Origin of the sequence: Sporosarcina sp. USHLN248, from assembly GCF_037144575.1 — a bacterium.
GTDB lineage: Bacteria > Bacillota > Bacilli > Bacillales_A > Planococcaceae > Sporosarcina > Sporosarcina contaminans.
The window spans coordinates 1-57,671 of the sequence record NZ_JBBCZC010000022.1; the positions used below are offsets into that span (position 1 = coordinate 1).

The window sequence follows — 57,671 nt, forward strand, 5'->3', positions numbered from 1 at the left end:
AAGCTGGCGTCCTGGCTCGGAAGTCATGCCCGTAGAGGCTCGCTGTCAAGTCGCAACTGCAAACGCAGGCAGACCTTAAAACTTTTGTGCAGTTTAGTGTTGACAATCCAACCTGACCTGTTGTCTTGAAATGTTCCAAGCCGCTTTCCGTTAAATAGGTTCCATATGTTTCTTTTAAGAACGATTCATATTCCTCACTTGGCGTCCCATCATCATTTTTCTCCAACCATTTCCAAAGCTCATCGTTCGCTTGTATCGCCTCTTCATTCGGTGCAATCAAGTCATACTCTAAAAACGATTCGATCAGCTCGATGTTTTGATCTTTCTGTTCCTCTTGAGAACACCCCACTATTAACATACTTAAAACAATTAATGATAGAGCAATACTTTTCTTTCCATAAAAAACTTTTTTGATAAAAATTGCTATCCCCCATTGATAATCATTTTCTTTTTACCAATAGCCTCCCTTTCTTCTCCTTCTTATCTTATAGAGGGAAGACAAATATTGAGTTTCAATATTCAAACAGCCTAAATACCCCTTCAATCCTTCATTCACTTTTTATAAAGCTTTGAAAATATGCATCTTGATAGGAGTTATTGTAAATAAGGGGGACCATCTCCCATGAGATTGCAACATTGTTTTTCATCCATATTCAGCGTTTCATTATTGGATTCGGACCACGATTCACAAAGGATCATTTTGTCCCTTTCTAACATTGACACACCATAATTTCATTGCCATCTGGGTCTTTGAAATTAAACCAATGGCCGTGTTGGATAGTTGTCGTTACTTCTACATTGCTCTCTCTCAATTCATTGTATGCTTTTTCAATGTCTACAGCATTCAAATGAAACATGGGCGCTTGCAACGGTCCGGTTTTTTGAAATATTTTTTGGTCTAAGACGAGATTAACTCCTTCCAACTCAATAACATACAAATGCCCAAATTGAATATCACCTTTTCGTTGAATCCCCAAAAGACGACAATACCAGTCTCTTGACTCTTCAATATTGCTTACCGGCAAAAAGACAGTGCCAATTTTATTTTCAATAGTGCTCATATTTCATCTCCTATAGAATCGCATAGTGCGGTTAAACGATTTCCATCCGGATCATAAAAATGCAAAAAACGATATCCTTCTGGATCGATTACCAATGGTTCTACTGTTGCACCGCTTTTTTTTAGAGTATTGTACAGCTCATTTATATCTTTCGTTTGAAAACCGATGACACTATGCTCCTCTCCGTTTTTACTAAAATTTGCGTTAGTGTTATCTGACGTTTCCGATAGAAACAGCATTTGTCCAGAAGGTAGGTTTAATTGCGCAAGCTTTTCTTCCATGCTGTGCCAAACTTTTTGGAACTGTAATACTTCGGAATACCAATTCAAAGAAAACGGGATATTTTTCACTGGAATTTCAACATAAAGTATTCGGTCAATCACCCTCATCCCCTCCTGCTTATAGTATGAAAATCAAATTTTTAAGTCTTAACTGAATGGCTATAATGCTTCAAATAACTCTCCACAAATAGGCATTTAAATGTCGTAAAGACCTCCTCTCTTATATCTATACAAAATATAAAAGCCGATGACCTAATAATTAGTCTATAGTTTCGAATCTATGGTGATTGCTCGTGTAAATACTGAGGGATATTGCGATGTTGTTGGTAACGTTAGTAGGTTGTATGAAGATTACCTCTCACGACAGCTATTTGGACAATACTTTTTTCATTATACCTTCACTAATAATTATGGCACAATACTGACTATTTCACAATTTGATTTTATACTCATGAAACTTCGTTAGAAAAACCACAAAAAATGCAAAATGCAATTTACAGTCATATTTTGCAAATCGAAAAGCAGCTTCCCTATACAAAAGAGAGCTGCTTTTCATTCACACATTTACCATTTCCAAAAACTGTTGTGTCCTTTCGTTTGTGGAATGGTTAAAAAAAGTTTCGGGGTCGGCATCTTCAATTATGCGCCCTTCGTCTAACATAATGATACGGCTGGCGACCTCTTTGGCGAATTTCATTTCGTGGGTGACGACAATCATTGTCATCCCGTCGTCGGCAAGGTCTTGCATAACTTGCAGCACTTCTCCTACAAGTTCAGGGTCCAATGCGGATGTCGGTTCGTCAAACAAAAGCACTTTGGGTTCCATAGCTAACGCCCGTGCGATGGCAACCCGCTGCTTTTGCCCACCTGACAGTTTGTTTGGATACACTTCCGCTTTGTCGGACAAACCGACTTTCTCTAATAGAGTGAGAGCGTTCTTTTTTGCTTCCGTTTTATCGATCTTTTTAACAATGACAGGCGCTTCAATAATATTTTCGAGCACTGTCTTATGCGGAAATAGATTAAAATGCTGGAATACCATTCCGACTTCTGCGCGTACTTTCGACAAATCGTCTTTCTTCCGGTCGATTTTGCGCCCATCAACAAGAATATCTCCTTCCTGTGCCACTTCAAGGAAATTCAAGCAGCGCAGAAAAGTACTTTTTCCCGAACCACTGACACCAACTAAGACTACGACTTCACCAGGTTTAACTTGGACATCAATCCCTTTTAGTACTTCAAGGTCTCCAAATGATTTGTGTAAGTTTTTTGTAGTAATCATACGTTCCCTCCTATGAACCATCCACATTTAGTCTGTTTTCATACCATTTCAGCAAAGCCGTGAAAATGAGGACGAGGACGAGATAGTAAAGCCCAACAACTAAGAATGTTTCAAACGGCTGGAAGGAAGATGCCGCTTCACGGTTCGCAAGACCAAACAGTTCTGTCACCCCAATGACGTAAACTAAGGACGAATCTTTTAATGTAATAATGAATTGGTTACCTAAAGGAGGAATGGCGCGTCGCAAAGCTTGCGGGAATATAATACGCCTCATCGTTTCGGTACGATTCATGCCCAACGCTAAGCTTGCTTCCCGTTGTCCTTTGTCCACCCCTTGTATCGCTCCTCTAAAAATTTCCGCAATATAGGCACCATTATGAACACCTAACGCAATCGCACCAGCCCAAAAGTTGGACAGCACGATGATCGATGTAATTCCATAGTACAAAAACATAATTTGTACGATGAGCGGTGTCCCGCGAATAAGTGTTATATAAAGATTTGCGATCGTTTGTAAAATTTTTGATCTTGATATTTTCATTAACGCGAAGATGATGCCAAAAACTGTCCCTAATACTATAGCAATTGCCGTTATCTTTAATGTGACAAGCGCCGCTTTCAGGAATCCTTCATACGTTCGCATGAAAACATCGGATAATGTAATCAATATTTCCGGCACGAGTCACACCCTCTTTTCGTCTTAAAATGTAGGTTACTCAAGAAGTTCCGCATCCTCTAAATCCATTTCCAATAAATTACGGCCGAACCATTTTTGTGAGATTTCGTCGTATGTTCCCTCGTCAATTAACTCCTGCAATGCTTCGTCAATAGCGTCGCGAAGCGCTTCGTTATCTTTCCGCACGGCAATAGAAGGCTGTTCAACCCAAAGCGGGCTGCCAACTTCCTTTATATCAAAACCGTTGTCAACTGCTTCAAAGCCGACGATGTCGGACGTTACAACTGCATCCAATCTGCCTTCTACCGTTAAGTCCTTCAGCGCCACTACATCACTACTGTAATATTGCAAGTCATCAGAAAGGGTTTTGGCAGGCTCTTCATACGTCGATTGAGCGACAACACCAATTTTCTTTCCTTTCAGATCGTCAGGAGATGTAATGTCGTTATTGTCTTTCGCGATCCAAATCATCCCACCGGAGTAATAGTAGGGCTGTGTAAAAGCCGCTTGCTCGGCTCGTTTTTTTGTATAAGCCATTGAGCCAATGATCGCATCGTATTTATTGGCCACCAAACCTTGAAGAATCGTCTCAAAAGGATTCGTAACCGGATTCGGCTCCAACCCCATCTTTTCTGCAATCGCTGCACCAATTTCAAAATCAAAACCCGTCAACTCACCGTTTTCCTCAAAATTGAAAGGTTTGTATAAGCCACTCGCCGCATACGTCAATTTCCCTTTATTGACAAGTTCATATCTGTCTTCGCCTTTTGCATTCGAATCGCTTTTTGCATTTCCGCAAGCTGCCAATATAACCATTGCAGCTACTGCTAAAAATAAAAGCGTCTTCATTTTTCCCATAAAATAAAACTCCCTTTTTTTACGAACCAGCAATTTGATTCTTAATTTCCGCTTACTAACTCCGTTCCCTACCCTATGAAGCTATAAACATCGTTTCTTGGAAATAAGAGTGCGGTTTGCATACTTGATTCGAGGGAATAAGGAAAAAGCAAAACAATAATTACAGAAGTGAGGTGGATTCATATGGCGTTAAATGGCGATCGGGAAAATATATCAAGGGCGATGGTCCATGTCATGAAGGAAGGACAGAAAGATACTTTTGAAAAAATCATTGCAGAACTAACTCCTTATGAGGTTTCTGTCCAATACAGGGGTTTGCCTAAAAAAAGAAGAATCTTATTTTTAGAATGGCTTTCCATAGATCAATTGGTGTCCCTTCTTAGATACGTCACGCGGGAGGAACAGGTCCGTATTCTTAAAAAGATTGGGCCTGTCCGATCAATTGAATTATTGGAAGCTTTGAAGAGTGATGAATTAGCGTATTTATTAACAGATCTGCCTGACAAAGAGGTTGAAAAACTCATCGGTGAAATGCGGGAGGAAGAAAAGAAAGCAATTCGCAAGAAAATGAAGTATCCGAAAAAAACAGCAGGTCGATTAATGATTAGCCAATACGTATGGGTTCACAAATCGTATACAGTGAAAAAGTCCGTTGAAAAGCTGAAGCATTTCATTGATTTCGCTGATTACTTGAACTATGTATACGTTATTGATGATGAAAAAGAGTTGATTGGCGTCGCTTCATATCGTGACTTGCTTTTATCGGACCCGGACGACAGGATCACAGATGTGATGACGAGTGATATTGTAAAGGTGCATGAACTGACAAAACAGAACGAGGTTGCGAAAATGATCGGACGCCATGACTTCTTTTCCATGCCTGTCGTCAATGATGATAATGTGTTAGTCGGCATTATTACGGCAGATGATATGTTAGACATCGTCGTGCAAGAAGCAAACGAAGATATTGAAATGCTGTTTGCTTCAGGAAAGTCGATTGATTTCCACACAAAACCGCTCGTCGCTGCTTATAGGAGACTGCCGTGGCTTATTATACTGCTGTTCATCGGACTCGTTTCAGGCAGCATTATTTCTCGCTTCGAGGCAACACTTGAAGCAGTCGTTGCATTGGCATTTTTCATGCCGCTAATCGCCGGCATGACCGGAAACACAGGCACACAATCATTGGCGGTTGTCGTCAGAGGACTTGTAACGGAGGAAATAAATTTTAAGAGTGCACTAAAATTGATTTTCCGCGAACTTTTAGTAGGAATTACATTAGGTATCATTTGCGGACTTATCATCTCGATTATTGCGTATGTCTGGCAAGGCAACTTTATTTTAGGTCTTGTCGTAGGCTCCTCTTTAGTGGCAACACTCATTATTGGGACATTGGCGGGGACAATCATTCCACTGATTTTGAATAAATTCAAAGTCGATCCTGCTGTTGCATCTGGTCCGCTCATTACGACGGTCAACGACATCTTATCGTTGCTCATCTACTTTGGGATTGCGACAGCGTTCATTGATAAATTGATGTAGCCCAAGCTGGGGTATTGAGGTCCTTGCATTAAATTTTTAAAGAGGACACAGTGTTGATAGACGTGAAACTCGATCGTTTAAGAGCACTCCATCGGTTTTTGACGTTGGAACACCGGCAAATGCGTACGGCTTCGAATTTTAGACAGAGGTATGCCAGTTATAGGCGCGCTGCATTGAATTTTAGGCGCTGGAACCACTGCTATAGGCCGCACAGCATCAATTTTTAATCGCTGAGACTTCATTTTTAGGAGTACTCCATCGATTATTAAGCGCCAATTAATCGAAAGGGGCTTCCGGCGATTGCTGGAGGCCCTTTCTTTGGCAGTTTGATTGGATGAGCTATCTATGTCAACAAGGGGTTCCTTGCTACATATATAGTTATGCTTTTACTAGTCGCTCTTTATGCATCGTTCCATGCTGCATTAAGTTAAGATGCCAAGAGAATGCCTTTTCTAATACATGCGGTGTTTGTCCGCCGCGCTGTACTGCTTCATGATAATATTCCCATAGTTGCTCACGGTACATCGGATGCGCACAGTTTCCAATAATGAGTCCGACACGCTCTCTTGGCGCCAAGCCGCGCAAGTCCGCATAGCCGTGCTCAGTCACGATAACGTCTACGTCATGCTCGGTATGATCAACGTGGGAGACGAACGGAACAATGCTGGAAATATCGCCATCTTTAGCGATCGATTTGGTCACAAATATAGCAAGTCGTGCATTTCTCGCAAAGTCTCCTGAGCCGCCAATGCCATTCATCATTTTCGTCCCCGTCACATGAGTAGAATTAACATTTCCATAAATATCAAGCTCCAATGCTGTATTAATGGAGATCAAGCCTAATCGGCGAATCATTTCCGGATGGTTGGATATCTCCTGAGGACGCATAACCAACTTATCCCGATACTTATCTAAATTATTAAATACTTGATCCATTTTTTCTTGTGACAAAGTAATCGATGCACACGAAGCGAAACGGACTTTGCCCGCGTCAATCAAATCAAAAACAGCATCTTGCAGCACTTCTGAGTACACTTCAAGATCTTCAAATTCCGAATTCAGCATGCCATGCAATACCGCATTCGCCTGAGAACCAATGCCCGATTGAAGAGGCGCAAGTTTATTCGTCAATCTACCTGCTTTCACTTCAGAACGTAAAAATGTCAATAAATGCTCCGCCATCACTTCCGTATCACTGTCAGGCTTCGTAATCGTCGATGCTGAATCTTGCTGATTTGTGAAAACAATCCCTCTTATTTTATTCACATCCACCTCGATACCTATCTTGCCAATCCGATCATCTGCTTTCGTTAGGTGAATCGGACTGCGTTCGCCCTGTTTCTCAGGCTCGTATAAATCATGAATGCCCTCCCAGTTAGTAGAATGCGCTATGTTGATCTCGACAATGATTGATTTGGCATGCTTCGCAAATGTCAATGAATTTCCGACAGAAGTGGATGGAATTATCATGCCATCCTCCGTAATTGTAACCGCTTCCAAAATTGCAAAATCAATAGGCTCTATGACACCAGCGCGAATCCACTCCGCCGTGTGAGATAAATGATGGTCAACGAACAATAGCTCACCGTTATTAATGCCATTGCGCATCGTGCGTTCAGCTTGAAATGGCAAACGCTTATGAATAATGCCCGCTTCTGTAAATAATTTATCAATATCAGAACCTAAGGAGGCTCCTGTAAATACGTTCACTTTGAATTTTTCAGTTTCTGCACGCTTTACTAAAGCCATTGGAACCGCTTTCGCGTCACCCGCACGTGTGAAACCGCTTAACCCCAATGTCATGCCGTCTTGAATATAGGACGCTGCCTCTTCAGGTGAAATGACCACGTCTTTTAATTTTTCCATTCTGATGCGATCCATATGGTGTACCATTCAACACCCGCCCCTTTTCTTAACTTTTAGATAATCGTAAACGATTCGTAACAAATTAAGGGGAATACGGGTTAAAATACGAAAATTCAAGACGAAGACGATATAGAGACGTCCATTCCAGCAAATTTCTGCATGAATTTACACTCAGTTAAAATCCTAATAATTTCCTAAAATAGCTCGAATACGATTGACTGACTGGAATGTTAGCTCCATTATCCATCGATAGTAAAAACGTCGAATGCGTATCAGGATAAATTGCTGTGATATGATTAACATTGACGATGAACGATCTATGACAACGGACAAATAAATCATGCGGCAACACATACTCCAAATGCTGTAATGAGTTTCTATGCGTTCCGCTTACACGATCTGCCACGACGATTGTTTTGCGATCCTTTACTTCAATATATTTTACTTCTGAAAACGGGACAGGCACCCAACCATCCTGCGTTTTCAACGTTACGACGGATTTTCCTTCCGTATAGGCAGGATAAATCGCCATGACGCAGCCTTGCAGTACACCGTCTTGATGGAAGGGCACTGCCATTCCATGATAAGGCACGCCAAAAACATCTCGATTTATAAATTCCGAGACTTTCTGCTCTTCTTTCAATGCTTTATAAGCAATCGTTCCTTCACGGACAGAATCGCCTTTCCTTATTTTCAAATCGATCCGTTTGCTTGGGCGATAATAAATATATTCCTTTGTATTAGTCACGGCTATGGATATTTCATCCGCAAACAATTCTCCTACAACGTCCAATAAAGAATGTAAATTTAAAGCTTCCATAACAGACTCCTTTGTCTCATATGAATTTTATTGTACATTACCTATTTTTCTATTATAATAGACTGATAAGTAAACGAAAAATTATGTAAAAATAAAAAACTCTTAATAACAGGGGGCCATTATATGCATATTAGAGACTTGACGATAGAACGCTTGGCAGTTGCTACTGTCAATGCAAACCAAACTGTAGCTGAAACATTATCGAAAATTAATGAAACTGGCTACCGCTGCATTCCGGTTGTGGATGAAGAAGACAATTATGTCGGGATGATTTATAAAGTCGATCTACTATCTTATTTGTACGAAGAAAAGGGCGATCCGAATAACTCAATTGATCCATTGATCGAACATAGTGATGTCTATATCGGAGAAGATGAGTCCTTTTTAAAAGCACTCCTGCATATTAAAGCATTGCCATTCATTAGTGTTGTTAAAAACGGCAAACTGCTTGGCATTTTGACCCATAACCAGGTCGAAAGTGTATTGGAAGATGCATTCGGACTGAAAACAGGCGGCATTAACATTACCTTAGCTTCAACGGAGGCAAGAGGGATGATCCGGAAGTTAACTACAACTTTAAAAGATGAAAATATCGAAGGCATGCTGACATTGGACAATGGATCCGCTCTTGCACGCAGAGTTGTCCTTACTCTTGAAAAAGATAGAAGTGACGAGGATATGGTTAAATTACGTGAGAAATTAGAGAAAAACGGTTTCCGTATTTTACAAATGAAACGCATCGAACCAAAATAACATGCTAAAAGACTACCGGAAAGGCTTTTCCGATAGTCTTTTTCATTCGTCAAACTACATTTTCGCTCACAGGCTTTGGCACCATCTTCAGTAAAATACCGCCTATTATAAACAGAATGACTAAGCTGAACACCCCATATGCGGAATTTCCTGTAAGCTGTGTAGTCAATGCTAATAGTAATGGCCCCATGACAGCTGCAAACTTACCAAAAATATTATAGAAACCGAAAAACTCATTCGATTTCTCCTTCGGCACTAACTGCGCAAAGTAAGAACGGCTCAGCGCCTGAATACCTCCTTGCGAAGTAGCAACAAGCATTGCTAAGATCCAAAAATCAAGCGTAGTAGATAAAAAGAATGCATAAATACAAACGATGATATAAACGAAAATACCAGCATACAACATGATCTTAATCGAAAACTTTTGTGCCAATTTACCATAAAGTATAGCAAATGGCGCCGCAACTACTTGTGTGACGAACAAAACGATGAGAAGACTTACATCATTAATACCTAAATCTTTTCCATAAGAGGTTGACATTGAGATAATCGTGCCAACGCCATCGATATAAAAGAAATACGCCAAAAGAAAAATGAAAACATGCCGATACTTACGAATTTCTTTAAAAGTGCCGCCTAGACGCCTAAAACTTCCTGCTATTAAATTAGGTTCTCTTTCAATCGAGTGAATTTGAACAACATTTTTCAGCATCGGAATGGTGAACGTAAACCACCAAATCCCCGTGATGATGAAAGCCATCTTGCTTGCCATCGATGCACCGATCGGAATGAGTTCCTTTTGTGCCAACAAAATAATGGCAATACTTAAAATAAAAGGAATCGTGCTGCCGATATACCCTAAGCCAAAACCTCTGGCAGATACCTCATCCATCCGTTCCTCTTTCGCAACATCAACAAGAAAAGCGTCGTAAAAAATATTTGCCCCATGAAAACCCACAGCAGTAATTGTATAGATGATTAATAGCGGCAACCATGTATCACCCGGAACAAATGCCAAAGAAATCGTAGCCAAAGAACCCATTAAGAAAAACGCTATAAAAAATTTCTTTTTTAGTCCTTTATAATCCGCAATCGTCCCTAAAATTGGGCCGATCATCGCCAATATAAATGTTGCAATTGCAACCGTGTATCCTAAATAAGCAGTCGAATTTGTTGCACTAACACCTGCTTCTGAAGCTACAGATTTGTAGTAAAGCGGAAATACGGCCGTCGTAATAATAATCGAGTACGCCGAATTTGCCCAATCATAAAACATCCAGCTATTTTCAGCTTTGCTATACTTCCTTCCCATCCGTTCTCCCCCCTTTTCATTAATTGTACAGTCTAAACTCTTCGAACAGTAGTAAAATATGAAAAATAGATAGAAGTATCTTTCATCCGCATCATAGTTATGGTATAGTTGTCCGCAAATTACATTTTTTCAGACGGGAGGGAAAGCAATTGGAAACAAATCAATTACGCCTTTCGGTGACATTACTGGCGGGCTTCCAATGGCTGTTCTTCATGTTTGCCAATACAGTCGTTATCCCGATTTCTGTCGGAGGTGCACTGAATTTAGAGCAAGTGGAAATCGTCTCCGCCATACAGCGTTCGTTCATATTGACTGGGATCGCTTGTATTCTACAAGGTTTTATCGGACACCGCCTAGCGTTGATGGAAGGCCAATCTGGATTATGGTGGGGAGTCATTTTAAGCTTGGCTGGTACAGCAAGCGCAATGAACCTCAATTTTGCAACTGTCGGTGGGAGCATCGCTGTCGGTGCGATGATCGCAGGCGCACTCGTCGCCCTGTTCGGCATTATGGGCATCGGGGAAATTTTGAAGCGCTGGTTTACTCCTGCCGTCATGTTCGTCTTTTTATTGCTTCTTGCCAATCAATTAATCTCTATTTTTCTAAAAGGGATGATCGGATTAAACACAGGAGAGACTATTGATGTGCACATGGCTATCTTCTCCTTTTGCCTTGCTGCATTTACCATATTGGTTCACGTGAAAGGGAAAGGGATTTTAAGCAGCTTGAATTTATTAGTTGGCATGGTCGTTGGCTGGATTGTCGCTGTTCTCATCTTCCCTAACGAGGCACAGGAAACGATACATACAACACCGTTTTTGAAGTGGTTTCCGTGGGGAGAACCTGCGCTTGAATGGGGAATCGTACTGACAGTCGTCGTCACTGGACTATTGAATACAACGAACACTGTCGCTACGTTGAAAGGCGCTGAAGATATTTATGAAAAGGAAACGACCCGTTTCCAATATCGTTCGTCTTTTTTTCTGACAGGCATACTGACGACGATATCCGGTATGTTGGGGTTAGTGCCGTATGCTCCCTATGCTTCCTCTTTAGGCTTTTTGCAATCAACCGGCATTAAAGAACGTGCACCTTTCTTTTTAGGAGCAGCACTGTTCATTTTTCTTGGTATGATCCCGCCATTGACCGCCTTTTTCTCAACAATTCCGCAAAGCGTTGGCAACACCGTTCTTTTTGTCGCCTATTTACAATTGTTTCGATCCTCATTGCGTTCAGTGGAAGGTCTTTCATTTGAGCCGAAAACGATTTACCGCGTTGCATTGCCTGCATTGTTGGGACTAAGCATTATGACACTTCCATCATCAGTTTTTTCAACATTGCCGGAACTCGTCCAGCCGCTTCTATCTAATGGATTGCTCATGGGCATCATTGCAGCGCTCGTCATGGAACTATTGTATTGGTTCGGACCAAGGATCCGTAGACTGCCATTGCGAAAATAAGATACAATTATTCCGGGGTGATTTACGTGCAAAAAACAATCGGGATATTGGCACATGTCGATGCGGGCAAGACGACATTGTCTGAACAATTATTGTTTCATATGAAAAGCATTCGTCAAAGAGGCCGCGTCGACCATCAAGACACTTTCCTCGACCATCATACAATCGAGCGCAACCGGGGCATTACCGTTTTTGCTGAACAAGGGATGTTTACTTATGGCGATGCTTCCTATACACTCATCGACACACCCGGGCATATCGATTTCTCGCCTGAAATGGAAAGATCGATTCAAGTGTTGGATTATGCGATCATCCTCATTAGTGCAGCGGACGGCATCGAGGGCCATACAGAAACGGTTTGGCAACTTTTGCGAAAACATCAAGTGCCGACCTTTTTCTTTATAAATAAAACCGACAGGGATGGCATCGATTTAGATGCCGTCATTGAAAATATTAAAATCGATTTAACGGCAAATGTATGCAGCTTAGCGGATTTCCATGAAGGAATTATGGACAATCCACTTGTGGAAGACATAGCCGAGCTGGATGAAACCCTTTTCGAACATTATATGGAAAGCGGCTATGACAAAGAGCTATGGCTGGACAGCATGAAACGGCTTATCCAAGACAGTGAGCTTTTTCCGATTGCTCACGGATCAGCGTTAAAAGATATTGGCGTACTTGAATTTTTTGAGAAATTCCATATGCTGACCGAAACGATGTATGATGAAACCGGGAAATTCGGGGGCCGCATTTATAAAATCCGACACGACGAGAATGGAAACCGAATTACATTCATGAAAATACTGCAAGGTACTCTGCACGTCAGGGATGAAGTTTCCTACGGAGAACGAACAGAGAAAATTACGCAAATACGTATGTATAACGGCAATAAGTTCACGACAGCAGAGAAGGCAGTAGCCGGAGAAATCGTTGCTGTCACAGGCTTATCAGAGGCGGCAGCCGGAGATGGATTAGGAACATGCGAAGACAAGGCGGTTTTTGGTTTGATTCCGACATTAACGTCAACCGTCATTTTCGATCCTTCCATCCACGTAAAAGAAATGCTGACATGCTTCAAGTTATTGGATGCCGAGGATCCTTCATTGCATGTGACATGGGAAAAACAAACAGAAGAAATTCAAGTACACGTCATGGGATTGATGCAGCTTGAGGTATTGCAGCAAATTGTTCTCGATCGATTCGGCTATCATATTACTTTTGGCGATCCTAAAATTATTTATAAAGAGACTATCCGATCTTCCGTCAATGGATACGGCCATTTCGAACCGCTTCGGCATTATGCGGAAGTCCATTTGAAATTGGAGCCTGCCGACAGGGGCAGCGGCATTTCATTTACAACGATTTGCCATCCAAACGACCTATCGATTGGACATCAAAACCTTATACGCCATCACCTGTTTGAGCGCGATCATCATGGTTTATTAACCGGCTCTGCCCTTACTGATGTGAAAGTGACATTGTTGAACGGCAGAGGGCATAATGAGCATACAGCTGGAGGAGACTTCCGTGAAGCGACATATCGTGCGTTGCGGCAAGGGTTAGAACAAGCCGACAATGTTCTGTTAGAACCTTATTACGATTTTACAATTAAAGTCAGCATAGACCATATCGGAAGAGTGCTTTCCGACATTCAGCAAGCATCTGGCAGCTTTGATGCACCAGTTACAGTCGGTGAAAAAATGATTGTCAAAGGGCGAGTGCCCGTAGCAACTTTTATGCACTATAGCACTGCATTCACTTCCTATACAAATGGAAGAGGTGCACTCTCCTTGCAATTCGGCGGCTATGACGAATGCCACAACACCTATGAGATCATCGAGCAAATTGGCTATAACAAAGATGCTGATCCCGAATATACATCCGCCTCCATCTTTTGCGCCAAAGGCAAAGGCTACACAGTCCCTTGGCAAGAAGCGGAAGCAGCGATGCATTTATTGAAATAAAACAAATGAGCTTCCACTCCAAATCTATGTATGAAAATTTACTTTCAACACGCATAAAATCAAAGAATAACGCATAAACCTATTAATACTGTGCAAAACGACCCTCAACGACGCATAATCACATTCAAAAAATGCATAACTTGCCCACAAAACGCATAATCACTTTAGAATGGCGCATATACAATCCTTATTTTCACGGAAAATAAAAACTCCGCAGATTTGCGGAGTTCCAGACTGTAGACAAAGTATCTTTTTATTTTGTCTACAGTCATTTGAAGGTTTGCATGGGATAAAATTTTACCTTTCTTGGCTTGAAAACGCTTGCCACGTGGAAGGCAGTCTAAGTCACTTGCCTATCAACCGGTAGATTAAAAACCGCTCATTGTCATTTTTTTCATACAAGCGATCCACTTTAATTTCTTTATAGAGCGTAAACACCGTCTGCCGTTCCAAATACTCTACATAATCGATCGTAGGAAAGTAGAGAATAAGATCGGCATCACGCGGATGTTGTTCCACCGAGCTTACAATCTTACGAACGACATTCATAAAAATTTCAACTGAAAACGGGTTGAAGAAATAAAATAGATTGTCTTCGGAAGAAATTTCGTAATTTTCAGCAAAACAATGCTCAAACGCAATGAAACCGCCTTTCTCCCGCTTCTTTTTTCGGTAGTGAAGATAGTTATCGATTGCACTGCGATAAAGTTGCCTGTTCATCTCAATGCCTGTCACCGAGCAATGGAAACGGTTATGCAAATAGAAGGAGACCCTACCCTTCCCACAGCCGTAGTCGACTACACTGTCAATCTGCTTCAATGCATATTTATCGCCTAACATGGTTAATGCTTCATACGGTGTCGCTTCATAGCGGTTGTAGTGCACAGATTGGCCTGAAATCTCCAACATTCCTGCAGTCTTAATGCCGAGCTGTTTGTCATATTGTTGTTCATTCATGTACATCTCTCGTTTCAGCAATTGATTTACAAAAAGTGTAGAACAGCGCTTACACGAATGCAATTGCGAAGCAACGATTTGCTTTACTGATCTGAACGTGAATATCGACTAGCTACGGGCTGTCTTTTCACTCCTATTGCAAAGCTTTCCTTCTGTTTCACCTTCTCTTTAAATGTAAATACTCGATAGATAGAAGGAATTAGCAATAACGTAATGAAAGTCGCAAATAATAAACCGGAAATTAACACAACAGCTAACGGTCCTTGGTAGTTGCCTGATATGCCGGTTGATAAAGCAAGCGGTAGCATCCCGCCTACCGTTGTCAATGTTGTCATGAAAATTGGCCTAATCCGGTTTTTTCCTGCTTCTATTAGGGCTTCTTCTACGGATAACCCCTCGTCACGCAATTGCTTTGTTCGATCGATGAGTAAAATGGCATTGTTCAAGACGATGCCGATCAGCATAACTATCCCCATCGCAGACAATAGATTTAGTTCCATTTGTGTAATGAACAAGCCGACAATAACTCCTATTATTGCCATCGGAATGATGGACATGACAATAATCGGATGTCCTAAATGATTGAATTGGACTGCCATTACTAGGTAAACAAGGAAAAGTGCAACACCTATCACCATCAACATTTCGATCACTAATTGCTGTTGCTGCTCAAGGTCCCCCCCAGTCATTAACGTATAGCCAGCAGGAATCTCGAACTCATTAATCACTTTTTGAACATCTCGGTTAATTGCTCCTAAGTCTCTTCCTTCAATCTCTCCGGAAATGGCTATGAAGCGCTCCCCATCCAAGTGGGCGATTTCATTTGGCGTTTGTACGGTCTTCAACTCAATAAGCGAAGAAAGCTTTTGACTACCACTTTCTGTTGGAATTTCCAAGTTGAGCAACTCCTGCGCCGTCGCTGTTTGGTTTGCCCAACCGATGATGATCGGCACGGACTCTTTGTCGATTCGGACTTCACCGATAGGCATACGTATGAACGCTTGCTCAATAAATTGTCTAACTTCATCGCTCATAAGCCCCGCTTCTCGTATCGCTTTGTTTTTTAGAACGATCCTCTCTTCTGCCGAAGTATAATCTGCTGTACTGCGAATGCCGACAATGCCTTCAATCTCTTTGATTTTTTCCATAAACGCACCGGCTGATTGCTGTAATTGTTCGAAGTCATCCCCTTTTACAAGCACTTGGACAGGAGCTTCCGAAAATCCTTCCAACGAACTCTGCACACTTTTAATTGGTGTAGAATCAACTAACAAACGTAAAGATGAAGTAATTTCTTCATTCACTTCTTTTTGCCCTTTTTGAATCTCCTCTCCTTTCGTCATATTGATAATGGCAGCGATCATATCCCCATTATCAAGCAAGTACACGGTCTCCACATCGTCAATCTTCTCTAATTCTGCATTCACTTTACGGATAGCCTGCTGCTTTTCATCCAAAGTAACACCTTCCTCTAATTCAATAAGCAACTCCGTATACCTATTGAAAATATCGGGCATTACCGTCATCGGAACGCGGTTCACTAACAGGAGCGAACCAACGAACAATGCAAAGAAAGACACGATGATGAAAACGCTCCTTCTTTTCTTCCTTACAATCCATGAAATAACTTTTTCATAATTTTTTAAGAAACGGTTCTCACGATAGTTGCGCTTTTTAAATCGAAGGAACTGATCGGACAATATCGGAATAAGCGTAAATGCCACAACGACAGAACTAATGAGGGTAACCGCGACTACGATTGACAATATAACCATAAACAAACCCATCTCTCCGCCAATAAAACCGATTGGCAAAAATACGACGATTGTTGTCAACATCGAGGATAGAACAGCCCCAGCAACTTCCTTCGTACCTACAAGAACAGACTCCCGATTGCTGAGGCCCAACTCTCGCTGACGATATATTGATTCTAATATGACAATTGAAGAGTCTACCATCATACCTACTCCGAGGCCGAGACCGATTAACGTCAGCATATTTAGGCTATAACCTAAAACGAACATCGCCAAAAATGTCAGTAGCACGGAAGTTGGTATCGAAATGCCGATAATAATCGTCGCCCGGATGTTCCGTAAAAATAATAGGAGAATGCAAATTGCGACGATGCTACCGATAAGGATATTGCCTGTAACATCATCGATCGAGTCTTGCACAAAATCAGATTGGGCAAGCATTTCATTCAACGTAAATCCTTCTACAAGACCCTCTTCCCGAATTTTTTCTACTTCTGCACGAACTGCTTTCGCCAAGTCGATTTGATTCGTATTTGACGTGCTTCCTACTTGCACGAATAAAAGATTGTTAGAGCCGTTTTTCCATACAAAGGAAGATGTCTCAACCGGATCAAACGAAATTTCGGACAGCTCTTTCAAAAGAACGGATCCATCGGCGTTTGGTATTTCGATTTGCTCGATATCCTCTTTGCTTTTAAATTTTGTATCCCATATAAGCCATGATGTCTCTTGCCCATCTTGTAACTCGCCAAGTGTCGCCTCTCTGTCAGACTGTGCAATGATCGGAATGATTTGTTGAAGCGACAAGCCATACTTCGTCAGTTTATCTTGATCGAAACGTATGGATATTTCATGTTCCAATAGCCCCGTTAGATGGACATCCTTCACTTCTTGCAAGCTCTCAAGTCTCGGTTTCAGAATATCAGTCGCAAAAGCTGTCATTGCTTTCCGATCAGATCCTGTAATATCCATGAAATAACCATAATCTTGATTTGTACTGAACAACCCGACCGCCATTTCCCTAATTTCCGGCTGTTCAGCCTTTATGCTATTGGCTGCCAGTTCCACATCTTTGACAAGTTCATCGCCACGGCCCCGCTCCAATGTTATTTGTAATTCACTTCTGCCTAAACTGACACGAGATACAATTTCTTCCACACCTTCAATTGCATTGAGCCGTTGCTCTAACGGGTTAATAATTTTCTGCTCAACATCGATAGCTGCAGTATCCCCTGTATCCATCTGAACGTAAGCTACATCTACGGCGACATAAGGCAAAATTTCCTTATCTAACTTTACAATTGCGTAACACCCCAACGTTACGACTAAAAAGGCCAATAATCCGACCAATACCTTCTTCCGCAAAATAGTTTTCAAGATATACACTTGAAGCCCCTTCCTTCCCTTTTCATTGATTGCTATCGTATCAATCATTCGAAATTTTCATAACAATCTTCAGTCGGAATTTCATTAAGTCTTCCGATGTAGAAAGGCGTTATGCTATACTTTGATTATTCTAATTATTTTTATTCGAATAAAATGAATGGGGGAAAAATTTTGGGGAAAATGAATCGAATCGGACAAATTGCAGTTCCGGCAAAGGACATTGAACGGGCAACTGAATTTTATAAGGACAAGCTGCAGCTTCCTTTGTACTTCAATACAGAAACAATGGCTTTCTTTGAATGTGATGGCGTCCGACTTTTAGTAAGCTTACCGGAAAAAGAAGAATTTGCACATCACAGCTCTGTCATTTATTTTCATGTAGAACACATTCAGCAGTCTTACGATGAATTAACGAGTAAAGGCGTTTCATTTATCGATAAGCCACATATCGTAGCTAAAATGGGAGATACGGAAACATGGATGGCATTCTTCAAAGATAGCGAGGACAATACACATGCTTTAATGAGTGAAGTTAAAGTGGGGTAAATTGTAAGTATGTAAAAAGAGCGAAGGAAACCTATCTTCCTTCGCTTTTTTTATATTGCTTTTTCTACTGACTTGTCCTTGCGCCGTGACATGAAAATGAAGCTGACTAGCGAAAGCAAGATGACAATCGCCAATAGTTCATACATTCCGTGATAGCCGATACTCGGTATTAAAAAACCTAAAAAATATGGTCCGAATCCTAAGCCAAAGTCTAAAAAGATATAAAAAGTGGATGTGGCTATGCCAATCCGCTCGACTTCTATCCCTTTCAGCGCAACCGCTTGGGCGATCGATTGGAAGTTGCCATAACCGAGCCCAATCACTGCTCCCGATAGCAGCAACATCAATCCGCCATGGACTTGGCTTAATAGAACCATGCCGATCGTAAAAAATGCGAGCGATGGAATGACAACGAATCTTGCCCCTTTCTCATCCAATAAACGACCGGAAAACGGTCTGGATAACAGGACGACAATTGCATAGACAAGAAAGAAGAAACTTGCGGCTTGAACAACGCCTAACTCATTTGCATAAAAGGACATGAACGATAAGACCCCAGAATAGGATAGGGCAACAAATAACGTAATGATTGAAATTGGAATTGCTCTTTTTTCAAAGAAATCCGATAGGCCCATCCGTTTTTTTGCAACTTCAGCTTTCTGTTCTACTGTTTTGCGCTCTATTTCTTTTACAAAGAAAAACATTGCGATCGTTGCTATGCTCAAAACAAGACAAAGAATGAATAATCTATTGAACGGGTAATGCTGACTTATGAAAATGCCTAAAAAAGGTCCAATTGCAGTCGCCAACACTGTACTCATACTAAAATACCCGATTCCCTCACCTCTTCTTGATGGCGGAATAATCTGAGCGATCATCGTTCCCGTCGCCGTTGAAGCAATCCCTAAACCAATACCATGGATGAGACGGTTTGCAAGCAGCAACGGCATGTTCACTGCACCAAAATATAATGCTGTCGAAAGCGTAGAAACAATTAGTCCAATAAACAATATTTTTTTGCTGCCAATTTTGTTGATTAACCCGCCAGTAACAATCCGTGCAATTAATGTTCCGATGATGAATATGCCGGAAACAAGTCCAGCCATACTCGTTGATGCTCCGAATTCGTCAACAGCAAAAGGCGCCATTGTCACTAATAGTAAATACATTGCCAACATCAGTATAAAATTGATAATTGATATATTAATAAAATCCTTCGTCCATAATTTCGTTCTTTCCATACTTTCACCCTTTTATCTCATCAGATTTTGGTGTACACGCGCCAATACGTCAATTGCTGCTTCAATTTCATTTTCCGCAACACCTTCTAATAACTGCTCATATAATGGCTTCAATTGAACGGTAATTTCTTCTACAACCGTTCTGCCATGATCGGTCAAGCTGATTAGCTTCTCTCTCCTATCTTTGCCTGGCATCGCATCCACATACTTCATTTCCGCCAAACGCTGTAAAATTTTCGTTACGCTCGGCTTTTCCACTTGCTGTCTGTTGGCAATTTCTGCTGGTGTCATTTGCCCCTCCTGAGACAGCAGCCTTAGAATCGCCCATTGAGAATTAAATAAGCCATAGCTATGTAGCTTTTCATTTAATTGATGAATAAACGGTCGATAAACTTTTCCGTACTGACTGAAAAAGTTTTGTTGTAATGAATTGATATGCCTCACCTCTAATAGTTAGTTAGGTTAATTAACTATAATAGTTAATCATAATGAAAAGATTTTGTCCAACACTTCGGCTTACGAAAAAACCAGGTGCCTGTATCATGGCCCTGGTCTTTTCCTACACTATTTTTTATTCGTACAATTCCTTGTACGCCAATAATTTCAGAGCGGTCATCTCATCTTCTGTCAGCCTGCTTTGCAAATCAGCAAATAGCTGTTGCTGTTCTTCTGTAGTCATGCCGCTTCTTACTTTTATTTGTATATCATTCAACTCACTTAAACTGAATTTTTTAAGTAGCACTCGCATAGCTTCATCTTTTGTTTTAAAAGGAAGCTTCGCCTCATCTACACTTTTTCCTTCCTCAAGGAATTTCTTAACTTCAGGATTGTTTTGCACTTCCTGCTTTATCGCTTCCATTTGTCCACTGGCTTCTAATTCAACTTCCACTTTATCCATAACTTGATCTGCAAGTATTTTTGTACCGAAATAATATACACCAAACCCAATCAGCCCTATAAAAATGACGACGCCAATTAAGAATTTAATAAATCTCATTCGATTGCTCCCTTCTATTGCACTACATCCTATTTTACAATACTGACGTCTTTCAGGCAGAGAAGTTTGCATAATAAGTAAAAGCGTTTGAGTTTAATGAAAAAGGGAAGGAAAACTACAACTTAATAGAAAGAGGGTAGATGAATTTGACGAAAGAAAATCGACGAGAACAAGATGAATATTTTGAAGATCGAGCAGGAACAGAAGATGCAAGATACCATGTCGTACCTCATGACGAAGAAGGCTGGGCTGTCAGACGAGAAGGCGATGATCAACTATCTTGTACAGCTAAATCACAGGAAGAGGCAATTGACGAAGCAAAGAAATTGGCCGAACAGTCTGGAACGATGGTCTATATTCACGGAAAGGACGGCAAAATTGAAAAGCAGTTGGAATACGGAAACGAGTGACGAGACTCTATCTATTGGAATATTTGCTGGACTCAAAGCAACGATGGCTTTTTGTGCCGTCGGTCCCGAGTCCAGCATTTTTATTGCCAGTTTTTTGTAAGAATTTCTTTCACTTCATCGACAGTCAATCGTGTACATAATGCAATCGTTTCTATAGATATCGAAAGCCCGTGCATCGTCATTACTGTCAACATCTTTTCTTGCCGAGCACCTGAAACTATACCTTCCTTGAAGGCAGCCTCAATAGCATCTTTGTGCATCTCGTACCCTTCTCTCTCTTCCTTAAGCAGAGCGACCATCTTCCCACCTCCATATCTCAATAATAAAACATATGTTCCCTTTAATCAATAAAAAACTATAAATCATCAGGATGTCTCACGACCACATGCCAAATCTCAATCTTCTTACGTTAGCTTCCCTTATTACCGTATTTATCCCCCTTGTCCAATTACTGCTATGTGTGAATGCTTCCCTACAAAAGCCGAACAATATTGGTTAATTTTATATCAATGTATGTTTTTCACCTGAATGATGCTTGACGTACTTCTAAAAATAGAGTACATTACATAAGTACGAACAATCATGATACTTAACTTAAAAACATTCGTATTTAGGAGTGACTTTCATGGATACAGTTTTTGACTATGAAGATATTCAATTGATTCCCGCAAAATGTATTGTTAATAGCCGTTCTGAGTGTGATACTTCTGTCACTTTAGGTAAGCATACGTTCGTCTTGCCTGTCGTGCCTGCAAATATGCAAACAATTATAGACGAAACGATTTCAGTCCAATTGGCTGAAAAAGGATATTTTTATGTAATGCACCGTTTTAATCCTGAAACAAGAGTACAATTCATTAAAGATATGCACGCACGTGGGTTGATCGCTTCGATTAGCGTAGGTGTTAAAGAGGAAGAATACGATTTCGTTGAGAAGTTGGCAGCAGATCGGTTAGTTCCAGACTATATTACGATCGACATTGCCCATGGGCATTCCAACGCAGTCATTCGTATGATTCAGCATATTAAACAGCATTTGCCTGAAACATTCGTTATCGCAGGTAATGTAGGGACTCCAGAAGCAGTGCGCGAGCTTGAAAATGCAGGTGCGGACGCTACAAAAGTCGGTATCGGACCAGGCAAAGTTTGCATTACAAAAATTAAAACAGGCTTTGGTACAGGCGGATGGCAATTAGCCGCATTACGCTGGTGTGCAAAGGCCGCCACTAAACCGATTATCGCGGATGGCGGCATCCGTACACATGGCGATATTGCTAAATCAGTACGCTTTGGCGCGACCATGGTAATGATTGGCTCCCTCTTCGCAGGACACGAAGAATCACCTGGCAAAACAGTTGAGAAGGATGGCAAATTATATAAAGAATACTTCGGCTCAGCTTCTGAATTTCAAAAGGGCGAAAAGAAAAACGTCGAAGGCAAAAAAATGTATGTTGAATACAAAGGCAAGCTCCAAGACACATTAACTGAAATGCAACAAGACTTGCAATCGTCCATCTCTTATGCGGGCGGCACAAAATTGGACGCTATTCGTACAGTCGATTACGTTATCGTGAAAAACTCTATCTTTAATGGCGATAAAGTTTATTAATTATGAAGATCGGTTCCGATAAGGAACCGGTTCAGCTTGTTGACAAACGCTCGCATACTGCGTTGCTCGTCTCGCTCGTCCCCTCATGAACCTAAGTTCTATTCGGGTCTTCGCTCGACTTCGCGCCTTGTCTGACAAGCGTTTTCAAGTCAAGCTGGGCAAACACCTATCTCATGACTACAAACCTTAAAAGGACTGTAGACAAAGTAAAAAGATACTTTGTCTACAGTCTGGATCGGTTCCGATAAGGGACCGGTTTTTACGTTGATAGCTGAGACAATTTATATGGAGAATGCATGATTAAACGATTGAGCAATGATTTCACGTCCATTGCTCGTCCAATAGTTCTTTTAAAACGATAGCTTGGTTGTATTTTTCATCTTTCGCTCCGTATACGAGCGTTACACAGCGGTTCTCCTCTACAATGCCCTGTAGTTTTTTCAATTGCTCCTGCTGCTTGCCTGCAGACAACTCTTTTTTATAGTTATGCACAAATTCATCAAACTTGCCGGGATCATGGCTAAACCATTTTCTCAACTCGATTGATGGAGCAATTTCCTTCATCCAGTGATCGATCCTTATCTCCTCTTTTGAAACTCCACGCGGCCATACACGATCGACGAGCACACGTACACCATCTTCCTCGGATGCTCTTTCATAAGCACGTTTTAATTTTACTATCATTCATGCACACTCCTTTATATAACTCATGATAAACTGATATTACCTGCACCATTTCAATGTATCGTTGCATACTTAATCAAATATAGCATCTAAAATACTGCAAAACGGGTAAAGAAAGATGAATGATTGGGGGGATCGGATTGCTGCAGAACAGATTTAGACATACGAAACGTTATCGGGAAATTATGAATGCTTTTCTGAAAAATGGTTTTAGCCATATTCTTTTTCGTTTAGGCATTACGGATCGTACTTCTTCTAAGAAGGACGGAGCAGTAATGAATATGCAAGATATCGGTGTGAAACTGCGCCTTACCTTACAGGAGTTAGGTCCGACATTCATTAAATTAGGACAGATCGCCAGCTCTAGGCGTGATTTAGTTCCTTTTGAAATTGCGGACGAACTCGAGAAATTACAAGACCACGTTGCCCCTTTTCCTTTTGAACAAGTGAAAGAAATTATAGAAACTGAATTGGAAATGCCAATCGACTCACTTTTTACTGAATTTGAGAAGGAACCGATTGCTACGGCGTCAATCGGCCAAGTCCATGCTGCTCGCCTTTCTTCAGGTGAGAAAGTAGCTGTGAAAGTGCAGCGGCCGAACATTTATCACGTAGTCAATAAAGATTTAACGATCCTGTCCGATTTAGCCCGCTTTTTAGAGGACAATATGGATTGGGCAGAGGCATACCGTCTGCAAGATATGGTTGATGAGTTTGCAAGATCATTGCGGGATGAGTTGGATTATCGAGTGGAAGCGCGCAGTGGAGAGCGGATTGCCAAACAATTCGAGGGCGTGCCGACAGTCCATATCCCAAGTATCTTTTGGGATTTGTCGACTTCTAAAGTGTTGACTACTGAATTGATTCACGGAGTGAAAGTGAATGATTTAGAGAGGCTGGATGCAGAAGGTTATGATCGTGAACGGATTGCGGAGCGAATCGTCCACTCCATGTTAGATCAAATATTGATGGCCGGCTTCTTCCATGGAGATCCGCATCCAGGCAATATTTTTGTATTGCCAAACAACGTCATCTCTTATCTCGATTTTGGCATGGTCGGCCGGCTTGATGATGATATGAAATATCATTTCGCTACGCTCATCATCCAATTGAGGAAAGGCAACACTGAAAATATGATCAAAACATTGGACGCTATGGGCATTCTATCAGACGACACAGATATGATGACATTCAAAAAAGATGTCGACCATCTGCAATCGAAATATTATAATGTTCCATTTGAAGAAATCAAACCGGGGGCGTTTTTCCTTGATTTGTTTCGGATAGCTTATAGACATCGCATTCAAATTCCTACGGAAATTACGATTTTAGGGAAATCGATCCTGACGCTCGAAGGGTTCATTACAAAATTGGCACCCGGATTCAGCATTATGAGTGCTGTTGAACCTTTTGGCAAAAAATTAATAATGGAGCGATATAGCCCGAAAAATGTTTTGCGCAAATCACTTTTGCATTGGAAAGAAAATATTGAAATTCTTACAGATTTCCCAAAGGATTTGAAAGAACTATCAACGTTGATCCGAAAAGGGAATTTGCAAATGAACATTCATATTCCACAAGTGCAAATGATTTTGCGAAGGCTCGATCAAGTAAGTAACCGACTATCATTCAGCATCATTTTACTATCATTCAGCATTCTCATGGTTGGCTTGATCGTAGGTGCTTCCATTTCAGGCGAAACGAATATGCTTTGGCGATTGCCTATCATCGAAGCTGGATCTATCATTGCCAGTTTACTATTTTTATATCTCATTTACTCAATTTTCAAATCCGGCCGGATGTAAATCGACTTTGTCGCTATAAGAACGGACTCATATGCGACATATCGTGAATGAAAAGGAAAGTCCTAAAGTACACAGATCGCAACCATTTTAATTCCCACGAGAGATAAGCAGTCCTACTAATCCTCGATTGTTTAGGACTGCTTCTATCCTTTACATTTCTTTCTTCCAGTCTTCTTTCACAAGCCCAAAAACATAGTGGTCAACAAACTTGTCATGGAGCCACTCAGCTTGCTTTAAGCAGCCTTCTAATGTGAAGCCTAACCTTTTTGGTATTGCCATACTTCTATTATTTTCAGTCGCCGCCCGGATTTCTATACGATTGAGTTGAAGCTCCTCAAAACAGTGGGTGATGACAGCTTCGCAAGCTTTTGTCATTAATCCTTTTCCTTCAAACTCCTTGCCTAACCAATAACCGATTGATGTTGATCGATTTGCCCAATTAATCCCGTGCAACCCAACAACACCCGCCAATTTTCCTTCAAGCCAAATGCCTGCCTGAAAGCCGTTATGATTGGAAAACTGCTTTAACGTACTGTCAATAAAGCCTTTCGAGTCTTCAACTGTCCGAGTGAAGTCTACCCATGGCAACCATTCCCGTAAACTATCCCGTGAGCCGTCAGTCAGCTCAAACAATTCCTGCGCATGCCGAGGCTCTAGTAATCGTAGTTCAGATGTACTGCTCATTTTGAATGAAAACATAATGATCCCCCTTATTTGTCTTCTATTATTTCTACAAATTTCGTTGTAGCTGGCGATAGTGGCACGCTTTTCAATACGCAGATGCCAATGCTTCTTGCCGGAATATCTTCCGTCAATTGAACTTCCCGCAAAATTCCTTTATTCATGTAGTCTTGTGAAAATTCACGTGTGACGCATGCAATGCCCATGTTGATCCTTGCAAATTCAATGCATAAATCATGAGATCCCAATTCAAATTCAGGAGAGATTTGAATGCCTTTCGATAAAAAATAATCTTCTACATACTTGCGTGAATTGGATTTCGGCTCTAAGAAAATGAGCGGTAGTTTCGACAGCTCATTGAAACCAATCGGCTTCGACAATAATTTGTTATATTTTTCACCATAAACAAATATATCATGAACCGTTAAACATGGCCTTGCCACGATTGTCGTATCTTGAATTGGCAAATTGCAAATCGCAATATCCGCATGGCCAGATTTTAGAGCCGTTATTATTTCATCGGTCGTTCCATTGATAATCTTTAGTTTAATATTCGGATATTTATTTCGGAAAGTTTCCAAATTAGGGAGTAGAAAATACTTCGAAATGGTATCTCCTACCCCAATTCTAAGTTCGCCTGTCGTCAAATTTTTAAATTCGGCAATCTTTTCTTCACCGATGCCGATTAAATTAATGGCCGAATTAACATACTCCAACAGAAGGCTTCCTTCCATCGTCAACGTAACTCCTTTTGGTGTTCGGTTAAAGAGGCGCGTATCCAATTCAGCCTCCAATTGCATAATCGATTGGCTGACTGCCGGTTGCGTCATATAAAGCTCTCTAGCAGCGCCAGAGAAGCTCTCATTTTTACCGACAATACTAAAAACACGGTACAGATCTAATTTACTAACCATATAAACACCCCTTATGCCCATTATTAGAAGTATTAATTTTACTTATATCACTCACCGTTGTATAGTACAAGTAGATTGACGATAAAATTTTTTGAAACGCGATAAGGAGCGATCACATTGGAAAGAGTAGTGGGAACTGTTGTCAGAGGACTTCGCTGCCCCATCATTAATAAAGGGGACAACATCGAAGAGATTGTTGTAGATAGTGTGCTAAAAGCGTCGGAAGTTGAAGGGATCAACATTCAGGACAGAGATATTGTCACCATTACTGAATCCATCGTCGCCCGTGCGCAAGGAAATTACGCGACGATCGATCATATTGCAAAAGATGTAGCAACAAAGTATGGCGAAGAAACAATCGGTGTCATATTCCCGATTTTGAGCCGAAACCGTTTTGCAATTTGTTTGCGAGGCATTGCAAAGGGTGCAGCAAAGAAAATTGTATTGATGCTAAGTTACCCCTCCGATGAAGTCGGCAATCATTTAGTCGACATCGATACGCTTGACGAAAAAGGCGTAAACCCATGGACAGACGTATTGACAGAACAACAATTCCGTGACCTTTTCGGTTACAATAAACATACATTTACTGGTGTAGACTACATCGACTACTATAAATCAATTGTGGAAGAATACGGCGTAGAGTGTGAAGTAATCTTCTCAAATAACGCAAAAACGATTCTTGATTATACAAAAAACGTACTTACATGCGACATTCATTCTCGCTTCAGAACGAAGCGTATTTTGAAAGCGAATGGCGGCGAAAAAATTTACAGCTTGGATAACATCCTTTCTGAATCAATTGAAGGCAGCGGTTATAACGAAGCTTATGGTCTATTAGGCTCCAACAAAGCGACGGAAGATAGCGTAAAATTATTCCCTCGCGACTGCCAACCTGTCGTAGACGCAATTCAAGCAATGCTAAAAGAGAAAACAGGCAAAACTGTCGAAGTGATGATATACGGCGACGGTGCCTTCAAAGACCCTGTCGGAAAGATTTGGGAGTTGGCAGACCCTGTCGTCTCTCCAGCTTATACAGCAGGCCTAAATGGTACGCCAAACGAAATCAAATTGAAATATCTCGCGGACAACAACTTTGCCGACTTGCGCGGTGATGATTTGAAAAAAGCGATTAATGAGTTCATCGAAAACAAAGAAGAAGATCTGGTTGGTTCTATGGAAGCACAAGGCACAACGCCTCGGAAACTGACTGACCTAATCGGTTCTTTATCCGATCTAACTTCCGGCAGCGGAGATAAAGGAACACCTATCGTGTTCATTCAAGGATATTTTGATAACTATACAAAATAATTGTAAAAGACGACTCCGGCCCATGCCTGAGTCGTTTTTTTACTTCACTTTTCATTCTTATTTGGGTATCCGTTTGGACTGCCTAATTTTATGCGAACCTTCCCATACTATTTTTCATAGTTTCATTATCTCAAAATAGGGAATGGAAACCCATCAGCAATTTAGGGGGCAAAGTTTTATGGATCGTACTGATGTAGTTCGAAGGAGAAAGTTACAAAAGACGTTAAAACCATCTTGGGTGTTTGCAATTGCGTTAGGTTCGTCCGTTGGCTGGGGCGCTTTCATTTTACCCGGTGACTGGATTAAAGATTCTGGTCCTTTAGGCGCGATAATCGGGCTTTTAATCGGTGCACTCCTCATGATGGTTATTGCTTCAAGCTATGGTGTTATGATTAAAAAATTCCCGGTATCAGGGGGCGGTTTTACATATGCTTTTATTGCAGCGGGAAAGGTGTGGGCTTTTATTTGTGGATGGTTTCTATCTTTAGGATATATTTCAATCGTTGCACTAAATGCCTCGGCTTTTACATTGCTTTTAAAGTTTTTAATGCCAGGGTTAATGAAAACGCATTATTTATATACGATCGCTGGTTGGGACGTTTATATGCCAGAAGTGCTTATCGCGTCATTTCTCATTTTGCTTTTTGCGTTCATTAACACGACAGGAGCAAACATATCCGGAAGAATCCAGTTTTATTTCAGTGTGCTATTAGTCGGCGGAGTCGTCCTATTAGGATTATTTACATTTGGATTTGCTGAGCAGCCATTGGAGAACATCAAGCCTTACTTTAGTGGAAAGCAATCTATTCTCACTTCCATTCTTGTTATTGTGGCAATCGCGCCATGGGCTTATGTCGGATTTGACAATGTTCCCCAAGCTGCTGAGGAATTCAGATTTTCGCCAAGAAAAGCGACAATGCTTATTGTTGCTTCATTGTTCACTTCGTTTCTTATTTATGCAATTATGATTGGCCTTACTTCATGGACATTCCCTGAAATGGCAGGGAACAGCAATCTTTGGCCGACAGGCGATATTGTATTCTTATCGTTGGGACGAGTTGGTCTTGTAATTATGTCAATTGCCATTATTATGGGGATCTTTACCGGGTTAAATGGGTTTTATATGTCATCGAGCCGTCTGTTGTTTTCAATGGCTCGTGCCCGTGCTTTGCCAAATCTGTTCCGTAAAATCGAAAAAAAGAAGAAAACTCCGATTTGGGGCATTTGGTTCGTTGCACTCATTACATTACCGATGCCTTGGTTTGGTCGCCAAGCACTCACTTGGATAGTCGACATGTCGTCAACTGGCGTATCTGTCGCTTATTTATTCACCTGTCTCGCAGCCTTTAAAGTTTTGGCGTGGAAAGCAGAGCCTGCGGGAAGAGAAGTTGCGCCGGTGAAAAAAGCTTTATCATTGATTGGCATTATTGCAAGCATTGCTTTCTTATTGCTTCTACTCATCCCTGTTTCACCAGCTGCCCTTTCAGCACCATCTTATATTTTACTGCTATGCTGGGGAATCGGTGGAGGAATCTTCTATATGGCAATGAAAAAACGATATAACAGCTTGACGCAAGAAGAGACGGAATACTATATGTTAGGGAAAACAATTGAATCTGAAGTGATGGAAACTAAAAAAGACGTTCATGAGTCCCCACTCATTATAAATGGAGCATCGATGACAAAAGGATAGTCAATTAAACGATTGGATGAAGGAACGTACTTTGTTTCTTCATCCGTTTTTGAATTGAAAATAGATCGAACCTTTTGGATAGAACTATGCGCCATTTATGACCTAATGCCAAACCTACGAAACTTTACGCCTTATCATTCGTACAAGAATGTGTACCTTAGGAGTGATATGAAATGAACAATCGACCTATGATGACTATCAAGCGTAGCCGGTTTGCAAAAGGGTTTGACACCGTCACCTTACTTGCCTACCTTGCGGGGATCATTTACTTAATTTTCATGTGGGGACAATTGCCTGACGAAGTGCCAGGGCACTATAATGGCGCAGGTGAGGTGGATCGTTGGGGATCCAAATGGGAACTCATCCTTTTGCCAGTCATTGCATTGTTTCTATTTGCTTTCATGGCTTTCATGGAACGGCATCCTGAGTGGCATAACTATATGAATTTAAATGAAAACAACATCGAATTCCAATATAAAAATTCGATGCTGTTGCTCAATGTGTTGAAAAATGAATGCGTACTCTTTTTCACATATTTACATTTTAAAACCGTTCAAGTAGCCTTAGGAAAAGCAGCATCTTTAGGGATTGGTTTCTTGCCGATATTCATCGGAATCACTATAGGATCACTTATTTATTTCGCTATCCGTTCTTTCAAAAATAAATAATGGGTTTAGATAGGTAGGGGCAATATGCTTGATTGCTGATTAAGGTCCCCCTGCCTTTACTCTTTCCCTCTTGTTTCCGTAGCGTAAAATAAGTTAAGCCTAATTGTCGATTCGATAAATTCCCTTCCGATCCCTTAATGTACAGCCATTACGTTCAAAAATCCGTATCATATGCACATTATTAACATCTGTGCTGCCTACATACGTCTTTGCACGAAATTCCTTTAACCGCTCAAGTGATAGTCGATGGCAAATTGCACCGTACCCTTTTCCGCGCCATTGCGGAACAACGCCAAAATAAAATAAACGCCCTTCATCGTCAGTACCCGCTTCGATATGGGGGATACCCAAGCCTATGACATCATTTTCTTTATAGAATATGAAACAATGATTGCGCCACTGTTTCCCTAACTCCAATTCAAAAGAAGCCATCGTCTGTTCAATCGTGAACAATTGATTTTTATTCGCAGTTCCACTTCTGCATTGCTCATATAGCTCCGCAAAAGCTGTATCGTCCATGTCACTAGCCGACAGTGCCACAGATGTTATGCCTAAAGCTTTTTCGGGAAGCTCATTTAATTTTCGTGTATATTCAACGATTGAAGATATTTTTCGGAACCCTTTGTCCATCAAATAAGCATCATGCGCTTCATCCATAAGCAAAGACAAATAGCCCACTTTCCGCTCACGCCATTCCTCTAACAGCTGGTCAAACGCTCTCTCGTAGTCAGCCTCAGTTGCATCTTCCTTCTTTACTTGATCGACAAGCCAGTATTCCTGGGCATTCTTTATCGTTTGAAACATGCAGCATCACCTCAGATATGTTATATTTTGTGAAAAACCTCTATTTTTATCATAATCGAAATATAGAAACGGGGATACTATGAAAACGAAAATCTTCTTACAAAATGACAATTACATAGCGGGTATGTCGATGAAAGATATAAAAGAGCCTGAGTTCAACAATATGGCACTTCACGTATGTAAAAATCCTGAGGCTGTCCTCCAAAATAGACAGAAGCTTTCTGCTCTTGTCGGCTGCAGTTTGCAAGATTTTGTCTGTGCCAATCAAACCCATAGCGCCAACTTTCACCGGGTGGTTGCAAATGACAAGGGGCGAGGATCTAAACAGCAAAATACAGCCATTGCAAATACAGATGCACTTTACACTTTTGAACCCGGTATTATGCTTGTAGGCTTTACTGCGGACTGCGTGCCTGTCATTTTTCATGATGAAACAAATGGCTTGATCGGCGTTATCCATTCCGGATGGCAAGGCACTGTAAAAGAAATTACGATAAAGTTATTTGCACACTTACACCAAAACGAAGGATGCAACATGACGAACATCAAAGTGCAAATTGGTGCTGCATTAAGCCAAGAAAAATTTGAGGTCGATGAAGATGTGTTTTTGCGATTCAAAAGCTTGGGCTATGCAGAGGAATTTATGTACTACAATGAACAAACCGGCAAATATCATATCGATAATCAGCTCGTCGTGAAGAGACAATGCGAATTGTCGGGTATTCCATCAGAACAGATCGTACTGGATCGAACTTGCACATTTAAAAGCCCTGACGGTTTTTCTTATCGGGAAGATAAACAATGCGGTCGTCATGCGGCTTTTATTATTCGAAAAAAATGAAAATCGTTCTTATAAACGAAAAAGAACCTTCAATCCAAAGATTGAAGGTTCCAGCTTGTTGACAAACGCTCGCATACTGCGTTGCTCGTCTCGCTCGTCCCCTCATGAACTTAAGTTCTATTCGGGTCTTCGCTCGACTTCGCGCCTTGTCTGACAAGCGTTTTCAAGCCAAGCTGGGCAAACACCTATCTCATGACTACAAACCTTAAAAGGACTGTAGACAAAGTAAAAAGATACTTTGTCTACAGTCTGAAACCTTCAATCCAAAGATTGAAGGTTCTATAATTCATTCAGTAGGTTATACGTTTTCTACTACTTCCTCATTCATAGATGAAGATTCTGTGTTGGTAGTCTCTACATTTGAGGACTCTTCTTCGGCTTGTGACTTTTCACTTAAGCCAAGTGTTTGTGCAGTAGACTCGAAAAGGTCATGGAACAACGCCTCGTTTTCTACTAAAGAAATGCCGTATGATGGAATCATTTCTTTAATTTTCGGCTCCCAATCTTTTAGCTGTTGCGGGAAGCATTTTTTTATAACTTCCAACATGACATGCACTGCAGTAGATGCTCCTGGAGATGCACCTAATAATGCAGCAATTGAACCGTCCGCCGCGCTGACGACTTCAGTTCCGAATTGCAACGTTCCTTTACCGCCCGCTTCCGTATCTTTTATAACTTGTACACGTTGGCCGGCTACAACGATATCCCAGTCTTCAAGTTTTGCTTCTGGAATAAATTCGCGTAGTTCCTCTACACGCTTCTCATTCGATAACATAACTTGCTGGATCAGATATTTCGTCAATGACATTTCCTTCGCGCCAGCTGCTAACATCGTGAAGACATTGTTCGGTTTTACAGAACCGATCAAATCAAAATTAGAGCCTGTTTTTAGGAATTTAGGTGAGAATCCGGCAAATGGTCCAAACAGCAACGCCTTTTTATTGTCAATATATCTTGTATCAAGATGCGGAACCGACATTGGCGGAGCACCGACCTTCGCTTTACCGTATACTTTTGCATGGTGCTTCTCAACGATTTCCTGGTTTTTACACACAAGGAATAGACCGCTTACAGGGAAGCCGCCAATATGCTTCGACTCAGGAATACCTGTCTTTTGCAATAAAGGCAAGCTGCCGCCACCTGCGCCGATAAACACAAATTTTGCAGTATGACGATCCGTTTCACCGCTATTTTCATTGCGAACCTTCAATTCCCAAGTGCCGTCTCCAGCACGCTTAATATCTTTTACACGATGACCGTAATGGATTTCTACGCCTTGGCTCTTTAAATGCTCGAACAACATGCGAGTCAATGCACCGAAGTTAACGTCTGTGCCCGAATCAATTTTCGTTGCAGCCAATGGTGCAGTGGACGTACGGCCTTCCATAATCAATGGAATCCATTCTTTCAGTTTTTCAGGATCAGAAGAAAATTCCATCCCTTTAAACAGTGGGTTATCTTTCAGCGCTTCAAAACGCTTTTTCAAATATGTGACGTTTTCTTCCCCTTCAACTAAACTCATATGAGGAATCGGCATAATAAAATCTTGTGGATTTTGAATCAAGTTACTGTTTACAAGATAGGACCAAAACTGTCTGGAAAGCTGAAACTGTTCGTTAATATTAATCGCTTTCTTAATATCAATCGAACCGTCAGGCTTTTCAGGTGTGTAGTTTAATTCACATAATGCAGAGTGCCCTGTACCGGCATTATTCCATTCATTGGAACTTTCTTCACCAGCTTCTGCGAGCGTCTCGAATACCGTAATCTTCCAATCGGGCGCTAATTCCTTTAGAATTGTACCTAATGTAGCGCTCATAATTCCTGCACCAATTAAGATGACTTCTGTTTTCGTATCTCTGTTGCTCATTTTTACCATCCTTATATATGAAATTGCAGAAAGGATGTGAACGAACCTGCGTCACTACAGCCAAGACATGACCTTATGAACACACCTTTTCTGTATCAATGATTGCCTTATTACAGTGTATCATAATAATTTATAGATTAAAATATCTACTACCTATCAGACAGATAGAAGACGATGAGCAAACTATTGAATTTCATGAGACATTTTGAATACAATCCAACTTCTATCGTTAGACATCCCGCCTATAATAAAACTGTAAATGTATATCAAAAGATCTACGTAAGCATGATCTATTGCAATTAACCTTATTATTCCATACTAAAACCGTGACGTGATTACTGAACCATCTGCTTCACTATTTCCTTATTACGGTCCTTAAACAGCTCGTTATGCGAAGAGACCATCCCAAAGCCATTTGCTTCCGGTTCGATAAACAGTTTTGCTCGGTTCACAGCGTTTGCGGCATCTTGAAATGCGCCCGCAATTAATTGGACTTTTCCTTCATAGCGAATAATGTCTCCTGCAGCGTATAAGCCCTCGATGGAAGATTCACTTAGAGCGTTTCCCGCGATGTAATAATCATCCTTCAATTCAACGGGTAACTGGCTGTTTTGGAACAACGAAGCATCTTGCTCGAATCCATGATTGATTATGACCTCATCAATCGGCAATTGAACAATCTCTCCAGTTTCGTGATTTGTCAGTTCCACTTTTTCAATCACTTCATGATCATCGCTAGCAATCAACTTTGTAATGGACGTATTCGAAAGACAAATAGCAGAGCTATCCATTAGTTGAGTCGCATTGGCTTCATGTCCCTTCATTTTATCTTTTCGATACGTTACATACACTTTTTCCGCAATTGGTTCTAATTCATTCGCCCAATCAATAGCGGTATTGCCCCCTCCTGAAATAATTACAGTCTTCCCTTTGAAATAGAGTAACGACTTAATCGTATAGTGAAGATTGGAGAGCTCATATCGTTCTGCACCTTCGATATTTAATTTTTGAGGTTTCAATATGCCCCCGCCAATTGCAACAATGACCGTTTTTGAATAATGCTTTTCTCCCGACCCGCCCTGCAAAACAAATAAGCCGTCCCCGTCCTTACTGATCGACTCCACTTTTTCGTTTAACACAACTGTCGGATCGAACGTCAACCCTTGTGCAACAAGCTGTTTAACGATCTGTTCTCCTGAAATGGGGGTCTGCCCGCCAATATCCCAAATAATTTTCTCGGGATATATGTGAACTTTACCGCCTAATTGCGGTTGATATTCGATAATTTTCGTTTTCATTTCTCGTAGCCCGCTGTAAAACGCAGAATAAAGTCCCGCCGGTCCGCCGCCAATGATCGTCACATCAAAAACTTCCCGCATATGCACACTCTCCAGGTTCATCTATTTTCAATGCCATCATAACTACATAACAATTTAAAGTTCGATTCGTCTTAAAACTTCCCATATGAACTTATTCTAATTGATAACGATTATCAATTTCAACTATTTTTGATTTTCACTGATTCATTTATATCAGGCTTTCCATTGAAATAGATGCTTCATCCGTGTATAAAGGATCCACCGAGAATGCCATGAGGATTGAAAACTTGAGTCGGAGATTGTTCAAAAGGCTGCTGATGTATGGCGAAAGTAAATAGGCGCACAGCAAACTGTCGGGAGGTCATAAACGTTTTCAATAAACATTCTGCTGTAAAACCATGTTTCCTTTGATGGTCATTCAACAATGAATAAACAACCATCTATTTGCAAAATTCTTCGTCTATTCAACGACAATCCTATTATAGAAATCCTAAAGTTAGTGAAGGACTGAACGAGCCAAGCTACCAGAAGCCGTTCAGTCCTCTGATAGCTTCCCACTATATTTTCTTAACGAAACCTGTACTCTTTCCTACAAACCCATTAGCTATATAAAATGCATGCGCAGCTTGCCTTTCTTCCCGGTTTCCGCTGTTTAAAACAATAGTATCAGCCCCTTGCTGAATCGCCCATTGCTCACATTCTTTCAACAGTTCCATGCCAATCCCTTGTTTTCGATTGTTTGAATTCACAACAAAAGCTATGATCCGGACATAAACTCCTGTGAATTCAAAAGCCAATGCTTTACAAAGACCTGCAAACCCCACGACTCTTCCATCTTTAACTGCTACCAATGCTTCATAATCAGCATGCTCTTGAAGCACATCAAATCGTTTGGATAGATCTTCAATCGTTGTAGGATACCCCAAATCTTCCATCAAACCTACCAAGTCTTCATAATCCCTTTGTTGAATCATTCTAATCTCCATCGTCATACCCCCTCCCCCTTTACTAGAAAGAAACATAGAATAATGATTGAATCAATGATCCATACATCGCTAATTTAAACAGACAAATATTCCTTTACTATAATGCATAGAGTAAAGAGATAAAGATCGAGGAAAGGATTGAGAGCCATTTATTATTCTTCTAACGTATCCCCTTACTACTTCCCTATGCCAATGAACTATTCCCAGCTGCATCCGGTTTATTGGGGGCAACCGTGGCAAGATGCTGGATTTGCTTCCATCCCTCTACATGACTATGGGGCAAAGCCTTTTGTTGTAAACATGATGGCGGCTGCAAGGCAAAACGACACCTATCGGACGGCGCTATGGACAGGAAAACATTTGCAGGTAACTTTAATGAGCATCAATGTCGGGGATGATATCGGATTAGAAATCCATCCAGACACCGATCAATTTCTATATATTGAGCAAGGCCAAGGACTTGTGCAAATGGGAGAAAGGAAAGATTTTTTAAACTTCGTACGAAACGTCTCTGTTAATTCAGCTATCGTTGTGCCTGCAGGAACCTGGCATAATGTTACGAATACAGGTCCCGTACCATTAAAGCTTTACACAATTTATGCCCCTCCTCATCATGCTTTCGGCACTGTGCATGCAACCAAAGCGGATGCGATGGCAGAAGAGAAGAATTACGGCCAATAATGAATGGCCGGTAAAATACTCTTTATAAGCATTTACTTTGTAATCATTTATTCACAAGGCAGTCCTGAAGCAGGCAGCTTTTTTAAAATCGAATGATCCAACCAAAAGCCTCCAAAAATCTTAACATTCTTCTAAAAGATACCATTGGACTGCGTTCATACAATTGACAAGGAAGAATATGAAGAGCTTTTATATAGCAAAAACAGGATCGTTCGTAGGAGACGGTCCTGTTTTAATTAATTCGCTTTAAATGTTCAATTACTTTTGATAATTACTTAGATGATAACCCCTGTAATCACTGCAACAACTGTCATGACGATTGTCGTGCCAAATGCCCATTTAAAAACAAATTTCTGATGATCCGCCAATTCGACTCCTGCTAATCCGATTAATAGGAATGTTGAAGCGGTTAAAGGGCTTAAAGGGAAACCTGTCGTCATCTGGCCTAAAATAGCAGCACTCCCTATATGAGCCGGTAATACTCCATAGGCAGAGGCCGTTTCACTAATGATTGGCAGCACCCCAAAATAATAAGCATCTGGAGTGAACAACAAACTTAAAGGCATACCAGTTATTGCTACAATGATCCCCATAAAGCCACCGGACTCACTTGGGATAATAGATACCAAGGCGTTTGCCATTTCAGTAATCATACCCGTGCCTGTTAAAATACCCGTAAAAATTCCCGCAGCAAAAATAATAGAAACTACTGTTATCATTCCAACCGCCTGACTTTTCACTTGTTCCATTTGGTCTTCGGGTTTTGGATAATTGATCAAAACTGCTATGGCAAATGAAACCATGAAGATGATAGGCAAAGGAAGCCACACTTTGACAAGAGCTACTATTGTTAAAATCGTTAGCAATAGATTGAACCAAAATAATTTGGGGCGTCTCATTGCTCTTTCTTCTGGCGTCAGCTCCTCATGAAAATTATACTCAATATCTACTACACCGATTCGCTTTCTCTCTTTCCGCCCAATCCAGACTGCAACAAATAATACCCAGACAATTCCTGCAACCATAGCCGGGATAATCGGATTGAATATATCGCTTGTATCGAGACCAAGGGCGGTTGCAGCGCGAGCAGTAGGTCCACCCCAAGGCAGCAAGTTCATAACTCCTGCTCCCAAAGCAACCATTCCAGCAAGTACTATCCTACTCATACCTAACCTATCATATAGAGGAAGCAAAGCAGGTATTGAAATCAAAAACGTAGAAGCACCTGACCCGTCTAAGTGCGCCAACATAGCAATGATAACAGTGCCTATTATGACTTTAAGAGGATCCCCTTTCACTGCTCGTAATACACGAGAAATAAGTGGATCGAACAGTCCTGCATTATTCATAATACCGAAGTAAAGAATCGCAAAACCTAACATAATTCCTGTAGGTGCCACACTCTTAATTCCTTCAAGCATGAAATCTCCCATATCCGCTCCAAAACCGCCTATCAATGCAAAAATGATAGGAACAACAATTAATGACACGATTACAGAAACTCTTTTTGTTAAAATCAATGCCAAAAATACGAGTATCGTTAAGAATCCCAATAAAGCTACCATACATATCCCCCCTTTATTAAACGACCCTTACTTATCTAAATCTACTTCCATTTCCAATAAAGCATAACTCAAGGATTTACCATGAGTATCCATCCCAAGTGACGTTGTCACTCCCCCAAGCAATGCTCCGTGGCATACGAATTGCAGTGCCGAAATGTTTGGCAATTCATATCGAGTTACTTCACCTGAAACGATGTGTTTTAAATGTTTTTTCACCCGCTCTGCAGATACTTGCTCACGCAATATTGGATATAGCGCTTCATCATATGGAATCAAAGACAGCATTAGTACATCCCCCTTATCCCCTGCACGGCTATGGGCTATCTCATATAGTTTAGTTTTCATCATTCGCCATCTCCTTTATTACGACATTCACATCGACACTGTCACGAGGGACCATCGTAGACACAATTCCAATTACTTCTTGAACATATTTACGTGCTCCACCCCCTCCTGCGGGACCGTTTGTATAAAGTGCCTCAACCTCTTCACCAACGATCATTGCATCCGCCATACTATTCGCTTTAGCAGCAACACGCAGCCTTACTTCGTAAGGTTGACCAAGATGTCCAAAAGAGCCGCGATGCGCAGATGTAACTCCTATTAAATCTACTTTTATTTCGTTAAATCGCCCTTTTAGCCGCTCTTCAATAATTTCCCCTGCAAGTTCAGCACGTCCTAATGCATTTTCTCCTGCATATGTAATTTCTCCTTCACCAAGGAAACCAGCTTCATATCCAACACTGACCTTTAATAAATTAGGTTTAATCCTTCCAGCACCCCCTGTCACCTTTATTCGATCGATTCCAGCCTCACAGATGGAAACAGTAGTAAAATCTGCGGTGACATCTGGAGTTACATATTGGCTTGGATCCATTACTTCATATAACAATTGTTCTTTTACTGTCCGTAAATTCAACGCACCACCTGTATTCGGCAATTTCTTAAGTATCGCTGATCCGTTTGACTGAATTTCTGCAAATGGAAATCCTATGTTAGCCATGTTTGGTACGTCTTTCTTCCCTGGGTCCGCAAAATATCCTCCGGTCAATTGCCCACCACATTCAAGCAAATGGCCAATTACAGTCCCTCTCCCTAACAACTTCATATCATCGAATGACCATCCGAAATGGTATATCATTGGAGCCAAAAATAACGATGGGTCTGCTATCCTGCCAGTAATAATAATATCGGCATCTGTTTGCAAAGCTGGCACAATTGAGTCAGCTCCCATATAAGCATTTGCCGAAATAACGGAAGCGTTTTCATTTAGTTGTGGAGTAAAGTCTAAATTTTTCCTATTCGCGTAAATATAAGGCAGTACATTATCACCTGTCACTGCAGCTACTTTTACAGAGAGTCCCATTTCTTCAGCAATATCAATTATTTTTTGTGCTCCACTTATAGGGTTTGCGGCACCCATGTTCGTCACAATTCTTACACCTTTTCTTTTAATAATCGGCAATAGGGAACGCATACGTTTCTCAAGCAGCGGGTCATACCCTAACAATTCATTTGTTTTTTTTCTCTTTTGAGCCAATGCGATTGTCCGTTCAGCCAAACATTCTAATATTAGATAATGTAAATCTCCCTTTTCAGCAAGTTCGATTGCTGGATCCAAACGATCACCGGAAAATCCTGCACCTGAACCAATACGTAGCATACTCCGTCACCTCTTTTTACAAACTTTTCATACAATCCAATATAAATAATAGCAAAATTAAAAGGAGAAAATGCTGTCATATAGGCATTTCCCCCTTCTAATTTAGTAGAATTGACAATCTATCATCTTTCCTTTTAACTTCCTTTAAAGCCATCCATAACGACCATTCCAACTTTTTAGAACTAAATTGAGCATCATTATAAACAACTATAATGTTTAATTTAATTGGTATTTCTTCATTTTATTGTATAAAGTCGCCAGAGAAATCCCTAACTCATTCGCTAATTTTAACCGCTCTTGAACCGTTGCACCAACGTATTGAAGTGCATGCTGAAGAATCTTCTTTTCCGCCTCGTCCACTGCTTCGTGTAATGGAATGATTCTTGTTTCATCTGTATACAACGTATGATGTTTACGCATGAAGTCAGGCAAATGTTGAATGGAAATTCTCCTCTCCTCCGTCATACATACAGCAAAGTCAATAACATTTCGTAATTCGCGAACATTTCCTGGCCAGTCATAGGAAATAAGAAAACTCATTACTTCTTCGTCAACTGTATAAGACGGTGGAGTGATAGAATCAATAATTAAAGGGATATCCAATTTGCGCTCGCGTAATGAAGGGATTTGAATACTGACGACGTTCAGGCGATAAAATAACTCACTCCGAAATAAGTCTTTTGCTATCAGCTGTCGTAAATCTCGGTGGGTAGCCGCAACGATTCGTACATTTATTTTCCGTTCTACCGCTTCTCCAATCCGACGAATGCTTCCCTCCTGTAACACTCTCAATATTTTCGCCTGTACTTCCATTGACAAGTCACCAATCTCATCCAAAAATAATGTTCCGCCATCTGCCATTTCAAACAAACCTGATTTTCCACCTTGTAATGCCCCTACAAAAGCACCTTCTGCATAACCAAATAAATCGTTTTCAATTGATGCCACTGGAATAGCGGAGCAATTGACTGCTATGAATGGCTCATTCGCCCGTAAACTCGTATGATGAATGGATTGTGCAAATAATTCCTTTCCCGTCCCACTCTCTCCAGTGATTAAAATTGGTAGATCGGTCAAAGCTGTTTTCTTGGCAATAGAGATTAGATCCCTCATCTTGGAATCCTGGCTAATAATATCTTCGAATGTATACTTTACTTTGTAAATCGAACGCATTTGTTTTTTTAATTCAGCCACTGTCTCTTGCTGCTTAGCAAGTTCCTGGGTAAGTGTGTGCACCTCATTCAGACTTTTACAGACCGAAACAGCTCCAATAATTTCTCCATCTACAATAATAGGGGCCATATCAACAACATATTCCCTGCCACGTGCCTTTCGATATACACCAACCCGACTTTCTCCATCTATTAATGTTTTCGGTAATTGCGCACCCGGCCGGTATGCTACTAACGGCTTCCCAATAATATCAGGAGTGACTCCAGTAATGTTGGTATACTCCGGATTGATTGTCCTCACAATTCCGGCACGATCGATTACAAGTACTCCATCATTCATCGATTCTACAATCGCTTTCCACCATGCGACCGTCTGGATATCCATTTTCGTCATCCCCTTCCATACAATAATGCAGTATCAATTTAACTACTATCTTACACTACCAATTTCTATTTTTATAATTTTGTCTCCATTCAAAAATAAAAGTGTATTAACTAAAACAATAACCATCTGAAGGAGTAATGTCAGTTTGAAATCATGATGATTTTCTTTAAAAACCTTTAATTAGTACTTAAAAGACCATTATCTATGAAATAAAATATCCAATATTGAATAGTGTTATTTGAAAGCCTCTATTAGTCGCTTTACGATTCACCACATTGTTGCAATGGCAAACTTACATTTTCGTCATCACAGTTTTTCCTTCTATTTCCTATGATACAATCGGGATAATGGAGGTTTTTCTGTTCGGGTAGTTTCTTCGCCTTCATTTCAAATATAGGGGGATCTGATATGTTTACCATTCTGATTGTAGAAGATGAAATAAAAATCAGTTCGATTATCGCCACTGAATTGCGAAACTGGGGGTATGGTGTTCACGTTGCAGAGGATTTCAGTAATGTGGAGGAACTGTACTTGATGGTGCAACCGCATCTTATCCTTCTCGACATTAATCTGCCTTATATGAATGGATTTTACTGGTGCGAAAGGATTCGTCGGCATTCGAACATTCCGATTGTATTTCTTTCGTCGCGCACAGAAACGATGGACATGATGATGGCGCTGAATATGGGTGGGGATGACTTTATCCAGAAGCCTTTCTCCATGGAAATGCTGTTAACGAAAATCCATGCTCTCTTAAGGCGTTCGTATACATATCAACAAATAGACATGGATATACTTTCACACCGCGATTTGACATTACATGTGAAAAGGGCCGTCCTTTCCAGTCCAGATGGGGAAATTGAACTGACGAAAAATGAGTTTCGGATTCTATGCATCCTTCTTGAACGTAAAAATGAAATCGTCCAGCGAGATGAGCTAATGGCAGCCTTATGGGAGGATGAAAATTTCATCGATGACAACACATTAACTGTTAATATTAATAGGCTTCGTCGAAAGCTGAGTGAGCATAGATTGGATGGCTATATCCAAACTAAAAAAGGCCAAGGATACATACTCTCATGAGCGTATCATTTCGTCAGTATATCCGCTTCCAAAAGCGGTTATTTGTGTTGTATATAGCAATTATGTCATTCATTACGATTATGCTTTATGTCGAGCCGACGATGTCTGTCCATTTTTCTAACCTTGTTTACATCCATACGATCGCGCTTTTTTTCTTCATTTCATTTTTAACAATTGATTTTTACCTCGTTTCAAAGCAATATAAAGCCTTTTCTTCTCGTTGGAGCAAAGGAACATTCATACGGGATGGCATTGACGATCCAAAAACATACGAGCAGCACTTGTATTGGGAACTCTTCCAATCTGTAAATGATGCACATCAGCAACAATTGACCTCTATCCTTCACGATAAAAAGGAATCAATGGAATTCATGACAACTTGGTTTCATGACATTAAAACACCAATTGCGATCAGTAAGTTGATTTTAGAGCAAGCAAAGGAAAATCCGGATAGTGAAAGCATTTCGGAGGAAATCTCGCGCATTGAGCGAAGTGTTGACCAAGCACTTTATTTTACAAGGACTGATCATTTCGCCAGAGATTATATCATTCGCAAAACAGGGCTCGATGCTGTCATCCGTTCTGTCGTAAAACAATTCGCAAAGGAATTTATCCGAAGAAGGATAAAAATTGTCATTCAAATGGAGCCTCTATGCGTGGAAACAGACTCCAAATGGCTTGCATACAGTCTTTCGGAGTTCCTTTCAAACGCATTAAAATACTCAAATGACGGTGGCACGATCACGATCTATTCAGAGGAAGACTTGGAAGAAAGTAGAGTGGTAATCCTTGATGAGGGCGTTGGTATTCCACAGCATGATATTAGCAGAGTCTTTCAATTAGGATTTACCGGAGCAAACGGGCGAATCAATCGGAAATCGACTGGAATTGGCTTGTATATCGCCAAAAAAATTATGGACAAAATAGGTCATAACGTAACAATATCTTCTACAGAAGGCGTAAGTACAGCCGTAACAATTCATTTTCGTAAAAACGATTACTATTCCACTATTATGTAATACGGGGCTGTCCAGAAAGTCTGTGAAAACTGACTTTCTATGACGCCCCTTTTTCTGTTGATGAAAAGAGGTGCATCCTTGAAACGTTGCTTTCCGTTCCAGGCGCACGCTTTCCGGGGGGGGAGGGCATCCAGTTCTTGGTGCTCTCAACGCTTTGCTTTTGTTCGCAAAGCCCGTTCGATGTTACGTCGGCGCGTTTCACTCCAAGCAACGACTAGTCACATCAAACTATAAATATACAAAAAAATTGTCCAATCTCGTAAAATGGAAGTGACGAAACTCCGTTTACGGATTCACAAGTTTATTTGCCGTCTCGACTGTCAACTTATAATAAAGACCGTACAAACATGTATAGATAGCGATACTAGTTGAAACAGGATATAAGAAATTGATATCCATTACATTTGATAGCGCAGTCAGTATCATACTGCTATGCGCGATACCGACAACGAGAGGCAAAAGAAATAAAAGAAACGTCTGTCTCACAATTAACTTCTTCACTTTCCTCCGGCTCAACCCTATCTTACGTAACATCTCATATCGTCTTCGATCCTCTGCCGCTTCCGTCAATGTTTTAAAATAGATGACACTGCCCGTTGCTACCAAAAAGACGAGCCCCATAAACCCGAACACAAAAATAAGCAAGCCATATATGGATTGTGCGGTTTCAAAGCTTTCTGAGAAGCTATAAAAACCTTTATTTGGTTCAAATTCTGTTGTTTGTTCCTCGTCCCATTCATAAACGGCTTTCAAATCCTTAGTCAATCGAGCAGATTCCTTCTGATCATCAATTTTGATAACCCGTGTTCCATGTATTGTCGCCCCTCTAGATAACTGCTCATACAACCTATCGCTTACGATTAGTACGGAAGGCTGTACTTCATACGAAAATAGCGACTCAACCTTATTGTGAATTATACGAATCGGCAATTCACCTTCTAAGCTCATAAGTGTTAACGTACTGCCGACATTTTCATCTTCTTTTTGCGAACCAATGAAATTCCGGCCTACCATCACTGCCTCGCCATCCCCGATCGAATCAATCGGAAGGCGACTAAGCTTTCCAGCAAGCGAATTATACGTTGATACTGGTAACACCGCGAAAGAGTCCTCGTAATACAAATAGCCGCCTGGCACTAATTCCAGTTCGCTTGCCGATCCCGGAACCATTGCATATTCAAATGTCTCATCAAAAATAACCGGATGCTCCTCATTGTTGGATAAAATCTTGGTCATTTCATCATCAATAGAACTTGACTGCACATCAAACTGATAACTGTATGGCACATGATCTTCCAATGTTTGCAACGTATTAAAGTAAATCGTATAAGCGAATCCAAACGCAACGAGCGTCATGCCATTCAAAACTGAAATAACTGTCAACAGCAGCCCATTGCTACGAAGACGGCTTTTCAATTGGGTCAAAGTTAATAAGTTCTTCCAACGGTAGTAAGCTTTTTTCCTCTTTTGCCAAAGGTGGATCAAGAAGCTAGTGCCTGAATGGAATAATAAAAAGGACCCTATTACTAAAACGATGAGGATTATAGTAAAGTTTCTACCAAAATGTTTTGACCAGCTTGTTGATTCGTATGCATGTAAAAGACTCCAATAACCAAACCCGATAAGGACGATTGCAAGCAACGCAAGCAAATAAGACGGTTTCCACTGTTTTTGAATCTTATGTTTTGCTTGAAAAAGTTCAATTAATTCAAATCGATATGCAAGAAAATACCCTTGCAGCGAAGCAATCGTCATTATGAATAAAAAAACGATTACCGTTTGAAGAATGGCTACCGGGTTCATTGAAAATTGGACAATTATGGAAATGCCCATTACTTTCAGCAAAATCATACTGAATAATGTCGAGAACAACTGCCCAAGCCCGATGCCTATCCCTAACGCCAAAAGGCTTAAGGACATATTCTCATAGAACAGCATCCGCCCGATTTCCTTTTTTGTACCACCAACTAATGAATAAAGCCCAATTTCTTGCTTCCGGTTCGTTATGAAGAACGTATTGGAATACCATACAAAAATCATGATGAACAAAGACAGTATAACGGAAACCCCTGTCAATAAAGGGCCCATCTTATCTTCCCGTCCAAATGCTTCGCCAATTTGCTCATTGTATTGCAAAGAAACGAAAGTGAAATAAATGAGGACACTAAATAGTAACGACGCGATATAAAGAAAATACTTGCGAATATTGTATTTTAAATTTTTCAGGACGACATCATATAATGTCATAACGACCGCCCCCTAAAGATGACAACGTTGTGACCAGTTGATCAAAAAACCATTTTCGGTCCTTATCTCCCTTAACGATCTCGGTAAACAACCTTCCGTCTTTCATGAAGAGGACACGATCGCAATAACTTGCCGCAAAAGCATCATGCGTCACCAATAAAATAGTCGTCGCATATTCTTGATTCATCAATTGAAATGCTGACAACAAATCCATCGAAGACTTCGAATCCAATGCCCCAGTCGGTTCATCCGCCAATACAAGTTTTGGGTTATGAATAATCGCCCGTGCGGCAGCAGTCCGCTGCTTTTGTCCGCCGGACGTTTCATATGGATACCGATCTAAAATTGATTGGATACCTAATTTCCCTGCTATTTCTTCTACTTTTAAATCTGTCGTGAAATCCACTTTGTTGGAAAATGTTAACGGCAGCAGTATATTTTCCTGAATCGTCAATGAATCAAGCAAATTGTAATCTTGGAAAACAAAACCTAAATTCGTACGCCTAAACTCAGACAATGGTTCATCACGCAATGTAGTGATTTCTGTACCGCTAATGCGTACACTTCCCAAAGTAGGCTTATCGATTGTAGCCAAAATATTGAGCAACGTCGTTTTACCCGCTCCTGAAGGACCCATAATGCCAACAAACTCCCCTTCATGGATGCTTATATCAATCCCTTCAAGCACAGAAACTAAGTTTTTCTTTGTCCCATATACTTTTTGAATACCTGTTGCCTGCACTACGATATCCATCATACAAATCCCCCATAGCTGTTTTCATTTGTTTCCATCATACCGTGCAATGAGGTAGCCCTCCATCGATGTAACGAACAAAAACAACAACGAATCTTACAATTTTGTTCGGATTAAGAAAATTTATCAATCTCTACAATGCAATTTATATAACAGGGCGTTTATCTATTAAAACTGTACAAAACTGACCACATTATATTGCATAAAATTGATACTTTTAAATGGGCCACTTGCCTGTTAATGTAAGCAATGCAAGCAAAATTTAAAATTAAAAGAGGTTTGGAACGATGAACTTAATGAAAAGAGAAAGCAATGTAAAAGCTACTCCATCGAAAATAACCATTTTACAAAGTAAATCGCGCACGACAAATCCAACTTTGGACATGATTATTTCGGCAATGCTAATCGCTTTAGTATTCGTCGCTACGCTTCTTTTGAATATTAAACTTCCGATTACGGCAAATGGCGGTTTGGTCCACCTTGGAACAGCAATGCTCTTTACGGTCGCGATGTTGTTCGGCCCCCAAAAAGGGGCAATTGCCGGTTCTGTCGGAATGGGATTGTTTGATTTAATTTCGGGATGGACATTATGGGCACCTTTCACGTTTTTGACACGGGGCCTGCAGGGATATATCGTTGGGAAGATTGCTTGGTCAGGCGGCCGCAATGGAGGCAGTTTTACGTTCAATCTGTTGGCGACTATCACTTCGGTTCCATTCATGTTAGCTGGTTACTATATTTGTGAAAGGATTCTGTTCGGAAATTGGGCTGTACCTGCTGCATCCATTCCGGGAAATTTAGTGCAAAATATCGTTGGAATTTTAGTGGCCATTCCTGTTTGCGCTGCGCTTAAAAGGATTCCTCTTTTTAGAAGATAATGGATTGAGTGTTTGTGTATAACGCATTTATGACGACTACCCATTAATAATAAATGTATCTAATTATAGAAAACCCATTATAGAGGTTTTCTTTTTTTATATCCAATTGTAGCGCAAAACTTGATTTGTTTACTGACAGGCACCAAATTATAATTAGGACTTCACAAACTGGACAGATTGCAAAAGCAATTTCCAACACTTGACCGCGATAAACAATAGGAGAATGCTGAACAATATGGAAACCGGGATGCTTAAAATGGTTGGCACTGAACCATAATCCCAAATATCCATCCGGAAACCGGCACCAAATGTTCTTGCAACCCCGCCTATGAACGAAATGACTGCACATAAGGTCAGTCCAACCGATAGGGATTTCATATCGGGATGGAAGTATACAACTGATCAATATCTTTATCATTTAAATAACGGCTTGAAAGTTGCAAGAGAATAAACAAGAAAGGGTGTGTTTACATGGGAGCAAAAATATCTTTAGGTTGGGTAAGTACTACTAATGATTTAAACAATGAATATACTATTTTAATGAATAATTTAAAACATCTTGGGGTTAATATTGATTATGTGAAGTTTTCAAGTGATAATTCTGGATTTCATTGGAATGTAGTGGATGATTATAGAACATATTCCAATAAAGATTTTCTATCAACCTTGAAGGAATTTCACTTTTTAGAAATTCCGATTTCTAATTTTCCTTTTGGGAAACTAACTATTGAAGCTGTAATTACATTAAAAGTAACAAATAAGTATTTTGGATACTTATTAGAAATGGAAGAAGACTCGATTATCAGTAGTTATAACATTAAGGAATTAGAGACTGCCGAAAATATCATAATTCAATATTTGAAATTTATTTTCAAGAATTTTAATGTAGATTATGCTTTTTCTGATCAAGAAGCCGAAATAGAATTTTCACCCGAGGAATTTAAACACTTACAGAGACCCTATTATGCAATAGAAGCGAAACATGACCATGATGGAAAAGTAAAGATTACAAAAGCCAATTGGTATATTAATGGGTTAACTGAACGCTTATATTAACGATATAATTTTTTGAAGGTTCAAGAAACGTGATTTGTAAAGCAAATGAAATTTATAAGAAATAGCATTATTAGAGTGGTTGCAGCTGCTCTTTTTATTTTGTCTTTTCCCTTTGTTTTACGGGATAATACAAGCCTGTTATAAATGTTTTATACAATTGTAAAGTTGACAATTCCATTCTTTTTCATGATGTTGAAGAATCGATATGGAAGTATTGTCAATATGAGTTGTAGGAAACTTTTCTGGCAGCAAATGCTGCAAAGTAAGTCCTATTAGAGCACCGTGGCTTACAACAAGGATGCTCTTCCCTTCGTATCGAATCGCAACGTCTTCTAAAAACCCAATCCCTCTTTGGGCTACCGTTTCAAATTTTTCCATGCCAAGATCTGCTTCACGCCAGGCTTTTCCCCACCGAATCACTCTTTCGTCTTCAGTCGTCCCTTCAATTTCACCGCAATCTATTTCTCTTATTCTTTGATCAACAGTGATGGGCAACCCCATCCTACTTCCAATAATCTTTGCCGTTTCTTTTGCCCTTAATAGATCACTCGAAATGATGATGTCCCATTCTTCATTTGCAAGTCGTTCTCCGATTTTAACTGCTTGTTGTATGCCCTGTTCATTTAAAGGAATGTCAGATATCCCTTGTGCTCTTCCAAGATAGTTCCATTCAGTTAGACCGTGTCTAATGAGCCCTATTTTTGTCATGATACTTCCTCCACTCGTATTCCAAAATGCTATACAACAATGAATCCCGCCAACCGTCTTTTACGAGTAAGTTCTCGCGAATTTTTCCTTCTAACGTCATCCCGACTTTCTCCAATACTTTAGATGAACCGATATTTCTCGGATCACAAGTCGCATATATCCGATGAAGCGATAGTGCGCTAAAACCATAATCAAGCAATCGGTTCGCTACATCTGTCGCGATGCCTTTTCCCCAATAATCAGGATGGATTATATAGCCTATTTCACCGCTTCTATTCGTAGCATCTCTTATATTAATCTCCCCGGCTCCAATCATCTGTCCATCCTCTTTAGTGATCACAGCAAAGACAAATCTTATTCTTGGCTCTTTAGAGGCATCTTTCATAACCTGTTCCACAAAACCTTTAGACTCTTCCTCCGAATTCGGTCCCCAAGGCTGGTATCGGCAAACGATCTCTTGTGACGCATATCTATGAACACCCAACCAGTCTTCTTTTGTAAATTCTCTTAGGATTACTCTTTCATTTTCAAATGAAAAGTTTGTGTGCAACATTATCAGTCCTATCTTTCTAACTTCACTTTATTTTCTGATCCAATTGTATCAAAAACGCTTGCACCTTGTGGAAGACCTTCAAAATATAACAAAATGTTAGGTCTTCAATGTTGCTTCAAAGGTGAAGCAGTACGTGAAACAACACTCCAGAGAAAAAGAGGATTCTACAATGAAAAAAGCAGACAGTACGCCATAATGCACTGTCTGCTTTCATTTGACTCATTAAAGCATTGCCCCCGAATAAAACGAGCTTGGCAGCTGATCAAAGTCATAGTCTTTCAATCCTTTTAATGTAATATTTGCATGGGCACCTTCATGCACCATTAGATTGCTGTTTTCTCCTACATGGATTAAGATGACGGGCTTGTCTGTCGCATAGGCGTAACCAAGCTCCCACGCCGTTCCGCTGTCTGAATAGTTTCCATGATAAATTCCTACGACAACCTCTGCCCATTTAATATGTTTGATATCGTCCATGAATGTCTCAATCGACCATTGACGGGAACCCATCTCTGCATCTGCTGAATGTCTGAACGGTGAAAATACTTTCAATCCTTTTTCGTCTAACATCATCTCAACCTGTTCCAAATAGCCGATCTCTTTGTCATTAAAAAACGGGCTTGCCAAATATACTCGTTTCATTCCTATTGCCTCCTTATTGCCTTCCACCTTATTATTTCCAAAGCTGTTTTTCTTAACAGTACCTACAGCAACTCTTCCGAAAGCAAAGTAAATCCTTCAATGACCGTGTCTTCTTCTACTTCAATCAATAGACAGCGCTTGCCGTTAACTGTGACTTGCCTCACATATCGTAAGTCTTGTGGGCTAATGGCGATGTTCGCAACTTTCGTTTCGATTTTAATCGATTTCGACGCATAGCTTGGTACAATATGGGCTGCTTTCATTTCATACGTCTCATCCTCGACAACTTTTTGGAATGCTCTTTCCACCTTTGCTGAATCTACGTCCTCTATGCCGCTCGCCTTTAGTACACGAGTTACTTCTTTCGTGTCCAAAGTCGGCACAGTTTCCTCTGCCTCTTCCTCATCGTCCAATTCCATCATACGTTGAATTTCATCATAAACGCTTGCAAGAGTTTTCGTATTCATTTCTTCACCGACGACTGATTTTACAATCTCTTCAAAGACAACCTTATCTTCCTCAGCAGTCATAATTTCCTCTCCGTCCAATACATTCTCGATGAAATGGAAATCTGGCTTATTCGCTTTGCCAGCAGCATACAAAACGTGATTCACGTCTGCTGCATTATCCGTAAAGCAGGGGAATAAAAACCCGCCAATCGGCGATGTAAGGTTAATGATTGGATCACCGATAAATCTCGATTTAAATTCCTTTTCAACGAAGTCAAAGACGAGCGAACGCTTCGGCTGTTCCGTCTGGTTCAAGCTGCAAAGAATAAAAGGCGTCGTAAACACTTCATCCCGTTCAGCCACCTCCGACTCTTCGCTATGCCGTTTCGTCGGCTTATAATAATTTCCTCGAATGAACGTCACGACAATATCCTTTTCATATTGAACGTCTTGCACCATCTTTTGGGCGATGCGCTGCATATCTGCCTTCCATTCCTCTACATTTTCTGTATGCAGCCCTTCATAAAGGATCGTTTGCGTCGTTTCCGTTCGCTCATCTGCTTCAGACCGGAATCTCACTTCAAACAGCTTTACATCTAATTTTCCGCCCAACACTTTTTTGAAATTGGCAAGAAACAGCTCTTGCTGCTCGCGGTCCAACATAGCAAATGGCTGGCTAACTTCATGGTAGATCTCATTGCTTTCCTGCCGTATATAAACGTTATAAATGTTTTTAACCGTCAATAAATCTGTATCTAATTTGAAATGCTTACGTATGTCCGCAATTGCTTTTTTATTCATCTATTATCCCCACTCCTTGGCTACTATGATCTGTCATATTAAAAAAGAGCGTCAAATTCATTGATCTTGAGACACTCCTTTATTATAACAATGATTAAGCTCAGAGCAGGAACACTATTAATTTTGAAAAGTAATGATCATCTTTGGATTACTCTATCTCATATGATGAAGCACCGCAGAGATCACCTTCCTTTTCGTTACAGCAGTACATTTCCAATCTATGCATCGCTATTCTACAATACAAGATAGTACCATAACATTTTTCCGAAATGAGGGATTTATAAATGATGTGCGGTTCTAAATGCTTTCTTGTTGAAATGAAACTGAAAGGTTCGATACAGATTATGCAAGTTACAGCAAGAAACGCCATTGGGGCAAGAAAAGTCATCAGGGGAGAGTATGGCACTGAGGCACACATTCTTTCAGTAAAAGAGGAGAAGCGAAACTACTAATTGTATTGCCTACATACACAGCTGTAAGATATATGCAAATACTTATGCATAATTGAATATTTTTTGTATAGCTATTCACTTATAGGTGCAAAATGAAGTACGATAGATAAGGAATTCAAGTTTGTAATCTTCGTTTGATAAGAAGAATGGAAACGTAAAAGGGTTAAACGTTTGTGTTCTTAGCCTCCCCTGCGGAAGCATCCACCGGAATGGCAATCAACAGATAGAAAGAATGCTTGATTTCAACCAATACATACAAAAATTTGGATATGAGGAGTATTTGTTTACATGGATGTGATCATAGAGCTACTTCGGAGGAAAGCAGTAAAACGCGTTATCATTTTTGCGTTAATCATTATATTGCTATTTAGTGTAAGAAGCATGATGAATTTAATCTTGCTTACTTTTATTTTTTCATTTTTATTAAATCGACTTGTCGAGTTTACAGCTAAGGGCATTCGATTGAATCGTAAATTGATTGTTATGATGATTTATACATTCATAGTAGGTGTCTTGGCAATCGTAGTTGTAAAATATTTACCCCTTATCTCCTTTGAAATTAGCCAGTTAGTTAAGCAAATAAAGAATTTCTTTACTCACCCACAAGAAAATCCGTTGCTTGGCGTTATTGACTCTTTCATATCTGGCGATCAAATTAAAGCTTATGTCGATAACGGTGTTTCATTTTTATTAAAGTCATTTTCAGATATTAGCAAAATTAGTATACAAGTATTCATCGCGTTAATCTTAAGCTTGTTTTTCCTTTTAGAGAAACCGCGACTCATTGAATTTACAAGTAAATTTAAAAACAGTAAGATTGCTCCGTTCTATTATGAAATTGAGTTTTTTGGAAAAAAGTTTTCCCGTACGTTTGGTAAAGTAATCGAGGCACAGTTCATCATTGCCTTAGTAAATACATTTTTGTCGGTCATTGTGTTAATGATTCTCGGCTACCCGCAAATTATCGGATTGAGCATTATGATTTTCTTCTGTGGACTGATCCCTGTCGCAGGAGTGATCATTTCACTGATTCCTCTTTCGATTATCGGTTTTACAATTGGAGGCTATTTGACGGTCGTCTATTTGCTCATCGCAATTACGGTCATCCATGCGATTGAAGCGTACATATTAAATCCTAAGCTAATGTCATCTAAAACGGATCTCCCCGTCTTTTACACATTTGTCGTACTCATCTTTTCGCAAAACTTCTTTGGTGTCTGGGGACTGATCATCGGAATTCCTGTCTTCGTGTTCTTGCTCGACATATTAGACGTGACCGATAAAGAACCTCAACAAACAATAGCAACTTCAAAAGACAAGTTGGACGGATAACATCCAACTTGTCTTTTTTATTGAAAGCTATAAGTGTATACAAATTACTCTTCAACTTTCTCCTGAACGGCCTTCAACTGCTGCTTCATTCTGTTTAACTGCTCCTTATTTTGCTCTATGGTATCCATATGCTCATTGTGCTGTTCGGCATTTGAAAGAGCATTTTCTGCACGTGATATTGAATTGAATGCATGCTCTACTGCCATCTCTTCAGGATGTGACATCGCTTGTTTCACGGAACGATTTGCCTTTTGGACCGAGTTGCCCAAAAAAGTATTAGGATGCTCTTTCTTCCAGCTTGGTTTTGAATCCTTTGCCATGTTTTTCCCTCCAGCCAATCATTTTTAAAGCAATTCTAGTATCGTAAAAAGTCCTGTAAATATGCATGATTGGTTAGGAATGTTTATAAACAGTTCATAAGTGGTATGCAAAAAGGGAGGTGAAGGAAGGTGAACAACATGACAAAACAATGGAACTTCATTATCGGAAATAAATTGATTACGATTTTTGATAAAGATAAAAAAAGCGCTGAAAAAAAAGCCTATGCGGTATACAAAGAACTTAAAAATGAAGTGAGCTAAAAACACCAGCCATGTGAAGGGGCTGGTGTTTTATATTTTTAAAAGTGAAGTAGTAGTAATTTTGTTTAGAAGACTATGCTCCGGGTATTTATACAAAGATATAAAGTACCTCTCAATGGGTTGTGTCGCCATGTTTGGAGTAGCTGACCTTATATCTCTCATAATATCTGCATTCATCATTTTGCCTGTCGTCGTATTCTTGCGGGAGATGGGTTATTTGATCGTAAGCTATCTTTTCGGTGTTGTAAAACCAAGAATCACAATTGGTTCTGGACCGCGGATCATTAAATTTGGCATGATAGATATTCGAAAATATTATCATATGTATAGTTGGTTTTCGTATGATGCGATCAAGCGGAAAAGCAATTTCGCTTATATATGCATTTATGCTGGACCTATTTTAATGAATCTTTCCATTGCTCTATTGATCAATTTCTTGCTTGCGAATGGCTGGATGGAGGAGTATAAGACATTTTGGGATCGTTTTATTTTCTATGCCTTTTATTATGTTTTATTTGACATCGTGCCGATGATGACCATTAACGGTAAACCGAATAACGGAATGATCATCTATGAGATGATCCGATATGGCAAACGCATTGATTACAATACCGAGCCATTCATCCCTTCCACTTCTGAAGTCGAGGAAGAATATCGGGAACATATGATGGAAATAAAGAAAATCGAAGAAGAACGCGAAGAAGAAAAATAGTAACTCATATTCAAAAAAAGCCGTGCGCAGATGAGCACGGCTTTAAATCATATGTACGATCACTCAATCATCTATCTCTATTTCTTCACCCGATAGTTCCATTAATTGCTCGATGGCAATTTTTATCGCATTTCCTTCCGGATCAATTAATGACAAGCCTTGTTTCATGAGGCTCCAATACTTATAAGAGTAGTCATCCTCCCACTCAATCCATCTAAAAACCATTACCGTAAAAAGCTGATCCGGTCTTTTAATAATTTCTACTTTAAACTTTCGGTTTGGTGACATAATCACTTTTATTACATCTGCCATCTTTACACTACCTTGTCTCTTAATCATGATCAACCCGTATATTGACAAATTGCACAAGCTGGCGATTTAAATAGTCTGCACTGTAAGAAAAATCTTTTTGATACCATCCTATAATAATTCCAATAATGGCATTGGCTTGATAATCACAAAAAAGCTCAGGATCGATTCCTTCCTTGACAAAAGCTTCCTCATCTTGAAACAATAGACGTTTAATTTCCTCAAATAATAAATAATAGTACATTAACGGCACTTTCTTTGAAAAAACAATCCGATAAAAATGTTTATACTTTTCAATGTGATGGAAAATACGAATTGTATCCGGATTTAACTCACTCGTTTTCAAAACTGATACATGGCGGTAAGGTTCTTGATAAGAACGTGCTAAATCTGCAGTAATTTCCTTAAAATACTCTTCAAATAGATCTTCCACCTTCGTATAGTGCAAATAAAAAGTGCCTCTATTCACTTTTGCCCGCCTACATATTTCCGTTATAGAAATTGCATCTAAGCTCTTTTCATCCAATATGTCTAATAACGCATTATGCAATGCCTCTTTCGTTTTCACTATGCGCAAATCCGTACGCATCATTTATCACCTCTTACTGAACAGTATTTTTGTTTTTGTCTATTAATGAACAAATACCGTGTTTTTGATTATTGCAACAACTCTATACTACTACTACTATAATTTTTATTGAACAACTGTTTATTATAATTAAGGAGGCTGATTGGAAATGAGACTTGAAGTAAAAGTTGCAATCGTTACTGGCGCGGCATCTGGCATGGGGAAAGCAATTGCAGAAGGTTATGCGAAGGAAGGCGCAAAAGTCGTTGTTTCAGACATTAACTTGGACGGTGCACAAGCAGTAGCAGATACATTAAAAGCTGCTGGTGCTGAAGCGATTGCGCTTCAAACAAATGTTGCTTCTGAAGAGGATGTACAGCGTTTATTTGACGAAACAAAAGGGGCTTTTGGAAAATTGGACATCCTTGTGAATAATGCTGGCATTATGGACGGCATGGAGCCTGTCGGTGAAGTTTCAGATGAACGTTGGGAAAAAGTATTCGCTGTCAACACAACTGCCGTCATGAAATCAATGCGCATCGCAGTGAACCTTTTCCTCCAACAAGGACATGGCACAATCGTCAACAACATCTCTGCAGGTGGATTCTACGGTGCACGCGCTGGAGCTGCTTACACAGCATCTAAGCATGCAGTCGTCGGATTAACGAAAAACACGGCATTCATGTATGCTGACAAAAACATCCGTTGCAACGGTATCGCACCAGGAGCGGTCATCACGAACATCAGCTCTTCCATGACGAATATAAGCGAAATGGGCGCAAGCCGCCAAGCATTAGGTATGGCCATTAACCCTCGCGCTGGACAACCTGAGGAAATTGCACAATTAGCGATCTTCTTAGGCTCTGATGAATCAAGCTTCGTAAATGGACAAGTAATTGCAATTGATGGAGGCTGGACAGCTTATTAACATTTATAGTTGAAGCATATTGTCTCCTATAACTGACAGGAATGAGTTGTAAAGACAAGGCACAACTTCGGTATTTACTAAACGAAATTGCGCCTTGCTTTAGATTTCTGTAGCCTCAAGTATATTGCATGATTTTCCTTGCACCGATAAAAATTGATGTGCTTAAAGCAAACGGCATCGTCAATGCTGGCAATCCATACGGCAATAGAATTGTATCAACGCTTGCGATTAGCAACACCGTTAAAATTGAGCCGATCGTTGCAGTGAGAGGCGCCATCCAGCTCTCTCCTCCCCGAAATACGACCCCAACTGCTAACGCTGTTAAAATGGCATTATAACCGTAAAGCCCTGCGTCTATTAGAGAATGTTCTGCACCGAGGATATAGGCGGTAACCATAGCTACAAAGTTTCCGACAAGTGCGTACATCCCAAATTTTAACCCCGCAAAGAATATTCCTATAAAAATTAACAATCCAGCGATAATACCTTGTAGAAAAAATATTTGACCAGCTCCGTCAATGAAAGCGCTCAGCCAATCAATATTCCCTTCGATTTTCAACTTCCAATGCGATAAATCTTGTGGTACTAAACCATCGGTCAGTTTAAGTGATTCGAGACGATAAGAGGATAACATTATGAGCCATGTCGTCACAATGTACGGAAATGTTAAAGTCGGCATGCCGGTAGGCTCTAAAAGTGTGAGCACCGATGCAGTAAAGGCAGCTGTAATCAATGCCCCAAATAATGCAATCCCCCAGCTTGCAGGTCCTTCTAAGAAT

57 protein-coding genes (1 of these 57 running past the window's edge) are annotated in these 57,671 nt (G+C 40.3%); 21 read left to right on the top strand and 36 right to left on the bottom strand.

Translation table 11 applies throughout. The annotated features are described in order from the left end of the window. From WFH04_RS10370 to WFH04_RS10395, 6 genes are all read right to left on the bottom strand, one after another. A partial coding sequence (locus tag WFH04_RS10370; RefSeq protein WP_336823974.1) for a hypothetical protein occupies positions 1-349 on the bottom strand: 349 nt, incomplete at its 3' end. A 361-nt stretch (positions 350-710) separates the two neighbouring features. Then, a complete protein-coding gene (locus WFH04_RS10375) occupies positions 711-1,061 on the bottom strand; it encodes a VOC family protein (RefSeq protein WP_336823975.1) in 351 nt (116 codons plus the stop codon). Further along, the gene (locus tag WFH04_RS10380; protein WP_336823976.1) at positions 1,058-1,444 is read right to left on the bottom strand and encodes a VOC family protein; all 387 of its coding nucleotides are present in this window, start codon (positions 1,442-1,444) and stop codon (positions 1,058-1,060) included. The genes WFH04_RS10375 and WFH04_RS10380 overlap by 4 nt, the downstream gene beginning before the upstream one ends. A 454-nt stretch (positions 1,445-1,898) precedes the next feature. Next, positions 1,899-2,624 carry an amino acid ABC transporter ATP-binding protein gene (locus WFH04_RS10385; RefSeq protein WP_336823977.1) on the bottom strand — a complete coding sequence of 242 codons (726 nt, stop codon included), beginning with the start codon at positions 2,622-2,624 and terminating at the stop codon, positions 1,899-1,901. 10 nt (positions 2,625-2,634) lie between these two features. Beyond that, the gene (locus WFH04_RS10390; RefSeq protein WP_381481232.1) at positions 2,635-3,267 is read right to left on the bottom strand and encodes an amino acid ABC transporter permease; all 633 of its coding nucleotides are present in this window, start codon (positions 3,265-3,267) and stop codon (positions 2,635-2,637) included. Positions 3,268-3,336: 69 nt separating this feature from the next. Further along, positions 3,337-4,158 carry a transporter substrate-binding domain-containing protein gene (locus WFH04_RS10395; RefSeq protein ID WP_336823979.1) on the bottom strand — a complete coding sequence of 274 codons (822 nt, stop codon included), beginning with the start codon at positions 4,156-4,158 and terminating at the stop codon, positions 3,337-3,339. 183 nt (positions 4,159-4,341) lie between these two features. Here WFH04_RS10395 and mgtE point away from each other — a divergent pair, with 183 nt between their 5' ends. Further along, positions 4,342-5,700, top strand: a complete 1,359-nt coding sequence (gene mgtE / locus WFH04_RS10400; protein ID WP_336823980.1) for a magnesium transporter — start codon at positions 4,342-4,344, stop codon at positions 5,698-5,700. A 378-nt stretch (positions 5,701-6,078) separates the two neighbouring features. On the opposite strand, the gene scpC is transcribed toward mgtE, so the two are convergent. After that, positions 6,079-7,593, bottom strand: coding sequence for a succinyl-CoA:acetate CoA-transferase ScpC (scpC, locus tag WFH04_RS10405; protein WP_336823981.1), 1,515 nt, complete (start codon positions 7,591-7,593; stop codon positions 6,079-6,081). Between the two features lie 148 nt (positions 7,594-7,741). Next, on the bottom strand, positions 7,742-8,386 hold the full coding sequence (locus WFH04_RS10410; RefSeq protein WP_336823982.1) for a LytTR family DNA-binding domain-containing protein: 645 nt from the start codon (positions 8,384-8,386) through the stop codon (positions 7,742-7,744). Between the two features lie 123 nt (positions 8,387-8,509). Here WFH04_RS10410 and WFH04_RS10415 point away from each other — a divergent pair, with 123 nt between their 5' ends. Next, entirely contained in the window at positions 8,510-9,139 is a 630-nt protein-coding gene (locus WFH04_RS10415) for a CBS domain-containing protein (protein WP_336823983.1), read from the top strand. A gap of 49 nt (positions 9,140-9,188) precedes the next feature. Here WFH04_RS10415 and WFH04_RS10420 read toward each other — a convergent pair whose 3' ends face one another. Continuing rightward, the gene (locus WFH04_RS10420) at positions 9,189-10,451 is read right to left on the bottom strand and encodes an MFS transporter (protein WP_336823984.1); all 1,263 of its coding nucleotides are present in this window, start codon (positions 10,449-10,451) and stop codon (positions 9,189-9,191) included. A 149-nt stretch (positions 10,452-10,600) separates the two neighbouring features. Here WFH04_RS10420 and WFH04_RS10425 point away from each other — a divergent pair, with 149 nt between their 5' ends. Continuing rightward, positions 10,601-11,911: a uracil/xanthine transporter gene (locus tag WFH04_RS10425; protein ID WP_336823985.1), complete on the top strand. Its 1,311-nt coding sequence runs from the start codon at positions 10,601-10,603 to the stop codon at positions 11,909-11,911. 26 nt (positions 11,912-11,937) lie between these two features. Next, a complete protein-coding gene (locus WFH04_RS10430; protein WP_336823986.1) occupies positions 11,938-13,878 on the top strand; it encodes a GTP-binding protein in 1,941 nt (646 codons plus the stop codon). A 345-nt stretch (positions 13,879-14,223) separates the two neighbouring features. Here the strand turns inward: WFH04_RS10430 and WFH04_RS10435 are convergent, their stop codons facing one another. Together WFH04_RS10435 and WFH04_RS10440 are read right to left on the bottom strand one after the other, a co-directional pair. Next, positions 14,224-14,835 carry a class I SAM-dependent methyltransferase gene (locus WFH04_RS10435; RefSeq protein ID WP_336823987.1) on the bottom strand — a complete coding sequence of 204 codons (612 nt, stop codon included), beginning with the start codon at positions 14,833-14,835 and terminating at the stop codon, positions 14,224-14,226. An 83-nt stretch (positions 14,836-14,918) separates the two neighbouring features. After that, complete coding sequence (locus WFH04_RS10440) at positions 14,919-17,975, bottom strand: efflux RND transporter permease subunit (protein ID WP_336823988.1); 3,057 nt, start codon at positions 17,973-17,975, stop codon at positions 14,919-14,921. 180 nt (positions 17,976-18,155) lie between these two features. Between WFH04_RS10440 and WFH04_RS10445 the strand changes: the two genes are divergently transcribed. After that, positions 18,156-18,521 (top strand): VOC family protein, encoded by a 366-nt coding sequence (locus tag WFH04_RS10445; RefSeq protein ID WP_336824030.1) that lies wholly within the window; start codon positions 18,156-18,158, stop codon positions 18,519-18,521. A gap of 50 nt (positions 18,522-18,571) precedes the next feature. Here WFH04_RS10445 and WFH04_RS10450 read toward each other — a convergent pair whose 3' ends face one another. The 3 genes from WFH04_RS10450 to WFH04_RS10460 form a co-directional block, all read right to left on the bottom strand. Continuing rightward, positions 18,572-19,762: an MFS transporter gene (locus WFH04_RS10450; protein WP_336823989.1), complete on the bottom strand. Its 1,191-nt coding sequence runs from the start codon at positions 19,760-19,762 to the stop codon at positions 18,572-18,574. A gap of 12 nt (positions 19,763-19,774) precedes the next feature. Continuing rightward, entirely contained in the window at positions 19,775-20,206 is a 432-nt protein-coding gene (locus WFH04_RS10455) for a MarR family winged helix-turn-helix transcriptional regulator (RefSeq protein ID WP_336823990.1), read from the bottom strand. Between the two features lie 127 nt (positions 20,207-20,333). Then, complete coding sequence (locus tag WFH04_RS10460; protein WP_336823991.1) at positions 20,334-20,759, bottom strand: hypothetical protein; 426 nt, start codon at positions 20,757-20,759, stop codon at positions 20,334-20,336. A gap of 140 nt (positions 20,760-20,899) precedes the next feature. Between WFH04_RS10460 and WFH04_RS10465 the strand changes: the two genes are divergently transcribed. After that, complete coding sequence (locus WFH04_RS10465; protein ID WP_381480460.1) at positions 20,900-21,169, top strand: DUF2188 domain-containing protein; 270 nt, start codon at positions 20,900-20,902, stop codon at positions 21,167-21,169. 80 nt (positions 21,170-21,249) lie between these two features. Here the strand turns inward: WFH04_RS10465 and WFH04_RS10470 are convergent, their stop codons facing one another. Continuing rightward, positions 21,250-21,468, bottom strand: coding sequence for a hypothetical protein (locus WFH04_RS10470; RefSeq protein WP_336823993.1), 219 nt, complete (start codon positions 21,466-21,468; stop codon positions 21,250-21,252). Between the two features lie 326 nt (positions 21,469-21,794). On the opposite strand from WFH04_RS10470, the gene guaC reads away from it, so the two are divergent. Beyond that, a complete protein-coding gene (gene guaC, locus WFH04_RS10475; RefSeq protein WP_336823994.1) occupies positions 21,795-22,778 on the top strand; it encodes a GMP reductase in 984 nt (327 codons plus the stop codon). 321 nt (positions 22,779-23,099) lie between these two features. Here the strand turns inward: guaC and WFH04_RS10480 are convergent, their stop codons facing one another. After that, the gene (locus tag WFH04_RS10480; RefSeq protein ID WP_381480462.1) at positions 23,100-23,462 is read right to left on the bottom strand and encodes a DUF488 domain-containing protein; all 363 of its coding nucleotides are present in this window, start codon (positions 23,460-23,462) and stop codon (positions 23,100-23,102) included. A gap of 140 nt (positions 23,463-23,602) precedes the next feature. Here WFH04_RS10480 and WFH04_RS10485 point away from each other — a divergent pair, with 140 nt between their 5' ends. Then, a complete protein-coding gene (locus tag WFH04_RS10485) occupies positions 23,603-25,267 on the top strand; it encodes an ABC1 kinase family protein (RefSeq protein ID WP_336823995.1) in 1,665 nt (554 codons plus the stop codon). Between the two features lie 150 nt (positions 25,268-25,417). Here the strand turns inward: WFH04_RS10485 and WFH04_RS10490 are convergent, their stop codons facing one another. Next, positions 25,418-25,966 (bottom strand): GNAT family N-acetyltransferase, encoded by a 549-nt coding sequence (locus WFH04_RS10490; RefSeq protein WP_336823996.1) that lies wholly within the window; start codon positions 25,964-25,966, stop codon positions 25,418-25,420. Positions 25,967-25,977: 11 nt separating this feature from the next. Then, a complete protein-coding gene (locus WFH04_RS10495; RefSeq protein ID WP_336823997.1) occupies positions 25,978-26,862 on the bottom strand; it encodes a LysR family transcriptional regulator in 885 nt (294 codons plus the stop codon). Between the two features lie 117 nt (positions 26,863-26,979). On the opposite strand from WFH04_RS10495, the gene WFH04_RS10500 reads away from it, so the two are divergent. The 3 genes from WFH04_RS10500 to WFH04_RS10510 all read left to right on the top strand — a co-directional run bounded on the left by WFH04_RS10500 (position 26,980) and on the right by WFH04_RS10510 (position 30,534). Next, entirely contained in the window at positions 26,980-28,173 is a 1,194-nt protein-coding gene (locus WFH04_RS10500; RefSeq protein ID WP_336823998.1) for a coenzyme F420-0:L-glutamate ligase, read from the top strand. A 178-nt stretch (positions 28,174-28,351) separates the two neighbouring features. After that, positions 28,352-29,866 carry an APC family permease gene (locus tag WFH04_RS10505; RefSeq protein ID WP_336823999.1) on the top strand — a complete coding sequence of 505 codons (1,515 nt, stop codon included), beginning with the start codon at positions 28,352-28,354 and terminating at the stop codon, positions 29,864-29,866. Positions 29,867-30,039: 173 nt separating this feature from the next. Then, positions 30,040-30,534 (top strand): DUF1648 domain-containing protein, encoded by a 495-nt coding sequence (locus tag WFH04_RS10510; protein ID WP_336824000.1) that lies wholly within the window; start codon positions 30,040-30,042, stop codon positions 30,532-30,534. Between the two features lie 99 nt (positions 30,535-30,633). Here WFH04_RS10510 and WFH04_RS10515 read toward each other — a convergent pair whose 3' ends face one another. Then, positions 30,634-31,338: a GNAT family N-acetyltransferase gene (locus WFH04_RS10515; protein WP_336824001.1), complete on the bottom strand. Its 705-nt coding sequence runs from the start codon at positions 31,336-31,338 to the stop codon at positions 30,634-30,636. A 79-nt stretch (positions 31,339-31,417) separates the two neighbouring features. Between WFH04_RS10515 and pgeF the strand changes: the two genes are divergently transcribed. Continuing rightward, entirely contained in the window at positions 31,418-32,179 is a 762-nt protein-coding gene (gene pgeF / locus WFH04_RS10520; protein WP_336824002.1) for a peptidoglycan editing factor PgeF, read from the top strand. A 298-nt stretch (positions 32,180-32,477) separates the two neighbouring features. Here pgeF and WFH04_RS10525 read toward each other — a convergent pair whose 3' ends face one another. From WFH04_RS10525 to WFH04_RS10535, 3 genes are all read right to left on the bottom strand, one after another. Continuing rightward, positions 32,478-34,064 carry a malate:quinone oxidoreductase gene (locus WFH04_RS10525; RefSeq protein ID WP_336824032.1) on the bottom strand — a complete coding sequence of 529 codons (1,587 nt, stop codon included), beginning with the start codon at positions 34,062-34,064 and terminating at the stop codon, positions 32,478-32,480. 320 nt (positions 34,065-34,384) lie between these two features. Further along, a complete protein-coding gene (locus WFH04_RS10530) occupies positions 34,385-35,434 on the bottom strand; it encodes an NAD(P)/FAD-dependent oxidoreductase (protein WP_336824003.1) in 1,050 nt (349 codons plus the stop codon). Between the two features lie 491 nt (positions 35,435-35,925). Further along, positions 35,926-36,354 carry a GNAT family N-acetyltransferase gene (locus WFH04_RS10535; protein WP_336824004.1) on the bottom strand — a complete coding sequence of 143 codons (429 nt, stop codon included), beginning with the start codon at positions 36,352-36,354 and terminating at the stop codon, positions 35,926-35,928. Between the two features lie 186 nt (positions 36,355-36,540). Between WFH04_RS10535 and WFH04_RS10540 the strand changes: the two genes are divergently transcribed. After that, positions 36,541-37,035 carry a cupin domain-containing protein gene (locus tag WFH04_RS10540; protein WP_336824033.1) on the top strand — a complete coding sequence of 165 codons (495 nt, stop codon included), beginning with the start codon at positions 36,541-36,543 and terminating at the stop codon, positions 37,033-37,035. Positions 37,036-37,310: 275 nt separating this feature from the next. Here WFH04_RS10540 and WFH04_RS10545 read toward each other — a convergent pair whose 3' ends face one another. The 4 genes from WFH04_RS10545 to WFH04_RS10560 form a co-directional block, all read right to left on the bottom strand. After that, positions 37,311-38,600: a CitMHS family transporter gene (locus WFH04_RS10545; RefSeq protein ID WP_336824005.1), complete on the bottom strand. Its 1,290-nt coding sequence runs from the start codon at positions 38,598-38,600 to the stop codon at positions 37,311-37,313. 27 nt (positions 38,601-38,627) lie between these two features. After that, the gene (locus tag WFH04_RS10550) at positions 38,628-38,945 is read right to left on the bottom strand and encodes an AtuA-related protein (RefSeq protein WP_336824006.1); all 318 of its coding nucleotides are present in this window, start codon (positions 38,943-38,945) and stop codon (positions 38,628-38,630) included. Beyond that, positions 38,935-40,263, bottom strand: coding sequence for an acyclic terpene utilization AtuA family protein (locus WFH04_RS10555; protein ID WP_336824007.1), 1,329 nt, complete (start codon positions 40,261-40,263; stop codon positions 38,935-38,937). Before WFH04_RS10555 ends, WFH04_RS10550 begins: the two co-directional genes overlap by 11 nt. A 216-nt stretch (positions 40,264-40,479) precedes the next feature. Further along, positions 40,480-41,820: a sigma-54 interaction domain-containing protein gene (locus WFH04_RS10560; RefSeq protein ID WP_336824008.1), complete on the bottom strand. Its 1,341-nt coding sequence runs from the start codon at positions 41,818-41,820 to the stop codon at positions 40,480-40,482. Positions 41,821-42,228: 408 nt separating this feature from the next. Here WFH04_RS10560 and WFH04_RS10565 point away from each other — a divergent pair, with 408 nt between their 5' ends. Both WFH04_RS10565 and WFH04_RS10570 read left to right on the top strand, forming a co-directional pair. After that, positions 42,229-42,903, top strand: coding sequence for a response regulator transcription factor (locus tag WFH04_RS10565; RefSeq protein ID WP_336824009.1), 675 nt, complete (start codon positions 42,229-42,231; stop codon positions 42,901-42,903). After that, positions 42,900-43,922, top strand: coding sequence for a sensor histidine kinase (locus WFH04_RS10570; protein ID WP_336824010.1), 1,023 nt, complete (start codon positions 42,900-42,902; stop codon positions 43,920-43,922). Before WFH04_RS10565 ends, WFH04_RS10570 begins: the two co-directional genes overlap by 4 nt. 285 nt (positions 43,923-44,207) lie before the next feature. Here the strand turns inward: WFH04_RS10570 and WFH04_RS10575 are convergent, their stop codons facing one another. Together WFH04_RS10575 and WFH04_RS10580 are read right to left on the bottom strand one after the other, a co-directional pair. After that, positions 44,208-46,169: an ABC transporter permease gene (locus WFH04_RS10575; protein ID WP_336824011.1), complete on the bottom strand. Its 1,962-nt coding sequence runs from the start codon at positions 46,167-46,169 to the stop codon at positions 44,208-44,210. Continuing rightward, on the bottom strand, positions 46,156-46,923 hold the full coding sequence (locus tag WFH04_RS10580; RefSeq protein WP_336824012.1) for an ABC transporter ATP-binding protein: 768 nt from the start codon (positions 46,921-46,923) through the stop codon (positions 46,156-46,158). Before WFH04_RS10580 ends, WFH04_RS10575 begins: the two co-directional genes overlap by 14 nt. A gap of 383 nt (positions 46,924-47,306) precedes the next feature. Here WFH04_RS10580 and WFH04_RS10585 point away from each other — a divergent pair, with 383 nt between their 5' ends. Further along, positions 47,307-47,801, top strand: a complete 495-nt coding sequence (locus WFH04_RS10585) for an ECF transporter S component (protein ID WP_336824034.1) — start codon at positions 47,307-47,309, stop codon at positions 47,799-47,801. Between the two features lie 471 nt (positions 47,802-48,272). After that, positions 48,273-48,857: an Imm64 family immunity protein gene (locus WFH04_RS10590; protein WP_336824013.1), complete on the top strand. Its 585-nt coding sequence runs from the start codon at positions 48,273-48,275 to the stop codon at positions 48,855-48,857. A gap of 138 nt (positions 48,858-48,995) precedes the next feature. Here WFH04_RS10590 and WFH04_RS10595 read toward each other — a convergent pair whose 3' ends face one another. From WFH04_RS10595 to WFH04_RS10610, 4 genes are all read right to left on the bottom strand, one after another. Beyond that, positions 48,996-49,565, bottom strand: coding sequence for a histidine phosphatase family protein (locus WFH04_RS10595; protein ID WP_336824014.1), 570 nt, complete (start codon positions 49,563-49,565; stop codon positions 48,996-48,998). Then, a complete protein-coding gene (locus WFH04_RS10600) occupies positions 49,543-50,118 on the bottom strand; it encodes a GNAT family N-acetyltransferase (RefSeq protein WP_336824015.1) in 576 nt (191 codons plus the stop codon). The genes WFH04_RS10595 and WFH04_RS10600 overlap by 23 nt, the downstream gene beginning before the upstream one ends. A gap of 222 nt (positions 50,119-50,340) precedes the next feature. After that, positions 50,341-50,760, bottom strand: a complete 420-nt coding sequence (locus WFH04_RS10605; protein ID WP_336824016.1) for a nucleoside 2-deoxyribosyltransferase — start codon at positions 50,758-50,760, stop codon at positions 50,341-50,343. Positions 50,761-50,822: 62 nt separating this feature from the next. Then, positions 50,823-52,010 (bottom strand): DUF4317 domain-containing protein, encoded by a 1,188-nt coding sequence (locus WFH04_RS10610; RefSeq protein ID WP_336824017.1) that lies wholly within the window; start codon positions 52,008-52,010, stop codon positions 50,823-50,825. 740 nt (positions 52,011-52,750) lie between these two features. On the opposite strand from WFH04_RS10610, the gene WFH04_RS10615 reads away from it, so the two are divergent. Beyond that, entirely contained in the window at positions 52,751-53,794 is a 1,044-nt protein-coding gene (locus WFH04_RS10615) for an AI-2E family transporter (RefSeq protein ID WP_336824018.1), read from the top strand. 44 nt (positions 53,795-53,838) lie between these two features. Here the strand turns inward: WFH04_RS10615 and WFH04_RS10620 are convergent, their stop codons facing one another. After that, positions 53,839-54,114: a hypothetical protein gene (locus tag WFH04_RS10620; protein ID WP_336824019.1), complete on the bottom strand. Its 276-nt coding sequence runs from the start codon at positions 54,112-54,114 to the stop codon at positions 53,839-53,841. A 138-nt stretch (positions 54,115-54,252) separates the two neighbouring features. Between WFH04_RS10620 and WFH04_RS10625 the strand changes: the two genes are divergently transcribed. Further along, the gene (locus tag WFH04_RS10625) at positions 54,253-54,375 is read left to right on the top strand and encodes a hypothetical protein (protein WP_336824020.1); all 123 of its coding nucleotides are present in this window, start codon (positions 54,253-54,255) and stop codon (positions 54,373-54,375) included. Between the two features lie 130 nt (positions 54,376-54,505). Beyond that, the gene (locus WFH04_RS10630; protein WP_336824021.1) at positions 54,506-55,087 is read left to right on the top strand and encodes a hypothetical protein; all 582 of its coding nucleotides are present in this window, start codon (positions 54,506-54,508) and stop codon (positions 55,085-55,087) included. Between the two features lie 63 nt (positions 55,088-55,150). Here the strand turns inward: WFH04_RS10630 and WFH04_RS10635 are convergent, their stop codons facing one another. Next, positions 55,151-55,399 (bottom strand): hypothetical protein, encoded by a 249-nt coding sequence (locus tag WFH04_RS10635; RefSeq protein ID WP_336824022.1) that lies wholly within the window; start codon positions 55,397-55,399, stop codon positions 55,151-55,153. Between the two features lie 19 nt (positions 55,400-55,418). Further along, positions 55,419-55,988 (bottom strand): TetR/AcrR family transcriptional regulator, encoded by a 570-nt coding sequence (locus WFH04_RS10640; RefSeq protein ID WP_336824023.1) that lies wholly within the window; start codon positions 55,986-55,988, stop codon positions 55,419-55,421. 145 nt (positions 55,989-56,133) lie between these two features. Here WFH04_RS10640 and WFH04_RS10645 point away from each other — a divergent pair, with 145 nt between their 5' ends. After that, positions 56,134-56,892: an SDR family oxidoreductase gene (locus WFH04_RS10645; RefSeq protein ID WP_336824024.1), complete on the top strand. Its 759-nt coding sequence runs from the start codon at positions 56,134-56,136 to the stop codon at positions 56,890-56,892. A gap of 115 nt (positions 56,893-57,007) precedes the next feature. Here WFH04_RS10645 and WFH04_RS10650 read toward each other — a convergent pair whose 3' ends face one another. Further along, positions 57,008-57,671, bottom strand: the 3' portion of a protein-coding gene (locus WFH04_RS10650) for an urea transporter (protein WP_336824035.1). It continues 275 nt past the right edge of the window; only the last 664 of its 939 coding nucleotides appear in the window; the start codon falls outside the window, past its right edge; its stop codon occupies positions 57,008-57,010.

Coding starts and splice junctions, on each gene's coding strand:
- WFH04_RS10375 (WP_336823975.1), bottom strand. CDS start 1,061: ATGAGCACTATTGAAAATAAAATTGGCACTGTCTTTTTGCCGGTAAGC.
- WFH04_RS10385 (WP_336823977.1), bottom strand. CDS start 2,624: ATGATTACTACAAAAAACTTACACAAATCATTTGGAGACCTTGAAGTA.
- WFH04_RS10390 (WP_381481232.1), bottom strand. CDS start 3,267: ATGCGAACGTATGAAGGATTCCTGAAAGCGGCGCTTGTCACATTAAAG.
- WFH04_RS10395 (WP_336823979.1), bottom strand. CDS start 4,158: ATGGGAAAAATGAAGACGCTTTTATTTTTAGCAGTAGCTGCAATGGTT.
- mgtE (WP_336823980.1), top strand. CDS start 4,342: ATGGCGTTAAATGGCGATCGGGAAAATATATCAAGGGCGATGGTCCAT.
- scpC (WP_336823981.1), bottom strand. CDS start 7,593: ATGGTACACCATATGGATCGCATCAGAATGGAAAAATTAAAAGACGTG.
- WFH04_RS10410 (WP_336823982.1), bottom strand. CDS start 8,386: ATGGAAGCTTTAAATTTACATTCTTTATTGGACGTTGTAGGAGAATTG.
- WFH04_RS10415 (WP_336823983.1), top strand. CDS start 8,510: ATGCATATTAGAGACTTGACGATAGAACGCTTGGCAGTTGCTACTGTC.
- WFH04_RS10420 (WP_336823984.1), bottom strand. CDS start 10,451: ATGGGAAGGAAGTATAGCAAAGCTGAAAATAGCTGGATGTTTTATGAT.
- WFH04_RS10435 (WP_336823987.1), bottom strand. CDS start 14,835: ATGAATGAACAACAATATGACAAACAGCTCGGCATTAAGACTGCAGGA.
- WFH04_RS10445 (WP_336824030.1), top strand. CDS start 18,156: ATGAATCGAATCGGACAAATTGCAGTTCCGGCAAAGGACATTGAACGG.
- WFH04_RS10450 (WP_336823989.1), bottom strand. CDS start 19,762: ATGGAAAGAACGAAATTATGGACGAAGGATTTTATTAATATATCAATT.
- WFH04_RS10460 (WP_336823991.1), bottom strand. CDS start 20,759: ATGAGATTTATTAAATTCTTAATTGGCGTCGTCATTTTTATAGGGCTG.
- WFH04_RS10465 (WP_381480460.1), top strand. CDS start 20,900: ATGAATTTGACGAAAGAAAATCGACGAGAACAAGATGAATATTTTGAA.
- WFH04_RS10470 (WP_336823993.1), bottom strand. CDS start 21,468: ATGGTCGCTCTGCTTAAGGAAGAGAGAGAAGGGTACGAGATGCACAAA.
- guaC (WP_336823994.1), top strand. CDS start 21,795: ATGGATACAGTTTTTGACTATGAAGATATTCAATTGATTCCCGCAAAA.
- WFH04_RS10480 (WP_381480462.1), bottom strand. CDS start 23,462: ATGATAGTAAAATTAAAACGTGCTTATGAAAGAGCATCCGAGGAAGAT.
- WFH04_RS10490 (WP_336823996.1), bottom strand. CDS start 25,966: ATGTTTTCATTCAAAATGAGCAGTACATCTGAACTACGATTACTAGAG.
- WFH04_RS10495 (WP_336823997.1), bottom strand. CDS start 26,862: ATGGTTAGTAAATTAGATCTGTACCGTGTTTTTAGTATTGTCGGTAAA.
- WFH04_RS10505 (WP_336823999.1), top strand. CDS start 28,352: ATGGATCGTACTGATGTAGTTCGAAGGAGAAAGTTACAAAAGACGTTA.
- WFH04_RS10510 (WP_336824000.1), top strand. CDS start 30,040: ATGAACAATCGACCTATGATGACTATCAAGCGTAGCCGGTTTGCAAAA.
- WFH04_RS10515 (WP_336824001.1), bottom strand. CDS start 31,338: ATGTTTCAAACGATAAAGAATGCCCAGGAATACTGGCTTGTCGATCAA.
- pgeF (WP_336824002.1), top strand. CDS start 31,418: ATGAAAACGAAAATCTTCTTACAAAATGACAATTACATAGCGGGTATG.
- WFH04_RS10535 (WP_336824004.1), bottom strand. CDS start 36,354: ATGGAGATTAGAATGATTCAACAAAGGGATTATGAAGACTTGGTAGGT.
- WFH04_RS10540 (WP_336824033.1), top strand. CDS start 36,541: ATGCCAATGAACTATTCCCAGCTGCATCCGGTTTATTGGGGGCAACCG.
- WFH04_RS10545 (WP_336824005.1), bottom strand. CDS start 38,600: ATGGTAGCTTTATTGGGATTCTTAACGATACTCGTATTTTTGGCATTG.
- WFH04_RS10550 (WP_336824006.1), bottom strand. CDS start 38,945: ATGAAAACTAAACTATATGAGATAGCCCATAGCCGTGCAGGGGATAAG.
- WFH04_RS10555 (WP_336824007.1), bottom strand. CDS start 40,263: ATGCTACGTATTGGTTCAGGTGCAGGATTTTCCGGTGATCGTTTGGAT.
- WFH04_RS10560 (WP_336824008.1), bottom strand. CDS start 41,820: ATGGATATCCAGACGGTCGCATGGTGGAAAGCGATTGTAGAATCGATG.
- WFH04_RS10565 (WP_336824009.1), top strand. CDS start 42,229: ATGTTTACCATTCTGATTGTAGAAGATGAAATAAAAATCAGTTCGATT.
- WFH04_RS10570 (WP_336824010.1), top strand. CDS start 42,900: ATGAGCGTATCATTTCGTCAGTATATCCGCTTCCAAAAGCGGTTATTT.
- WFH04_RS10575 (WP_336824011.1), bottom strand. CDS start 46,169: ATGACATTATATGATGTCGTCCTGAAAAATTTAAAATACAATATTCGC.
- WFH04_RS10580 (WP_336824012.1), bottom strand. CDS start 46,923: ATGGATATCGTAGTGCAGGCAACAGGTATTCAAAAAGTATATGGGACA.
- WFH04_RS10585 (WP_336824034.1), top strand. CDS start 47,307: ATGATTATTTCGGCAATGCTAATCGCTTTAGTATTCGTCGCTACGCTT.
- WFH04_RS10590 (WP_336824013.1), top strand. CDS start 48,273: ATGGGAGCAAAAATATCTTTAGGTTGGGTAAGTACTACTAATGATTTA.
- WFH04_RS10595 (WP_336824014.1), bottom strand. CDS start 49,565: ATGACAAAAATAGGGCTCATTAGACACGGTCTAACTGAATGGAACTAT.
- WFH04_RS10600 (WP_336824015.1), bottom strand. CDS start 50,118: ATGTTGCACACAAACTTTTCATTTGAAAATGAAAGAGTAATCCTAAGA.
- WFH04_RS10605 (WP_336824016.1), bottom strand. CDS start 50,760: ATGAAACGAGTATATTTGGCAAGCCCGTTTTTTAATGACAAAGAGATC.
- WFH04_RS10610 (WP_336824017.1), bottom strand. CDS start 52,010: ATGAATAAAAAAGCAATTGCGGACATACGTAAGCATTTCAAATTAGAT.
- WFH04_RS10615 (WP_336824018.1), top strand. CDS start 52,751: ATGGATGTGATCATAGAGCTACTTCGGAGGAAAGCAGTAAAACGCGTT.
- WFH04_RS10620 (WP_336824019.1), bottom strand. CDS start 54,114: ATGGCAAAGGATTCAAAACCAAGCTGGAAGAAAGAGCATCCTAATACT.
- WFH04_RS10625 (WP_336824020.1), top strand. CDS start 54,253: ATGACAAAACAATGGAACTTCATTATCGGAAATAAATTGATTACGATT.
- WFH04_RS10630 (WP_336824021.1), top strand. CDS start 54,506: ATGTTTGGAGTAGCTGACCTTATATCTCTCATAATATCTGCATTCATC.
- WFH04_RS10635 (WP_336824022.1), bottom strand. CDS start 55,399: ATGGCAGATGTAATAAAAGTGATTATGTCACCAAACCGAAAGTTTAAA.
- WFH04_RS10640 (WP_336824023.1), bottom strand. CDS start 55,988: ATGATGCGTACGGATTTGCGCATAGTGAAAACGAAAGAGGCATTGCAT.
- WFH04_RS10645 (WP_336824024.1), top strand. CDS start 56,134: ATGAGACTTGAAGTAAAAGTTGCAATCGTTACTGGCGCGGCATCTGGC.